47 protein-coding genes (1 of these 47 running past the window's edge) are annotated in these 57,671 nt (G+C 54.4%); 30 read left to right on the top strand and 17 right to left on the bottom strand.

Translation table 11 applies throughout. From position 1 onward, the window contains the following. Together ACFX4U_RS21310 and ACFX4U_RS21305 are read right to left on the bottom strand one after the other, a co-directional pair. On the bottom strand, positions 1 to 255 hold the 5' portion of the coding sequence (locus ACFX4U_RS21310; RefSeq protein WP_045512523.1) for a PLP-dependent aspartate aminotransferase family protein. It extends 888 nt beyond the left edge of the window; 255 of the gene's 1,143 nt are visible here — the first part of the coding sequence; it begins with the start codon at positions 253 to 255; its stop codon lies beyond the left edge, outside the window. 10 nt (positions 256 to 265) lie between these two features. Next, a complete protein-coding gene (locus tag ACFX4U_RS21305) occupies positions 266 to 1,636 on the bottom strand; it encodes a cystathionine beta-synthase (protein ID WP_313507410.1) in 1,371 nt (456 codons plus the stop codon). A 396-nt stretch (positions 1,637 to 2,032) separates the two neighbouring features. Between ACFX4U_RS21305 and ACFX4U_RS21300 the strand changes: the two genes are divergently transcribed. From ACFX4U_RS21300 to ACFX4U_RS21280, 5 genes are all read left to right on the top strand, one after another. After that, the gene (locus tag ACFX4U_RS21300) at positions 2,033 to 3,055 is read left to right on the top strand and encodes a methionine ABC transporter ATP-binding protein (RefSeq protein WP_017457654.1); all 1,023 of its coding nucleotides are present in this window, start codon (positions 2,033 to 2,035) and stop codon (positions 3,053 to 3,055) included. Then, the gene (locus ACFX4U_RS21295) at positions 3,048 to 3,716 is read left to right on the top strand and encodes a methionine ABC transporter permease (RefSeq protein ID WP_313507412.1); all 669 of its coding nucleotides are present in this window, start codon (positions 3,048 to 3,050) and stop codon (positions 3,714 to 3,716) included. Before ACFX4U_RS21300 ends, ACFX4U_RS21295 begins: the two co-directional genes overlap by 8 nt. Before the next feature lie 18 nt (positions 3,717 to 3,734). Next, positions 3,735 to 4,547, top strand: a complete 813-nt coding sequence (locus ACFX4U_RS21290; RefSeq protein ID WP_025263848.1) for a MetQ/NlpA family ABC transporter substrate-binding protein — start codon at positions 3,735 to 3,737, stop codon at positions 4,545 to 4,547. Positions 4,548 to 4,704: 157 nt separating this feature from the next. After that, on the top strand, positions 4,705 to 5,886 hold the full coding sequence (locus ACFX4U_RS21285) for an acetyl-CoA C-acetyltransferase (protein ID WP_313507413.1): 1,182 nt from the start codon (positions 4,705 to 4,707) through the stop codon (positions 5,884 to 5,886). Between the two features lie 474 nt (positions 5,887 to 6,360). Next, positions 6,361 to 7,041, top strand: a complete 681-nt coding sequence (locus ACFX4U_RS21280; RefSeq protein ID WP_200552429.1) for a porin — start codon at positions 6,361 to 6,363, stop codon at positions 7,039 to 7,041. Between the two features lie 351 nt (positions 7,042 to 7,392). Here ACFX4U_RS21280 and ACFX4U_RS21275 read toward each other — a convergent pair whose 3' ends face one another. Continuing rightward, on the bottom strand, positions 7,393 to 8,568 hold the full coding sequence (locus tag ACFX4U_RS21275) for an oligogalacturonate lyase family protein (RefSeq protein WP_020455076.1): 1,176 nt from the start codon (positions 8,566 to 8,568) through the stop codon (positions 7,393 to 7,395). 500 nt (positions 8,569 to 9,068) lie between these two features. Between ACFX4U_RS21275 and kduI the strand changes: the two genes are divergently transcribed. The 3 genes from kduI (at position 9,069) to ACFX4U_RS21260 (ending at position 12,463) form a co-directional block, all read left to right on the top strand. After that, positions 9,069 to 9,905 carry a 5-dehydro-4-deoxy-D-glucuronate isomerase gene (gene kduI, locus ACFX4U_RS21270; protein WP_313507414.1) on the top strand — a complete coding sequence of 279 codons (837 nt, stop codon included), beginning with the start codon at positions 9,069 to 9,071 and terminating at the stop codon, positions 9,903 to 9,905. Between the two features lie 60 nt (positions 9,906 to 9,965). Beyond that, positions 9,966 to 10,727 (top strand): 2-dehydro-3-deoxy-D-gluconate 5-dehydrogenase KduD, encoded by a 762-nt coding sequence (kduD, locus tag ACFX4U_RS21265; protein WP_086873579.1) that lies wholly within the window; start codon positions 9,966 to 9,968, stop codon positions 10,725 to 10,727. A gap of 317 nt (positions 10,728 to 11,044) precedes the next feature. Further along, entirely contained in the window at positions 11,045 to 12,463 is a 1,419-nt protein-coding gene (locus ACFX4U_RS21260; protein ID WP_200552432.1) for a sugar porter family MFS transporter, read from the top strand. A 33-nt stretch (positions 12,464 to 12,496) separates the two neighbouring features. Here the strand turns inward: ACFX4U_RS21260 and ACFX4U_RS21255 are convergent, their stop codons facing one another. From ACFX4U_RS21255 to ACFX4U_RS21230, 6 genes are all read right to left on the bottom strand, one after another. After that, complete coding sequence (locus tag ACFX4U_RS21255) at positions 12,497 to 13,627, bottom strand: oligogalacturonate lyase family protein (protein WP_313507417.1); 1,131 nt, start codon at positions 13,625 to 13,627, stop codon at positions 12,497 to 12,499. Positions 13,628 to 13,693: 66 nt separating this feature from the next. Beyond that, positions 13,694 to 14,983 (bottom strand): ABC transporter substrate-binding protein, encoded by a 1,290-nt coding sequence (locus ACFX4U_RS21250; RefSeq protein ID WP_305735113.1) that lies wholly within the window; start codon positions 14,981 to 14,983, stop codon positions 13,694 to 13,696. Between the two features lie 140 nt (positions 14,984 to 15,123). Next, entirely contained in the window at positions 15,124 to 16,251 is a 1,128-nt protein-coding gene (locus tag ACFX4U_RS21245; protein WP_313507419.1) for an ABC transporter ATP-binding protein, read from the bottom strand. 12 nt (positions 16,252 to 16,263) lie between these two features. Then, positions 16,264 to 17,166 (bottom strand): carbohydrate ABC transporter permease, encoded by a 903-nt coding sequence (locus ACFX4U_RS21240; protein WP_017457666.1) that lies wholly within the window; start codon positions 17,164 to 17,166, stop codon positions 16,264 to 16,266. Continuing rightward, the gene (locus tag ACFX4U_RS21235; protein WP_025263850.1) at positions 17,159 to 18,049 is read right to left on the bottom strand and encodes a carbohydrate ABC transporter permease; all 891 of its coding nucleotides are present in this window, start codon (positions 18,047 to 18,049) and stop codon (positions 17,159 to 17,161) included. Before ACFX4U_RS21235 ends, ACFX4U_RS21240 begins: the two co-directional genes overlap by 8 nt. 506 nt (positions 18,050 to 18,555) lie before the next feature. Further along, positions 18,556 to 18,882, bottom strand: a complete 327-nt coding sequence (locus ACFX4U_RS21230) for a cupin domain-containing protein (protein ID WP_017457668.1) — start codon at positions 18,880 to 18,882, stop codon at positions 18,556 to 18,558. Between the two features lie 169 nt (positions 18,883 to 19,051). Here ACFX4U_RS21230 and ACFX4U_RS21225 point away from each other — a divergent pair, with 169 nt between their 5' ends. Continuing rightward, positions 19,052 to 19,744, top strand: coding sequence for an aspartate/glutamate racemase (locus ACFX4U_RS21225; protein WP_086873586.1), 693 nt, complete (start codon positions 19,052 to 19,054; stop codon positions 19,742 to 19,744). On the opposite strand, the gene ACFX4U_RS21220 is transcribed toward ACFX4U_RS21225, so the two are convergent. After that, a complete protein-coding gene (locus ACFX4U_RS21220) occupies positions 19,741 to 20,667 on the bottom strand; it encodes a LysR family transcriptional regulator (RefSeq protein ID WP_313507441.1) in 927 nt (308 codons plus the stop codon). The genes ACFX4U_RS21225 and ACFX4U_RS21220 overlap by 4 nt on opposite strands. A 122-nt stretch (positions 20,668 to 20,789) precedes the next feature. Here ACFX4U_RS21220 and lysA point away from each other — a divergent pair, with 122 nt between their 5' ends. Continuing rightward, entirely contained in the window at positions 20,790 to 22,052 is a 1,263-nt protein-coding gene (gene lysA / locus ACFX4U_RS21215) for a diaminopimelate decarboxylase (RefSeq protein ID WP_313507420.1), read from the top strand. Here the strand turns inward: lysA and ACFX4U_RS21210 are convergent. Continuing rightward, complete coding sequence (locus tag ACFX4U_RS21210) at positions 22,049 to 23,062, bottom strand: LacI family DNA-binding transcriptional regulator (RefSeq protein WP_200552438.1); 1,014 nt, start codon at positions 23,060 to 23,062, stop codon at positions 22,049 to 22,051. The genes lysA and ACFX4U_RS21210 overlap by 4 nt on opposite strands. Positions 23,063 to 23,337: 275 nt before the next feature. On the opposite strand from ACFX4U_RS21210, the gene ACFX4U_RS21205 reads away from it, so the two are divergent. The 5 genes from ACFX4U_RS21205 to ACFX4U_RS21185 are packed head-to-tail and all read left to right on the top strand — an operon-like array spanning position 23,338 to position 27,719. After that, positions 23,338 to 24,666, top strand: coding sequence for a PTS sugar transporter subunit IIC (locus tag ACFX4U_RS21205; protein WP_017457673.1), 1,329 nt, complete (start codon positions 23,338 to 23,340; stop codon positions 24,664 to 24,666). A 7-nt stretch (positions 24,667 to 24,673) separates the two neighbouring features. Beyond that, positions 24,674 to 26,101: a glycoside hydrolase family 1 protein gene (locus ACFX4U_RS21200; protein WP_313507421.1), complete on the top strand. Its 1,428-nt coding sequence runs from the start codon at positions 24,674 to 24,676 to the stop codon at positions 26,099 to 26,101. Between the two features lie 9 nt (positions 26,102 to 26,110). Continuing rightward, entirely contained in the window at positions 26,111 to 26,428 is a 318-nt protein-coding gene (locus tag ACFX4U_RS21195; RefSeq protein ID WP_020455064.1) for a PTS sugar transporter subunit IIB, read from the top strand. A gap of 56 nt (positions 26,429 to 26,484) precedes the next feature. After that, a complete protein-coding gene (locus ACFX4U_RS21190) occupies positions 26,485 to 27,258 on the top strand; it encodes a GntR family transcriptional regulator (protein ID WP_065370137.1) in 774 nt (257 codons plus the stop codon). After that, positions 27,255 to 27,719 (top strand): GNAT family N-acetyltransferase, encoded by a 465-nt coding sequence (locus tag ACFX4U_RS21185; protein ID WP_313507423.1) that lies wholly within the window; start codon positions 27,255 to 27,257, stop codon positions 27,717 to 27,719. Before ACFX4U_RS21190 ends, ACFX4U_RS21185 begins: the two co-directional genes overlap by 4 nt. On the opposite strand, the gene galR is transcribed toward ACFX4U_RS21185, so the two are convergent. Continuing rightward, positions 27,692 to 28,696, bottom strand: coding sequence for an HTH-type transcriptional regulator GalR (gene galR, locus ACFX4U_RS21180; protein WP_305735118.1), 1,005 nt, complete (start codon positions 28,694 to 28,696; stop codon positions 27,692 to 27,694). The two genes, ACFX4U_RS21185 and galR, sit on opposite strands and share 28 nt — an antisense overlap. Before the next feature lie 603 nt (positions 28,697 to 29,299). On the opposite strand from galR, the gene aas reads away from it, so the two are divergent. Then, positions 29,300 to 31,459: a bifunctional acyl-ACP--phospholipid O-acyltransferase/long-chain-fatty-acid--ACP ligase gene (gene aas / locus ACFX4U_RS21175; protein WP_313507425.1), complete on the top strand. Its 2,160-nt coding sequence runs from the start codon at positions 29,300 to 29,302 to the stop codon at positions 31,457 to 31,459. Then, positions 31,452 to 32,645, top strand: coding sequence for a lysophospholipid transporter LplT (lplT, locus tag ACFX4U_RS21170; protein WP_313507426.1), 1,194 nt, complete (start codon positions 31,452 to 31,454; stop codon positions 32,643 to 32,645). The genes aas and lplT overlap by 8 nt, the downstream gene beginning before the upstream one ends. Before the next feature lie 3 nt (positions 32,646 to 32,648). On the opposite strand, the gene ACFX4U_RS21165 is transcribed toward lplT, so the two are convergent. The 4 genes from ACFX4U_RS21165 to mutH all read right to left on the bottom strand — a co-directional run bounded on the left by ACFX4U_RS21165 (position 32,649) and on the right by mutH (position 35,658). Continuing rightward, a complete protein-coding gene (locus ACFX4U_RS21165; protein WP_305735121.1) occupies positions 32,649 to 33,689 on the bottom strand; it encodes an NADP(H)-dependent aldo-keto reductase in 1,041 nt (346 codons plus the stop codon). Positions 33,690 to 33,818: 129 nt separating this feature from the next. Next, entirely contained in the window at positions 33,819 to 34,037 is a 219-nt protein-coding gene (ygdR, locus tag ACFX4U_RS21160; protein ID WP_007370351.1) for a lipoprotein YgdR, read from the bottom strand. Positions 34,038 to 34,183: 146 nt separating this feature from the next. Further along, complete coding sequence (locus tag ACFX4U_RS21155; RefSeq protein WP_017457682.1) at positions 34,184 to 34,897, bottom strand: TerC family protein; 714 nt, start codon at positions 34,895 to 34,897, stop codon at positions 34,184 to 34,186. A 65-nt stretch (positions 34,898 to 34,962) separates the two neighbouring features. Further along, entirely contained in the window at positions 34,963 to 35,658 is a 696-nt protein-coding gene (gene mutH / locus ACFX4U_RS21150) for a DNA mismatch repair endonuclease MutH (RefSeq protein ID WP_380218494.1), read from the bottom strand. A 680-nt stretch (positions 35,659 to 36,338) separates the two neighbouring features. Between mutH and rppH the strand changes: the two genes are divergently transcribed. The 12 genes from rppH to recD all read left to right on the top strand — a co-directional run bounded on the left by rppH (position 36,339) and on the right by recD (position 54,674). Further along, positions 36,339 to 36,869, top strand: coding sequence for an RNA pyrophosphohydrolase (gene rppH, locus ACFX4U_RS21145; protein ID WP_017457684.1), 531 nt, complete (start codon positions 36,339 to 36,341; stop codon positions 36,867 to 36,869). A 12-nt stretch (positions 36,870 to 36,881) separates the two neighbouring features. Then, positions 36,882 to 39,128 (top strand): phosphoenolpyruvate--protein phosphotransferase, encoded by a 2,247-nt coding sequence (gene ptsP, locus ACFX4U_RS21140; RefSeq protein ID WP_017457685.1) that lies wholly within the window; start codon positions 36,882 to 36,884, stop codon positions 39,126 to 39,128. Positions 39,129 to 39,283: 155 nt separating this feature from the next. After that, the gene (gene lgt / locus ACFX4U_RS21135; RefSeq protein WP_305735123.1) at positions 39,284 to 40,159 is read left to right on the top strand and encodes a prolipoprotein diacylglyceryl transferase; all 876 of its coding nucleotides are present in this window, start codon (positions 39,284 to 39,286) and stop codon (positions 40,157 to 40,159) included. Between the two features lie 6 nt (positions 40,160 to 40,165). After that, the gene (gene thyA, locus ACFX4U_RS21130) at positions 40,166 to 40,960 is read left to right on the top strand and encodes a thymidylate synthase (protein WP_313507429.1); all 795 of its coding nucleotides are present in this window, start codon (positions 40,166 to 40,168) and stop codon (positions 40,958 to 40,960) included. A gap of 184 nt (positions 40,961 to 41,144) precedes the next feature. Beyond that, on the top strand, positions 41,145 to 41,606 hold the full coding sequence (locus tag ACFX4U_RS21125) for a prepilin peptidase-dependent protein (protein ID WP_313507431.1): 462 nt from the start codon (positions 41,145 to 41,147) through the stop codon (positions 41,604 to 41,606). Further along, complete coding sequence (locus tag ACFX4U_RS21120) at positions 41,600 to 42,163, top strand: prepilin peptidase-dependent protein (protein WP_313507432.1); 564 nt, start codon at positions 41,600 to 41,602, stop codon at positions 42,161 to 42,163. Before ACFX4U_RS21125 ends, ACFX4U_RS21120 begins: the two co-directional genes overlap by 7 nt. Beyond that, positions 42,160 to 42,567 (top strand): DUF2509 family protein, encoded by a 408-nt coding sequence (locus tag ACFX4U_RS21115; RefSeq protein ID WP_313507434.1) that lies wholly within the window; start codon positions 42,160 to 42,162, stop codon positions 42,565 to 42,567. The genes ACFX4U_RS21120 and ACFX4U_RS21115 overlap by 4 nt, the downstream gene beginning before the upstream one ends. Then, a complete protein-coding gene (locus ACFX4U_RS21110; protein WP_313507435.1) occupies positions 42,552 to 42,875 on the top strand; it encodes a prepilin-type N-terminal cleavage/methylation domain-containing protein in 324 nt (107 codons plus the stop codon). Before ACFX4U_RS21115 ends, ACFX4U_RS21110 begins: the two co-directional genes overlap by 16 nt. A gap of 12 nt (positions 42,876 to 42,887) precedes the next feature. Next, positions 42,888 to 46,259 (top strand): exodeoxyribonuclease V subunit gamma, encoded by a 3,372-nt coding sequence (recC, locus tag ACFX4U_RS21105; RefSeq protein WP_313507436.1) that lies wholly within the window; start codon positions 42,888 to 42,890, stop codon positions 46,257 to 46,259. Positions 46,260 to 46,412: 153 nt separating this feature from the next. Then, positions 46,413 to 49,313 (top strand): pitrilysin, encoded by a 2,901-nt coding sequence (gene ptrA / locus ACFX4U_RS21100; protein WP_313507437.1) that lies wholly within the window; start codon positions 46,413 to 46,415, stop codon positions 49,311 to 49,313. Further along, positions 49,294 to 52,842 carry an exodeoxyribonuclease V subunit beta gene (recB, locus tag ACFX4U_RS21095; RefSeq protein WP_313507438.1) on the top strand — a complete coding sequence of 1,183 codons (3,549 nt, stop codon included), beginning with the start codon at positions 49,294 to 49,296 and terminating at the stop codon, positions 52,840 to 52,842. Before ptrA ends, recB begins: the two co-directional genes overlap by 20 nt. Beyond that, complete coding sequence (recD, locus tag ACFX4U_RS21090) at positions 52,839 to 54,674, top strand: exodeoxyribonuclease V subunit alpha (RefSeq protein ID WP_313507439.1); 1,836 nt, start codon at positions 52,839 to 52,841, stop codon at positions 54,672 to 54,674. The genes recB and recD overlap by 4 nt, the downstream gene beginning before the upstream one ends. Positions 54,675 to 54,704: 30 nt before the next feature. Here the strand turns inward: recD and argA are convergent, their stop codons facing one another. Further along, positions 54,705 to 56,036 (bottom strand): amino-acid N-acetyltransferase, encoded by a 1,332-nt coding sequence (gene argA, locus ACFX4U_RS21085; protein ID WP_200552456.1) that lies wholly within the window; start codon positions 56,034 to 56,036, stop codon positions 54,705 to 54,707. Between the two features lie 226 nt (positions 56,037 to 56,262). Here argA and amiC point away from each other — a divergent pair, with 226 nt between their 5' ends. Then, the gene (gene amiC / locus ACFX4U_RS21080) at positions 56,263 to 57,516 is read left to right on the top strand and encodes an N-acetylmuramoyl-L-alanine amidase AmiC (protein ID WP_200552457.1); all 1,254 of its coding nucleotides are present in this window, start codon (positions 56,263 to 56,265) and stop codon (positions 57,514 to 57,516) included. Positions 57,517 to 57,671: the final 155 nt, after the last annotated feature.

Raw genomic sequence — 57,671 nt, 5'->3', positions numbered from 1 at the left:
CAGCAGTTCCAGCACCGTGGAGATGCTGGCGAGCCCGGAAGCAAACGCGTAACCGCGCGTACCGCCTTCCAGTTCGGCAATCGCCGTTTCCAGCGCGTGGCGCGTCGGGTTGCCGCTGCGCGAATATTCGTAGCCGGTGTGTTGCCCCGGCGCAGGCTGCGCGAAGGTGGAGGTGGCGTAAATCGGCGGCATCACCGCGCCGTGTTGGTCGTTGAATGCGCCGCTGTGGACGCTCTGCGTTGCCAGTGTTTTCATTTTATTTTCCTTATTGTTCAAGACGGTTGCGCCAGGTGGTCAGTACATCGCTGCGGGTTATCAGGCCAATAAAGCGGCCGTTGTCGGCGATCACCGCCACCAGGCCGCGATCGAAAATGGCGTACAGCGCGCTTTCCGGGGCGTGTTTATCGAGGATTTCCACGTTGCGGGTCATCGCCGCTTTTACCGGCAACGCGAAACGTGTACTGTCGCCGCGCACGTGGCTTATCAGATCCCATTCGTCGACAATGCCCACTACCTGGCCGTTTTCCAGCACCGGCAGTTGCGAAATATCGTACAGACGCATGCGCGCCAGCACGGCGGCGAGGCTATCCTCTGGTGCGGCGGTGACGGTGGCCCCTTCGTCGTGGCGCAGGGCGATAAAATCCGTAAGGTCACCGTTAGAAGGGCGCGTGAGCAAACCTTGCTGGCGCATCCAGTCATCGTTAAACATCTTCGACAGATATTTGTTGCCGCTATCGCAGGCGAACGTCACCACGCGTTTTGGCGTGGTTTGCGCCTGGCAGTAACGCAGGGCCGCGCTGAGCAGCGTTCCGGTGGACGATCCCGCTAAAATTCCTTCCTGTTGCAGCAATTCTCTGGCGGTGGCGAAGGCTTCGCGATCGGTAATGCGGAAGGCTTTGCGCACGCCGTCGATATGCGCCAGCGGTGGAATAAAATCTTCACCGATGCCTTCAACCAGCCAGGAGCCGGGCGTGCTGTAACGGCCATGCTCAACCTGATCGGCGAGGATCGAACCGGCCGGATCGGCCAGCACAAATTCGGTGTGCGGCGAGTGTTCAGCAAACCAGGCTTGCAGCCCGCCAAGCGTGCCGCCGGAGCCCACGCCTACGACGATGGCGTCGATTTTGCCGTCCAGTTGTTCAAAGAGTTCGGGCGCGGTCGTCGATGCATGCGCCAACGGGTTAGCGTCGTTATTGAACTGGTCGATGTAAAACGCGCCCGGCGTCTCTTGCGCCAGGCGGCGCGCGTAATCCTGATAGTAAGCCGGGTGGCCTTTGTTCACGTCTGAACGGGTGAGTACCACTTTTGCACCCAGTGCGCGCAGGTGGAAAATCTTCTCGCGACTCATTTTGTCCGGCACCACCAGCACCAGTGAATAGCCCTTTTGCGCAGCGATCAGCGCCAATCCCAGCCCGGTGTTACCGGCGGTGGCTTCAATAATCGTCCCGCCGGGTGCGAGCAAACCGAGACGTTCGGCTTCGTTAATCATCGACAGCGCGACCCGGTCTTTAATCGAACCGCCAGGGTTCTGGTTTTCCAGTTTGAGAAATAATTCGCATGGCCCGCTCGCCAGTTTATGTAACTGCAACAGCGGTGTTTGACCGATCAATTCGGTTACTGAATGGAAGACTGACATTGTAGATTCACCCGTAAACATTCGTGATGTGCGGATGATAGGTCTGTCATTTTGCCTGTTTAAAGAACCTTTATTCGGCGTTTAGAACGAATGGAAATATAAAGCGCTGTTTAGCCGTCAGGATGGCGAGCCATGCAGTCGTCTGGATGGATTGATCGCCAGAAAAGCGGCTTTTTGCGCTGATTTCAGGCACTTTTCCCCTTCAGGTTCGTCGCAGTTATGCAATTTCCGGCAATGTAATGCGAAATAAAGTCTTATCGTCAAAACCCCTGTTCCACCGCTGTTAGCGTGTTTAGTTATAAGTAATGTCCATTTGGTTATTTGAATTATAACTGCGGCTGATTATTATCGTCTGGACATCCATACCGCTAAACTGCCATACGGAAACACCAACGCATGATCGTCCTCAGGAATATCTCCAAGATTTTCGACCAGGGAAAGGCATCGATTACCGCCGTCGACAGCGTCAATCTGACGGTTGAGCAGGGGCAGATTTACGGCATTATCGGCTACAGCGGCGCCGGGAAAAGTACGCTGATTCGCTTGCTGAACGGTCTGGAAAAACCCACCTCCGGCAGCGTTGTGATTAATGGGCAGGACATTGCCGCCGCGCGCGGGGAAACGTTGCGCCAGGCGCGGCTGAAGATCAGCATGGTCTTTCAGCACTTCAATTTATTGTGGTCGCGCACGGTGAGCGAAAACATTGCGTTTTCGATGCAAATTGCCGGTGCGCCAAAAGCGCAGATTAATGCCCGCGTGGCGGAACTGATTGAGCTGGTGGGGCTGAAAGGGCGCGAAAAGGCTTACCCGTCGCAGCTGAGCGGCGGGCAGAAACAGCGTGTTGGCATTGCCCGCGCGCTGGCGAATAACCCGGATGTGCTGCTGTGCGATGAAGCCACCTCGGCGCTGGATCCGCAAACCACCGATCAGATCCTCGATTTGCTGCTCGATATTAACCGCCGTTTCAAACTGACCATTGTGCTGATCACCCATGAAATGCATGTGGTGCGCAAGATTTGCGACCGCGTGGCGGTGATGGAGAACGGCAAAGTGGTGGAAGAGGGCGATGTGCTGAGCGTCTTTACCCATCCGCAGCAACCGATCACCAAACAGTTTGTGCGCCAGGTAAGCCAGTATAAAGAAGAAGAGGCGTTCAACCCGGAGCTGAACAGCGAGCTGGACGGTACGGTTATTAAATTGACCTTTACCGGCCACAGCACGCACCAGCCGATCGTCGGCGAACTGACGTTGCGCTATGGTCTGCCGTTTAACATTTTGCACGGCAAGATGTCGCAAACCGCACACGGCGTATTTGGACAATTATGGGTGAACGTGAAGGCGACCCCGGAACAACTGAACAATATCCTGGCGGATCTGAGCAAGACGGATATTGAAAGCGAGGTCGTGACACATGGCTGACTCCCTCTTTCCGCACTTGAAATGGGCGCAACTCTGGGCGGCGACGCAAGAGACACTGTATATGACAGTGCTGTCGGGCGCGGCGACCTTTGTGCTGGGGATTGTGCTCGGTCTGGCGCTGTTTCTCACCGCGCGCGGCGGCCTGTTCCAGAACCGTACGTTGTACAGCGTGATTTCGATTGTGGTGAACGTCTTCCGTTCTATTCCGTTCATCATTTTGATTGTGCTGCTGATCCCGTTTACCAAAACCCTCGTTGGCACCATTCTTGGCGCGAACGCCGCGCTGCCTGCGCTTATCGTCGGTGCCGCGCCGTTTTATGCGCGTCTGGTCGAGATTGCGCTGCGCGAAGTGGATAAAGGGGTGATTGAGGCGACGCGCTCGATGGGCGCGCGGTTGAGCACACTGGTATTTCGGGTGTTACTGCCCGAATCATCACCAGCGCTGGTGTCCGGCATTACCGTGACGCTGATTGCGCTGGTGAGCTACAGCGCCATGGCCGGCGTTATCGGCGCTGGCGGGTTGGGCAATCTTGCTTATCTGGAAGGATTCCAGCGGAACCATAACGACGTCACGCTGGTGGCGACGGTGACCATTCTTATCATCGTCTTCATTATCCAGTTCTGCGGCGACGTGATTACTTCTCTGTTAGATAAACGATAATTATTGGAAACCAACATCATGAAAAAAACACTGACACTGATTGCCGCAGCCACCCTCAGCGTGTTGAGCTTCTCCTCCTGGGCGGATACGCTGACCGTGGGCGCGTCAAACGTGCCACACGCCGAAATCCTGGAGCAGGCGAAACCGATTCTGGCGAAACAGGGAATTGATCTGGAAATTAAACCGTTCCAGGACTACATCCTGCCGAACACGGCGCTGGCCAGCCGTGAACTGGATGCGAACTACTTCCAGCACATTCCGTATCTGAATAGCGTTATCAAAGACCACGCGGGCGACAAAACCTATGATTTCGTCAGCGCAGGCGCCATTCATATTGAGCCGATTGGTATTTACTCCAAAAAATATAAATCGCTGAAAGATCTGCCGCAGGGCGGCAAAATCATCATGCGTGACGCGGTGTCTGAAGAGGGGCGCATTCTCTCTATTTTCGAAAAAGAGGGCGTCATCAAGCTGAAACCGGGCATCGACAAAGTGACGGCGCGTATCGATGACATCGTTGATAACCCGAAAAAACTGCAGTTCCTGCCGAACGTCGAAGCAGCACTGCTGCCGCAAATGTACAACAACGATGAAGGCGATGCGGTGGTGATCAACGCCAACTATGCGATTGATGCCGGTCTGGATCCGGTTCACGATCCGATCGCGGTAGAAAGCGGTGAAAACAACCCGTATGCCAACATCATCACCGTGCACCGTGGCGACGAGAAGAAAAAAGATATCGTGGCGCTGGTGAACGTGCTGCACTCCAAAGAGATTCAGGACTGGATCCGCACCAAATATAAAGGTGCGGTGATCCCGGTTAACAACTGATTTTCCCCTTCTGCGCGGCCTTGCTGGCCGCGCAACTTGCTGCTGATTTCCCGCCTGTGACTTTCGCTGTGACTAATCTCACCAATTTTAAACAATCGAGTTAATACTTGTTAACAATGCACTACTATTGCCGGGTTGAACAACTGCGGGGGTAGAGATGAAAGATGTCGTGATAGTCGGCGCGGTTCGCACGCCTATCGGCTGTTTTCAGGGCGCGTTGTCACGCCTCTCTGCCGTCGAGTTGGGCAGCCAGGTGGTGCGCGCATTGATTGAGCGTAGCGGCGTGCAGCCACAAGATATCGACGAAGTGATTTTAGGCCAGGTGCTGACAGCAGGCGTCGGGCAAAACCCTGCGCGGCAGTCGGCGATCAAAGGCGGCCTGCCGAATACGGTTTCAGCAATCACCATTAATGATGTCTGCGGCTCCGGGCTGAAAGCCCTGCACCTGGCTTCGCAGGCGATTCAGTGTGGGGAAGCCGATGTGGTGATTGCCGGTGGTCAGGAGAATATGAGCCGTGCGCCGCATGTGCTGACCGACAGCCGCACCGGTGCGCAGCTCGGCAACAGCCAGCTCATCGATAGCCTGGTGCATGACGGGCTGTGGGATGCCTTCAATGATTACCATATGGGCGTAACGGCGGAAAACCTGGCGCGTGAATATGGCATCAGCCGCGAGCGTCAGGATGAATGGGCGTTAAGCTCGCAGCACAAAGCGCGTGTCGCTATCGATTCCGGGCGTTTTCGCGATGAAATTGTGCCGGTAAGCGCGGTGGATGCAGCAGGTCAGACGCAGGTTATTGATACCGACGAACAACCGCGCACCGACCCGAGCGCAGAAGCGCTGGCGAAACTCGCGCCCGCTTTTGAACAAAGCGGCTCGGTCACCGCCGGTAACGCCTCGCCGATCAATGACGGTGCGGCGGCGGTGTTGGTAATGAGCGAAGCAAAAGCGCAGGAGCTGAATTTACCGGTGCTGGCGCGCATCCGCGCGTTTGCCAGCGTCGGTGTCGACCCGGCGTTAATGGGTATTGCGCCGGTTTATGCCATGCGGCGCTGCCTTGAGCGTGCGGGCTGGCAACTTGATGATGTCGATCTGATTGAAGCGAACGAAGCTTATGCAGCGCAGGCGTTGTCGGTCGGTAAAATCCTCGAATGGGATGAGAAGCGCGTGAATGTCAACGGCGGGGCGATAGCGCTGGGCCATCCGATTGGCGCTTCCGGCTGCCGTATTCTGGTTTCGCTGGTGCATGAAATGCAAAAACGTCAGGCTCGTAAAGGGCTGGCAACCTTATGCATCGGTGGCGGCCAGGGTGTGGCGTTAGCAATCGAACGCGATTAATCTCACTTTAAGTTAAATAAAGCCTTCCACCCGGAAGGCTTTATTGTTTGTGACTAACATCTCAGCCGCCGTTTCAATTAAATTAAAACTTCAATGCCTCGCTATAATAATTATCCCGCGTTATTAAAAACACTTCTGCAACAACCTAATTTACTATTATTTCCTCCGTTACAATTTGAAATGTAAGCGATAAGCATGCTTATTATTTGCTGATTTATTTTGTAGATCACTGTTTTAGTTTGTGTTTTTTATTTGTATTTAACTTTGTAAGCTAATCGTTAATAGAAAATTGGTGTGATCTTTATCATATTAATTCGCCGGTAAAGGGAAAATATATTGATATTCATCACGCCGTTATACATAGTTCCGTTCCATACAAATATTTACGATCGTGATCACTAAAATAAAGTTATCAAAAAAATAAAATAGAATTCCATAAAAATGGAACATAATTTTAATTATTGAGGTAATCTCATGTTTAAGAAAACTCTGGCTCTTGCTTCACTCCTTGGCGCTTCCTTTGCTTCACAAGCCGTCACCGTGGATTTACGTCACGAATACATTGACAGCGGTTCCAACGCCGATCGCGTAGCGGTTTCTCATCGCTTCGACAATGGCGTAGGTTTCGGTGTTGAAGCGAAATGGAAGTCTGGCGGCGATGACGCCGACAAACCGTTAACGGAAATCGTGGGTAACGGCCACGAAGAGTCCATTAACTGGCGCTGGGCTGCGACCAAGAATTTTGCGTTAACACCGGGCTTTAATATCGAAAGTAAAGATACCAACTCCATCTATAAACCGTATCTTCACGTGCAATACAGCTTTGATAACGGCGTTTATATTGCAGGCCGTTATCGTTATGAATACACACGTAACCCGGATTCAAGCACCGTTGATAACAAGGTCAACAAATTTGATACTTGGGTAGGCTGGGCGATGGGCGACTACCGCATTGAGCTGAACTATGTTTACGCGAAGAGCACCGAAGATGTTATTCGTGAAAACAACAAAACCTATTCCAACGAATATAACGCCAAAGTGGCGTACAAACTGGATAAAAACTGGTCTCCGTATGTGGAAGTGGGCAACGTAGGTGTGAAAAGCACCGACGAACGCCAGACCCGTTTCCGCCTCGGTGTGGCTTACTCTTTCTGATTGTCTGAAATACCTGTGTTACCCTCACGAAAACCCCGGAGCCGTTGGCCGGGGTTTTTTATATTTATGCCCGTCATACTCGCCCCGGTCACTTACTTTTAGCTGCAGGTTCATTACTTACTTCTTTGGACTTTTAAAAAGTGCTTTTTGCATTTGCTCAGGTCTGCCCTAAATAGTTTGCGACACAGGAAGGCGGCAACGCAGCGAGTCCATGAGCTGACTGAAGTAAGTTACTGGGGCGAGTAAGGCGGCCAACACATCTGTGGCTCAAAGTAGGACGGACATGGACGGCACAAAAAAAAGCCCCCCAGGAGGAGGGCAAGGCCAGTTACAGAAACACTAACTCAAAGTTTATGCTTGCAACATTACGCGTTGCTCAGGAAGTTTCGCGATATAAAGCGCCGGTTTGCCGTCTTTATCGGAACTAAACAGAATCGCACTGTCGTCCGGTGTGAACGACGGATGCGGATGCGTTACCTGGCGGCTGTTGGCAACCGTTGCCCAGGAGGTATCGTGGCGCGCTACGCGGAAATAGGCTTTTTTCGCCACGTCGAAAACATACAAATACGGATCGTTATCAATGGTGTAACCGCTGGTATCTTTCACATCTACCGGCGTGCCGGAACCATCGCCGACCAGTAAGGTGCCGTCAAAGTTGCTCATCAAGTGAGAACACGCTGGCATTGGCATCACCGCGTCGTTCACGCCGGTATCCGGGTTGAAGCTGTAAATCATGCGTCCCTGTTTGCCTTTCAGGTAAGAGACGTACACCAGCGCGGAGCCGTTCGGCACCCAGAATTCGTGAGTGCAGCTTTCACCTTCGGCGTGATCTTTTACTTTGCGCACATGGCTGCCGTCTTCATTGACCAGCCACATCCGCGCATCCACCAGGTCGTGCGGGCCTTCGTGGCAAAACGCCACGGTGTTATCGTCGAACGGGCGGTAAATCGGGTGACCCAGCCAGTTCTTCTCTTCATGGATCACGCTGCTCTCGCCGCTTTGCAGATCCACGCGCAACAAACGGCAGTGCGGGCCTTTATGGAAGAAGTCGTGGAACAGTTTCCAGTCATTGAGCGGCGTCCAGTCGCTGGCGGCGATCTCAATGCCAACCAGTTTGCTGCAATCGCTGTTTGCCACCCAGGTGCCATAGCCGACCCACTCGTCTGGTACGCGATAAATTTCCCGCTCGGCGAGCGTTTGCAAATTCACTTCACGCAGGGTGCGATCGTTCTTCACATAATATAAAGCGCTGTCATCCGGCGAGAGGAAACCGCCAAAGGTGTTATCACCCGCGCCTTCTGTTAACTGCACGGCTTCGGCTTTCGCGATATCCAGCAGGTAATAATTCCAGTGGCCATCAAATTCACCGGCAAATAACAGGTGGCTGCCATCGTTGAAAAAACACTTCTGATAGAAGTAGTTTCGATGACAGGTCACTTCCGGTGGTGTTAAGCGGGTGACTTCCGCGCCGGTATCCGGATCGCGGCTGATTGCGTAATTGAGTTTTACCCGCATGCCTTTCGCCATATTTCACTCCTTTAGATGGTCCGGTGGGAAAGTTGCGCCCCCAATGATGACCACAGATGATTACAAGTTTAAAAATAGAGTGTCAATTTATCAAAACGTCGTTTCAATATGTGTGATTGCTGACGCACTTTATAAGAAAACAACGTCTGCGGGGCGGATTAATGCGAAGTGAAAAACCGTTTGCGGCAGCGAGCTTTGATTTTAAACACAAAAATTGCTGATTAGCCGTCAAAACTCAAAGACGGTCTTAACTTATTGTTTGCTATGCTTTATTTAAAACTATTCTCATAGCCTAACCGGTGATGAGGCGCTGTCAACGCCAAACAATCGTGATCGCACTTACAGATTTAATAATAAGTGGCAGAAAAATTGAAACGTTGTTTTATTCAAGATTGAAAACATGTTTTAGCCGGGATAAGATGCGCGTAATGAAGAAACGGAACACTGTTTCTGCGTTTCGTTGAGTGACGTTTCGGTCAAAATTTACTTCGGAGGTTATTGTGGAAGTCAGACAAAGCATCCACAGTGCGCATGCGAAAACGCTGGATACCCAGGGCCTGCGCAATGAGTTTTTAGTCGAAAAAGTATTCGCTGATGACGAATACACCATGGTTTACAGCCATATCGATCGCATTATCGTCGGCGGTATTAAACCGGTGAATAAAACCGTTTCTGTTGGCGGCGAAGTGGGTAAACAGCTTGGTGTGACCTATTTCCTTGAGCGCCGCGAACTGGGCGTGATTAATATCGGCGGCCCGGGCACCATCACCGTGGACGGTCAGTGTTATGAAATTGGTCATCGCGATGCGTTATATGTTGGAAAAGGCGCCAAAGAGGTGGTTTTTGCCAGCATAGATAGCGCGAAACCGGCCAAGTTTTACTACAACTGCGCACCCGCACACACCACCTTTCCAACAAAAAAAGTGACGCCAGCCGATGTTGCTCCGGTGACGCTTGGCGATCCGCTGACCAGCAACCGTCGCACCATCAACAAATATTTCGTGCCGGACGTGCTGGAAACCTGCCAGTTAAGCATGGGGCTGACCGAGCTTGCACCGGGCAACCTGTGGAACACTATGCCGTGCCATACCCATGAGCGCCGCATGGAAGTGTACTTCTATTTCAATATGGAAGAAGACGCCTGCGTATTCCATATGATGGGGCAGCCGCAGGAAACGCGTCACATTGTGATGCATAACGAGCAGGCGGTCATTTCTCCCAGCTGGTCAATCCATTCAGGCGTTGGTACGCGTGCGTATACCTTCATCTGGGGGATGGTGGGTGAGAACCAGGTCTTTGATGACATGGATCACGTCGCTGTAAAAGATCTGCGCTAATAGCGGGCAGCATAAAACCATGCCTGTCCAACACAGGCGCTGATAGATTAAGGAATAAACATGATTCTGGATGCATTTTCTCTTCAAGGTAAGGTTGCGGTAGTAAGCGGTTGCGACACCGGTCTGGGCCAGGGTATGGCGCTGGGCCTGGCGGAAGCGGGCTGCGATATCGTCGGTATCAACATTGTTGAACCAACAGAAACCATTGAGCGCGTGACCGCGCTGGGCCGTCGTTTTCTTAGCCTGACTGCCGATCTGCGTCAGATCGACGGCATTCCGGCGCTGCTGGAGCGCGCGGTCGCCGAGTTTGGCAAAATCGACATTCTGGTAAACAACGCCGGTTTGATCCGCCGTGAAGACGCGATCAACTTCAGCGAGAAAGACTGGGACGACGTGATGAACCTGAACATTAAGAGCGTATTCTTTATGTCCCAGGCGGCGGCAAAACACTTCATCGCGCAGGGTAACGGCGGCAAGATCATCAACATCGCGTCCATGCTCTCTTTCCAGGGCGGCATCCGCGTACCGTCTTACACCGCGTCAAAAAGTGGCGTCATGGGCGTGACGCGTCTGCTGGCGAACGAATGGGCGAAACACAACATCAACGTTAACGCTATCGCGCCGGGTTATATGGCGACCAACAACACTCAGCAACTGCGTGCCGACGAGCAGCGTAGCGCCGAGATCCTCGATCGCATCCCGGCGGGCCGCTGGGGTTTGCCGAGCGATCTGATGGGGCCGGTCGTGTTCCTGTCATCGAAAGCGTCTGATTACATCAACGGCTACACCATTGCTGTTGACGGCGGCTGGCTGGCGCGTTAATTCGCCTCTCATTGCCTGCATACGAAACCTGCCCACGGGCAGGTTTTTTTATATCTGCGTATTAATTGTCCATATCTGCTGAATAGAAAAATCCATATCCTTTTGTCTTAATTCGCAGGCTATTGATTAAATATCTTTTAAAATAAATAAGTTAAAATTAGTTTAGTGCTTAAACTATATTTTCAAAATTGTAAACTCCATCACAAAACGCTATGCCACAGCGTATTTATCCATATCTTCGCGAGTTACGCACTGACGCTTTGACTCGCCGCTGACTTACTTTCATAAGACGACTTATTCTGTGCAGGCAGGAAAACATGGCTTCTATCAGTACTGATTCTGTAGCTTTACCGCGCGCGCTGCGTGATACCCGGCGTATGAATCTGTTTGTCTCGGTGTCGGCAGCGGTCGCCGGGCTGTTGTTTGGTCTCGATATTGGGGTGATTTCCGGTGCGCTGCCGTTTATCACTGACCATTTCACCTTATCCAGCCGTTTGCAGGAGTGGGTGGTGAGCAGCATGATGCTGGGTGCGGCGCTGGGCGCGCTGTTTAATGGCTGGCTCTCTTTCCGCCTTGGGCGCAAATACAGCTTAATGGTGGGCGCGGTGTTGTTTGTCGCAGGCTCGCTCGGTTCCGCGTTTGCCGCCAGCGTGGAAGTGCTGCTGCTTTCCCGCGTGCTGCTCGGGGTTGCAGTCGGCATTGCTTCGTATACCGCGCCGCTGTATCTCTCTGAAATGGCGAGCGAAAACGTGCGTGGCAAGATGATCAGCATGTATCAGTTAATGGTCACGCTGGGCATTGTACTGGCGTTCCTGTCGGATACTGCGTTTAGCTACAGCGGCAACTGGCGGGCGATGCTCGGTGTGCTGGCGTTGCCGGCGGTGTTGCTGATTGTTCTGGTGGTTTTTCTGCCCAATAGCCCGCGCTGGCTGGCGCAAAAAGGGCGGCATATTGAAGCGGAAGAGGTGTTGCGTATGCTGCGTGATACCTCGGAAAAAGCGCGCGAAGAACTCAATGAGATCCGCGAAAGCCTGAAATTGAAACAGGGCGGTTTCCAGCTGTTTAAAGCGAACCGCAATGTACGTCGCGCCGTTTTCCTCGGCATGTTATTGCAGGCGATGCAGCAGTTTACCGGCATGAACATCATCATGTATTACGCGCCGCGCATCTTCAAAATGGCCGGGTTTACCACCACTGAACAGCAGATGATCGCCACGCTGGTAGTGGGGCTGACCTTTATGTTTGCCACCTTTATCGCGGTATTTACCGTGGATAAAGCCGGACGCAAACCGGCGCTGAAAATTGGTTTCAGCGTAATGGCAATTGGCACCTTGATCCTCGGCTACTGCCTGATGCAATTTGATAACGGCACCGCGTCGAGCGGGTTATCCTGGCTTTCCGTTGGGATGACGATGATCTGTATTGCCGGTTATGCGATGAGCGCCGCGCCGGTGGTGTGGATCTTGTGTTCGGAGATCCAGCCGCTGAAATGCCGCGACTTCGGTATCACCTGTTCGACCACCACTAACTGGGTGTCGAACATGATCATCGGTGCAACCTTCCTGACCTTACTGGACGCGATTGGCGCGGCGGGCACCTTCTGGCTCTATACCGCGCTGAATCTGGCATTTGTTGGCGTCACTTTCTGGCTGATCCCGGAAACTAAAAACGTCACGCTGGAACATATCGAGCGCCGTCTGATGTCAGGTGAAAAACTGCGTAATATCGGCGTGTAACAACATCCCTCTCCCCGGCGGGAGAGGGCGAAATTACACCCGCGCGAGGTAGAGCGCGGGCATGCCTTCGGCATCGGAAGTGTAGAGTACCCACTGGTTATCTGGCGAGAAAGACGGGTGCGGATGCGTGACCTGGCGGTCACCATCCAGCACTTTCCAGCTACTGTTATGCTGGCAAATCGCCTTCTGTTCGCCGCTGTGAATATCAAATACCCAGATAAATGGATCGTTGAGGTGGATATCCCCGGTATGATGCGGCGCGCCGTCGCCGACCACCAGGCTGCCGTCTTCATTACTCATCAGATGTGAGCAGGGCGGGATTGCCATTAATTGCTGGTTTTCCAGCGTATTGGGATCCGCGCTGTAGAGATAACGGCGCGGATCGTTTTCCTGGTGCGCCACGTAGTAGAGCGCGGAGCCGTCCGGCACCCAGAATTCATGGGTAAAACTTTCGCCCGGCTTGTGCTGGCGCACTTTGCGTAAATTGCTGCCATCTTCGTTAATCAGCCACATACGCGCATCAATGACATCGCGCGGGCCTTCGTGGCAAAACGCCACGGTGTTATCGTCAAACGGGCGATAAATCGGGTGGCCAAGCCAGCGTTTTTCCTGCAACAGGGTCTCGCGTTTACCGCTTTGCAGATCAATGCGGATCAGGCGACATTCGGGGTTGGTGAAGTAGAAATCGCGGAATTTTTGCCAGTCGGTGAGCGGCTGCCAGTCACTCTTTTTGATTTCGATACCGACCAGTTTGGTGCAATCGGAGTTGGCGACCCAGGTACCATACGCCACCCATTCATCGTCGACTTCGTAGACGATATGCTCTTCGAGCGTCTGCAAATCCACGCGGCGCAGTTCGCGGGTGTTTTTCACATACCACAGCGCGCTGTCATCGGCGGATAAAAAACCGCCAAACGTGTTGTCTCCCGCGCCTTCGGTGAGCTGTGTCGCTTCGCGGTTAGCGAGATCCAACAAGTAGTAATTCCAGTGTCCTTCAAACGCGCCGCCGAAAATCAGTTTCTCGCCGTCCCGGGTAAAGCATTTCTGATAGAAGTAGTTACGGTGACAAATAATATGCGGCGGCGTCAGCCGGATAACCTCATGCCCGGTTTTGTCGTCTTTCTGGCTGCGGAAGGTGAGAGAGACTTTTTTCCCCTTTGCCATTACCTGCTCCTTAGATAAAAAAATACCCTGCCGCGAACGGGCAGGGTATGTCATTGCGGTAAAACCTTAGCGCATGGCGCGTTTCAGAATACGCTCAGCCTGACGCTGGAAGTCGGCAGCGGTTTCTTCAACGGATTTCTGGCCATAGTCGATGTACTGAATTGCGGTACCGAACTGGGCAACAATCTGCGGATCGTCAAAGTAAGGCGATACCGAGAGCTTGGTCGGCAGCGACTGCGCCAGACGCAGACCCGCAACCGCCGGATCGCCCTCTTTGATCGCGCCATTGGCGGTCAGCGTTTGCACCGCAGCTTTACTCAGCGGCACGCCGCGCTCCAGACCCAGTGTTTCAGCACCTTCTTTGCTGTTCAGCAGGAAGTTGATTACCTGGGCAGCCTCTTTCGGATGCTTGGTGGATTTACCGATCGACAGCATCTGTGCGGGTTTGAAGAACAGACCTGCGTCTTTCGCGCCCGGCAGCATCGGGTAGTCACCCAGCACCAGTTTGGCTGGCGGCTTCAGGTTGTCGGAGTATTTAGTGATGGTGGAGTTCCACATGTAAGTACCAGCCCATTCACCTTCGATCCACGGCTTCATTTCATACATGTTGCTCTTACCGAACGACGCGTAGTACTTCGCGTCCGGCATCACGTGGCTATCGACCAGTTTTTTATACATCTGGAAGAATTCGACCCACTGCTCGTTGGTGTAGCTGAATTTCTTCGCTTTTTCATCCACGGCAGGAATGTTGTATTTCTGCACCATGTAGGAGTTCAGCAGCGCCAGCGTATCCTGGTGCTCCAGCACGACCGGGTAGTACTGTTTGCCGAGTTTGCTTTCAAAGGTTTTGCCCGCCGCTAACAGCTCATCCCAGGTTTTCGGGAAGGCGACGCCCGCTTTTTTCCACTGCTCGTCGTTGAAGTAGAACACGCGTGCGGTGACGGAGATTGGAATGCCGTTCAGCTTGCCGTCAACGGTGGTGGATTGCAGCTCTTTGGCATCGAACTGGCTTAAATCAATAATGTCTTTGACCTGGTTCAGATCGTAAAAACCGTCGCCATTTTTGGAGAAAATCGGCAGCCAGTTCCAGTTGGTCTGCATCACGTCCGGCTCGGTGCCGCCCGCGATTTGCGTGGTCAGACGGGAGAGGTGGCCGTCCCAACCGGTGTATTCAGATTTAACGGTAATGTCCGGATGCTGTTTATGAAACTCTTCCAGCGCTTTTAAAGTGACCTGATGACGACCGTTGCCCCCCCACCAGGACATACGCAGATCAACATTATCAGCGGCGGTTGCGGGTACAGCGCACATGCCCAGAGTTGCGGAGATGATGGCGCCGGTAAGCACTTTTTTCATTTTTATACTCCAACGTTTGTTTAAATTTCATTCTTCAGGTGCCCCTTTGATGGCTGCGTTGATGTATTCCGGCTACTTACTTGCGTAAGCGCCGGGATACACCCACTTGCCGCCTCGGGGCATCGCGAATGATTTCGTAGTTATAAAGAAATGTTCTGTTCAGTTTTCGCGTCAAAAATATGACACTTATTCATATCAAACTTAAAGTACACCTTCCGGTGAAGTCCCTTTACAATCATTGGCTTAGCTTCATCTGAAGGAATTCGGGCGGTCAGTTCGTAGTCGCCAACTTTCAGGTAAACAAAGAACTCGTGACCCATGTTCTCGACGCGCACCAGATCGCCGGAGCCGCAATCGTCGCTATAAGGCTCATCTGAAACGGAGACAAACTCCGGGCGCACGCCAAAGAACACCTCTTTGTCGGCGTAATCCGCGACTTTCTCCTGCTGATAAGCATTCAGCGCCAGCGTTTCATGACCGACAGTGATGTGCAGATGGTCGGCTTTTTTTACAATTTTCGCCGGTTTGATGTTCATCTCCGGCGCGCCGATAAAGCCCGCCACGAACATATTTTTCGGAAAGTGGTAGAGGTTATCCGGAGTATCCACCTGCATGATATGGCCGAGCTTCATCACGCAGATGCGGTCGCCCATGGTCATTGCTTCGGTCTGATCGTGCGTGACATAGACCGTGGTGGCCGGTTTCCCGGATTTCTTTAACTGCTTGTGCAGGTCGGAAATACGGATGCGCATTGAGGCGCGCAGCTTGGCGTCCAGGTTCGACAGCGGTTCGTCAAACAGGAACACATCCGGCTTTTTCACAATCGCGCGGCCAACCGCCACGCGCTGCGCCTGACCGCCGGAAAGCTGGCGCGGCAGGCGGTCCATCAGCTCTTCCAGCTCCAGGATTTTCGCCGCTTCATCGACCTGTTTGTTAATCTCATCTTTCGGCATCTTGCTGAGTTTCAGGCCGAACGCGAGGTTTTCACGCACCGTCATGTGTGGGTAAAGGGCGTAGTTCTGGAACACCATCGCGATGCCGCGTGATTTCGGCGCGAGGTTGTTGACGATCTTCTCGCCGATGCGCACTTCGCCGCCGCTGATGGTTTCAAGGCCTGCCAGCATGCGCAGCGTGGTGGATTTCGCACAGCCGCTTGGGCCGACAATCACCATAAATTCGCCATCGGCAATTTTCAGGTCGATACCATGTACCGCTTTGAAGCCGTTGGAGTAAACCTTTTCCAGTTTGTTGAAAATAACTTCAGCCATGATACTTCCCTCTTAACCTTTAATTCCGCTGCTGGTCACGCCCTGTACGAAGTAGCGCTGTGCCAGGAAGAAGACAATGATGGACGGCAGAATGGAGATACTCGCCATTGCCAGAATTTCGTTCCACGGCGCACCTTCGGTGACGTCGATGGACATTTTCAGCGCCAGTGCGATCGGGTATTTATCCACGCTGTAGACATAAATCAGCGGCCCGATAAAGTCGTTCATTGACCACATGAACTGGAACAGCGCCACGGAGATAATCGCCGGTTTCAGGATTGGCACCACCACGTACCACAGCACCTGCCAGGAGTTACAGCCGTCGATTTGCGCCGCTTCTTCCATGTCGCGCGGCACGCCGCGTAAAAACTGAATCAACATAAAGACGAAGAAACCGTGGGTGGCGAACGCCGTTGGCAGATACAGCGGCATATAGCTGTTGAGCATGCCCATTTCACGGAACATCAGGTATTGCGGGATCAGCAGCACGGTGCTTGGCAGCAGCATGGTGGCGATAAGCGTACCGAACCAAAAGTTCTTCCACGGGATCTCAAAGCGGGCAAAGCCGTAAGCCACAATGGTGGAAGAGATAATGGTCAAAATTACTTTCGGGATCACATACTTAAAGGTGTTCAGCATGTAATGACCGAAGGTGTATTCGGTGCCGGTTTTCCAGCCGTTGATAAAGCCGTCCCAGGTAGCATGGGTGGGCCACAGTCCCAGCGTGGTGAAGATCTCGTGGTTCGGTTTGAACGACGCCGAGAACATCCACGCCAGCGGGTAGAGCATTAACAGGCCGACAAAGAGCAGGATCGTATAGCGGATCCATGCGCTGATTTTCTCGCGGCGCAGCGTGCGCGCCACTTCACGTTCGGCTTCTTTCATGCCCGGCGTGAGATGTTGGATATCAGCCATTTTTGCCTCCCTTATCGGCAGAGTAGAACACCCAGTATTTCGAAGACTTAAAGGCGATGGAGGCAAAGACCGCCACGACCAGGAACAGAACCCAGGCCAGCGCCGCACCGTAGCCCATGTCGAAATACTTGAAGGCGGTGTCGTAGATGTAGAGCGAGAACAGATAGGTGTAATAGGTCGGGCCGCCGCCGGTAATGACATACGGACCGGTAAATTCCTGGAACGCCTGCGTGGTCTGCATGATGAAGTTGAAGAAAATAACCGGCGTAATCAGCGGCACGGTGACTTTCATAAACATCTGCCATTTGCTGGCGCCATCGATCATCGCCGCTTCATACTGGGATTGCGGCACGTTTTGCAGCGCAGCGAGGAAGATGACCATCGCGGAACCGAACTGCCAGACGCGCAGCAGGGTGACGGACATCAGCGCCAGCGACGGTTCGCCGAGCCAGTTAATCGGATCCAGACCAAACACGCCGATAAAGCTGTTCAGCAGGCCATCAATAGCGAACAGTGCGCGCCACAGTACGGCGATCGCCACGGAGCTACCGAGGATGGACGGAATGTAGTAAGCCGTACGGAAAAAACCGATGCCCCGAAGTTTAAAGTTGAGCACAAAGGCAATCCCCAGCGCGAAGGCGAGCTTCAGCGGGATTGTCAAAAATACATACGCGAACGTTACGCCCATTGATTTCCAGAAGAGCGTGTCTTCGGTAAACATGTAGCGATAATTCTCAATGCCGTTAAATACCGGCGGGCTCATCAGGTCATACTCAGTAAAACTGAGAAAGAACGATGAGATGAATGGGAAAGCTGTAAAGACTATCAACCCAATAACATAGGGCGATATCCAGGCCAATCCCAGTAGTCTGTTTTCATTCATACATACCTACCTGGCGAACAATGTGTAATACGGATTCGGAGATTAACTTTTTTCCTCCGCCGCATGGGCGTCAGAGGGTTAAAACAGGCTCTGTGCGTGCGCTTGATCACAATAATCAATTGAATCAATGCGTTTTGAAACTTTAACCACCGGAAATTACTCACGATATTCCGGGTTTTAAAATCCTGCGAACTTACGTTCTTGGTTTGTGAAACGTCGTTTTAAAATATTTTATTGCGTTTTGAATTGGCGTCATTCGATTAATTCGGGAAATGTGATCGAAGTCGAAACGATGTTTCAATTAAGTGAGGTGGGTGTCATTTTTGCCGAAAAACTGCGGGTTTATTGCCAATAAGCGTAACGATTTGGGTAACAGCCTAACGTATTAAATATTGCGAAATGAAATCATTGGATATTTAAACGATTATCCGGCGAACTATTTTTATTGGCCTGGAAATAAAAACGCCCCCCTAATTATGGGAGGCGTTAACTATTTTAGGGCGCGATCAACGTTTTAAAAAATCTTCACGTACTGGTGTAAACGTATCGAGCAGCGTTCCGGCTTTTAAACACACACATCCGTGCATAATGTGCGGTTCCTTATAAAGTGTATCGCCTGCGGTGACGATATGTTTCTCATCACCAATGGTAAATTCGAACTCGCCGGATAAAACGTACGTAAGTTGTTCATGAGGATGGTTGTGCATTGGGCCGATGGCGCCTTGTTCGAACATAACTTCGACCGCCATCATTTTGCCGTCATGGGCAAGAATACGGCGGCTAACGCCGTTGCCCAGGTCATCAAGCTGAGTGTCTTTATGGAAGATAAACATCGGAGTGTCCTGTAGTAGGTATCGTTAGTGATTACGATAGAGTAAATGATGAAACGTTGTTTCAAAATAACTTATCTCAGCGTTCTATAAAAATAAACGCGAGGCCAGAGAAGTTGAAAGTCGATCACAACTTTGATTGACTGAGCGCTAAACCAGACGGAGACAAGCGATGAAAACGATAGGACTGCTGGGCGGTATGAGCTGGGAATCAACCGTTCCTTATTACCGCCTGATTAATGAGGGTGTGAAAGCCCGTCTCGGCGGCTTGCACTCCGCCAGCTTGCTTCTGCACAGCCTGGATTTCCATGAAATTGAGACTTGCCAGGCAACCGCACAGTGGCACAAAGCCGGTGAGATCCTGGCCCAGGCGGCGGCGGGTCTGGAGCAGGCGGGCGCGCAGGCGATTGTACTGTGTACCAACACCATGCATAAAGTCGCCGGGCAAATAGAAGAGCGCTGCCATATTCCGTTCCTGCATATTGCTGATGCGACCGGGAGGGCAATTGAAAACGCAGGCATGCGCAATGTTGCGCTGTTGGGCACACGCTACACCATGGAGCAGGATTTTTACCGTGGTCGCCTGGAAAAACAGTTTGGCATCGAAACCTCCGTACCGGGCCCGGAAGATCGCGAGCGCATTAACGACATCATCTTTAGTGAGCTCTGTCTGGGGACATTCACCGATGAGTCTCGCTACTATTTTGTCAATTTAATCAAAAAATTGGCTGGCGAAGGCGCGGAAGGGGTGATTTTCGGTTGCACCGAGATTGGTCTGCTGCTGCCGGAAACCCACTGCCCGATTAAGGTGTTTGATACAGCGGCGCTGCATGCCGCCGATGCGGTGGACTTTATGCTCTCTTAAGGTTCGCCCAGCATGGCAGCCAGCGGCCCGCTAACCAGCGGCATGGCTGCCTGCAAATGGGCGGTAAACGCCTCGACCAGCGCGGAAGCGGGGCGGTGCAGTGGGCGGATCAGGCTCACCGTAAACGGCACTTCGATACTGAAACGACGCACGGCGACACCGCTGGCTGCGTAATCCAGCGCGGTGAGCGGGTTAACCACCGAAATCCCCACCCCGGCGCGTACCATCGCGCATACCGAGGCGGCGCTGTGCGTTTCCAGCACCATGCGCCGCTTCACCTGATGTTCATTAAACAGCGCGTCCAGCAACTGCCGGTAACTGTCTGAGCGCGACAAACTGATGTAATTCTCGCCCTGAAAATCTGCCGGTGTTAATACCGCTTTGCGCGCCAGCGGATGATTCTGCGGCATGACGCAGACTTCATTACAGGTGAGCAGCGGCGTGCGTTCGGTGCCTGCCGGAGTGCTGAGCGTTTCGGTTAAGCCCAGATCGTGTCGCTGCGCTGACAACCACTCCTCCAGCAATGGCGACTCCTGCGGCACGATGTTCAGGCTGACATCCGGGTAGCGCGCCAGAAATGGTTGCAGCAGCAGCGGTAAAAAAGATTGCGAGAACACCGGCAGGCAGGCGACGGACAGCTCACCCTGGCGGAACTCACGCAGGCTTTCGGCGGCGCTGACAATCCGGTCCAGCCCGTACCAGGAGCGCTGCACCTCTTCGAATAACCGCAAGCCTTGCACTGTGGGTTGTAAACGCCCGCGCGTACGCTCGAACAGTTTCAGCCCCAGCACTTTTTCAAAGCGCGCCAGCTCGCGGCTCACCGTCGGTTGCGAGGTATGCAGCAGTGCGGCGGCCTCCGTCAGATTGCCGGTGGTCATTACGGCGTGAAAGATTTCGATATGGCGCAGATTGACAGCGGGCATCGGCAGATCCAGTTTCAGCAGGTTATCCATATCATTTTTGCATAGAGTCGCGATAAAACGATATTTTTTATTCTCTTCGAGCTGTGGCGTAATCAGTAAAAATTTTGTTGCCCGGAGTCATCATGCCACGCTCATTACACCAGACTGAAACCGACCTTAACGCCGCAAATCTGCTGCGCTTACCTGCTGAATTTGGCTGCCCGGTATGGGTGTATGACGCGCAAATCATTCGTGCGCAAATCGCCAAACTGCGCGCGTTCGACGTGGTGCGCTTTGCGCAAAAAGCCTGTTCGAATATTCATATTCTGCGTCTGATGCGTGAGCAGGGCGTGAAGGTCGATTCCGTTTCGCTCGGTGAGATCGAACGTGCGCTGGCAGCGGGTTACGATCCGCAAACGCACCCGGACGATATTGTCTTTACCGCCGATGTGCTGGATGACGCGACCATCGCGCGGGTGAGCGAACTGGGTATTGCCGTGAACGCCGGCTCGGTGGATATGCTGGAGCAGCTTGGCGCGGTTTCACCGGGTCATCGCGTGTGGTTACGCGTTAACCCTGGTTTTGGTCACGGTCATAGCCAGAAAACCAATACCGGCGGCGAAAACAGCAAGCATGGCATCTGGTACAGCGATCTGGCGGATGCGCTGGCGGTGATGCAGCGCTACCAGTTGAAACTGGCGGGCATTCATATGCATATCGGTTCCGGCGTGGATTATGGTCATCTGGAGCAGGTGTGCGGTGCGATGGTGCGCCAGGTGGTCGATTTCGGCCAGGATCTGCATGCTATTTCCGCGGGTGGCGGTTTGTCGATTCCCTATCATGAAGGGGAAGAGCCGGTGGATACCGCGCATTATTACGGGCTGTGGAACGCGGCGCGCGAGCAAATTGCCAAACATCTGGGGCATGCGGTGAAGCTGGAGATCGAACCGGGTCGCTTCCTGGTGGCGGAATCTGGCGTGCTGGTTTCACAAGTGCGTAGCGTGAAAAACATGGGCAGCCGCCACTTTGTGCTGATCGACGCCGGTTTTAACGATCTGATGCGCCCGGCGATGTACGGCAGCTATCACCACATTACGGCGCTGGCCGCCGATGGTCGCGATCTTCGCCATGCGCCACTAATTGATACCGTGGTTGCCGGGCCGTTGTGCGAATCCGGCGATGTCTTTACCCAGCAGGAGGGCGGGAAAGTGGAAACCCGCGCGCTGCCGGAAGTGAAAGCCGGAGATTATCTGGTGCTGCATGATACGGGGGCGTATGGCGCCTCAATGTCATCGAACTACAACAGCCGCCCGCTGCTGCCGGAAGTGCTATTCGATAACGGCGTTGCGCGTTTGATCCGCCGCCGCCAGACCATCGAAGAGCTGATCGGTCTGGAGCTGCTCTAAGCCTTACTGCCCGGTCCCGCCGCTACCGATTCACGCAACACCAGCGTGCCGGTAAACGGTGGGATCGCGGCGATCTGTTCGTTGTTCACCAGTTTGATCGCCTGATCAATCGCGGTGGTGATCATGTTGTCGATCGGCAAATAGACCGTCGACAGGCCCGGCTCCAGCCAGCGGGCACTCGGCGCATCATCAAAGCCGAACAGCGAAATATCCTGCGGAATACGCAAACCCGCCTGCCAGATGGCCTTTGAAGCACCCAGCGCCATATCGTCGTTACAGGCGAACAGCGCGCTGAATTTCACCCCTTCCTGCAACATCTGCTGGCACAGTTCATACCCGCGCGTCATGGTCGAGTCACCGTATTTCACTTTGGCCGGATCCCAGCGAATGCCGTGTTTTTCCAGCGCCTTGCGATAGCCCATCAGCCGCGCTTTACCGGTCGGCGTGTGGATTGGCGCGGTAATACAGGCAATATCCCGGTGATGTTGTGTGATCAGGTAATCCACCGCCTGGAACGCTGCGTCCTGCTGCTCGAAGAACACACATTTATCGTGCGCCTGGAACAGCTCGCGGTTGATGACAATCAGCGGCATTGGCGTGGCGTCAATAAGCGTTAAAATCGCTTTTTCGCTCATAAAGCGGGTGTAAAGAATAATGGCGTCGCAGCGCCTGTCTGCCAGCATCTGCACCGCCAGCTCTTCCCGTTCGGGCGTATCGTGACCGTCGGTGACAATCAGCTGTTTGCCGTGTAATTCCGCCTGGCGCGACGCCTGCTGCAATAAGCGGCCAAAATAAAAACCGTCAAAGCTGGACACTACCAGGCCAATGCTGTTGCTGGTGCGGTTTGCCAGCGAGCGGGCAAGAAAGTTGGGGCGATAATCCAGCTCCTCCATCGCCTTAAAAACCTGATTGCGGGTGCTCTCTTTTACCTGACCCGTACCATTCAACACGCGGGAAACCGTTGCTTTCGAAACGCCCGCGCGCAGTGAGACATCCAGCATTGTGACCATGACGAGTTCTCGTTTCGCGTAATGAAACGCAGTTTACCACACTCATTTCACGGGTTAAGGCCAGCCGTTACGGTTTGCGCTAAGTGTCGGAAATCCCTGCTAACGGTAAGGTGGTATGCCAATGTGGGCTTGCGTCTCGTTTTGGAATACCAGTAAGCGGGTTGGGAGGCTCGTCACAGAACTTTCCGCCATGCATCGCTATTTTTGGTATGCCAAATGGGACTGTGCTGTATCCCTGCATCGATAAAAAAGCCCCTTTACTGAGGTGTTAACTCATGGCCCTACAAGAAAAGCTCATCGATTCTCTGGGTAGTTTTGCGACAAAGTTCAACAGCTATCGCTATATCATGGCGATCAAAGCTTCGTTTATTACCCTGATGCCGGTGATCATCGTCGGCGCATTTTCCGTCCTGATCTCCAACATGGTGCTGGATCCGAAAAATGGCCTCGCCAGCTTCCAGTCACTCTCATTCCTTGCCGCGCTAAAGCCGATCACCAGTGCGATTAACTACGCCACGCTGAACTTCCTTAACATTGGCGCGGTGTTCTTAATCGGTATTGAACTCGGGCGTATCAACGGCATTAAGACGCTGTTTCCCGGTTTGCTGGCGGTGATCTGTTTTATCTGCGTCACGCCAACCACCGTGGAAATGCTGGTAGACGGGCAGATGCACGTGGTGAAAGACGTGCTGCTGCGCCAGTTCTCCGATACCCGTAGCCTGTTCCTCGGCATGTTTATCGCTATTTTGTCGGTGGAAATATACTGCTGGCTGGAAAACCGCGACGGGCTGAAGATCAAAATGCCGGACACCGTGCCGCCCAACGTCTCCGCGTCATTTTCCGCGCTGATCCCGGCGATCATCACCACCACCGTGATTGCCACCTTCGGTTTTGTTTTCCACCAGGTGACCGGCATGTACCTGTATGACGCCGTTTATCAGGTAGTGCAGCAGCCGCTGGAGCGCGTGGTGCAAAGCCTGCCGGGCATTTTGCTGCTGATGTTTGTGGCGCAACTGTTCTGGGTTATCGGTATTCACGGCAACCAGATGATTAAGCCTATTCGCGAACCGCTGCTGCTGGGCGCCATCACCGTCAATATGAGCGCTTTTGAGCAGGGCAAAGAGGTGCCGAACATCATCACCATGCCGTTCTGGGATGTTTATATGAGTATCGGAGGCTCGGGTTTAACCATCGGCCTGTTGATCGCAGTGATGATCGCCACCAAGCGTAAAGAGATGAAAGAGATCGCCAAACTCTCCATCGGGCCTGGGGTATTTAATATTAACGAGCCGGTGATTTTCGGTATGCCGATCATGCTCAACCCGATCCTCGCGATCCCGTTCATCATCACCCCGCTGGTGACCGGCTCGATCGGTTACTTTGCCACGGTGACCGGTTTTGCCGGCAAAGCAGTGGTGATGGTGCCGTGGACCACGCCACCGTTGATCAACGCCTGGCTGTCGACCGCCGGTTCAATGGGCGCGGTGGTAACGCAGCTTATCTGCATTATCACTTCCGTCATTATCTATCTGCCGTTTGTGAAAATTGCTTCTCGCCGCGCCGAACAAGCGCAGCTGCAAGCCGAAGCCACTAACAACGCCTGAGGATGTCATGAGCACGAAAACAATTGCCATACCGCCGTCGTTTATTCTGGGCGCGGCGGCCTCAGCCTGGCAAACCGAAGGCTGGACAGACAAGCGGGAGGGCCAGGATTCCTGGCCCGATCTCTGGTACAAAAACGATCGTCACGTCTGGCACGACGGCTACGGCCCGGCGGTGGCGACCAACTTTTACCAGCGCTTTCGTGAAGATGTGCAACTGATGAAACAGGCGGGGCTGACCCACTATCGCACCTCGATCAACTGGTCGCGCTTTCTCACCGATTATGAAAACGGCGTGGTTGATGAACGCTATGCCGTCTATTACGACAAATTGTTTGACGAGATGCAGCGCCACGGCATTGTGCCGATGATCTGCCTGGAACATTACGAACTGCCGGGCTATTTGCTGGAAACCTACGGCGGCTGGGCGTCAAAAAAAGTGGTTGAGCTGTACCTGTTGTATGTCGAAAAAGTGTTCGAGCGTTTTCACCAGAAAGTGACCCGCTGGTTCACCTTCAACGAGCCGATTGTGGTGCAAACCCGTGTCTACCTGGATGCGCTGCGCTGGCCTTATGAGCAGAACACCGGCACCTGGATGCAGTGGAATCACCACAAAAACCTGGCCACCGCAAAAGTGGTGAAACTGTTTCGTGAGAAGGGTTATCAGGGCACCGTGGGCTGTATTCTCAACCCTGAAGTCACCTATCCGCGTTCACGCGCGGCGCACGATGTGCTGGCCGCCGAGCGCTACGATCTGTTCTATAACCGTGTCTTTCTTGATCCGATGGTGAAAGGCCACTATCCACCGGAGTTGTTCCCGTTGCTGGAAAAACACCAGGTAGCGTGGGATTACAGCGAGGAAGAGCTGGAGATTATCCGCGATAACACCGTCGATGAGCTGGGCATTAACCTCTACTACCCGCACCGGGTAAAAGCGCCGTCGCGCGCCTGGCATCCGGAAACACCTTTTCACCCGGCGTACTACTACGAGCCGTTTGAGTTGCCGGGCAGAAAAATGAACAAATCTCGCGGCTGGGAGATCCTGCCGGAGATCATTTATGACATGGCGATGCGCATCAAAAACGACTACGGCAACATTCCGTGGTTTGTCGCCGAAAGCGGCATGGGCATTGAGAACGAAGGGCAGTTTCGCAATGCGGCGGGCACCATTGAGGACGATTACCGCATTGATTTTATTGCCGCGCATTTATACCAGACGCTGCGCGCCAGAGAAGCGGGCGCGAACTGCCAGGGTTACATGTTGTGGGCGTTTACCGATAACGTTTCGCCAATGAACGCGTTTAAAAACCGCTATGGCCTGATTGAGATTGACCTGCAAAACAACCGTGACCGCCGGGCGAAAAAGTCTGCCGGCTGGTTTCGCAAGCTGCGCGATGAACGCCAGTTGACCCTGACTATTGATGACGAATGGAAATAAGGAGCCACCATGAAACGTATTGTGTTGTGCTGCTCCGCCGGGATGTCCACATCGCTGGTGGTGACCAAAATGGAAAAAGCGGCGGCGGAGCGCGGCCTTGAGCTGAAGATCTACGCCATTGCCGAGCAATCCCTGCGCGACGAGTTGCAAAGTTATGCCACCGAGATAACCGCCGTGCTGCTGGGGCCGCAGGTGCGCTTTAAGCTGGCGGAGAATAAAAAACTGACTGACGAATATGGCATTCCGATTGATGTGATCGATTCGGTGGCTTACGGCACCTTAAACGGCGCGAAAGTTCTCGATCAGGCGCTGGCTTTGGTAAGATAGCGCCGACAGGCCGGGGCGCCCGGCCTGCGCGATAACTCAGACTTGCAGGTGATATTGTGGAGAAGGCCGTCGTCCCGCCGGAAAAAAAACAGTACCAGGAGATTGGCGAAGATTTACGCGAGCAGATAATCCAGGGGCATTACCCCGTGGGTTCCCGCCTGCCGCCGGAGCGCAATATCGCCGAAAAATATGGCGTTAGCCGCACCATCGTGCGTGAAGCACTGCTGATGCTTGAACTGCAAGGCACGGTGGATATTCGCCAGGGCTCGGGCGTTTATGTGATGCGTATTCCGCAGGAGCATGAAAACGAAGAGGAGCGCTTTTTAAGTAGTGATGTTGGCCCGTTTGAGATCTTACAGGCGCGCCAGCTGCTGGAGAGCAATATCGCCGCCTTTGCCGCCAAAATGGCGACACGTGCGGATATCGACAATCTTCGGCGCATTCTTGAGCAAGAGCAGCGCGCCATCGCGATGAACGATACCTCGCAGGACAACAGCAAAATGTTCCACCTTGTGCTGGCGGGCGCATCGCAAAACCAGATGCTGCTGGCGACGGTGGAGAGCATCTGGCATCACATGGACAGCAGCCCGCTGTGGCAACAATTCAACGTGCATATTGCCAGCCGCCCCTATCGTCTGAAATGGCTGGGTGACCGGCAGACCCTGCTGGCGGCGCTACGTCGCCGTGATGTGATGGGTGCCTGGCAGGCGATGTGGCAGCATCTGGAAAATGTCAAAAAGAGCCTGCTGGAGCTTTCCGATGAGGATGCGCCTGACTTTGACGGCTACCTGTTTGAATCAGTACCGATTTTTCAGGGAAAGATCGTATGAAAATTATTCCCCTTTACGACGCGCCACACTTTGCAGAGCAGGTGGTGGACTGGTTATGGCGTGAGTTTGGCGACTCGCTGCCGCGTGAATTCTTCGCCAGTATCATTGCTCACAGTCAGCGGCCTGGGCAGTTGCCGCTCACTTATGTAATGGTGGACGATGATGCGTTGCTGGGCACTGTCGGGCTGTGGCGCTGCGATTTGATAAGCCGCCAGGATCTGTTCCCGTGGCTGGCTGCGCTGTATGTGAAAGAGAGCGCTCGCGGGCAGGGGCTGGCCGGGCAGTTACAGCGTCATGTGATTGAGCAAGCGAAAGCGATGGGTTTTCAGGAGCTGCATCTTTACTCGGCGTGTCGCGATTTTTACGAGCGTTTTGGCTGGCGCTACATTGGCGACGGTCTCGACTATCCGCACAAGACCGTGCACCTGTATCGCTACTCTTGCGGCGCAATCACCGAATGACGGCGCACCAGCGTTGGGTTGAAAAGGTAAGTGATTTCCGGTAGCGGGCGGTTTTCCGCCAGCGCCAGCGCCAGTTCAGCGGCTTGCGTTGCCATGGTGACAATCGGGTAACGCACGGTGGTTAAGCGCGGGCGAACATAGCGTGACACCAGTACATCATCGAACCCAATCAGGGAAATCTCACGCGGCACCTCAATGCCGTTATCATTCAACACACCCATCGCCCCCGCGGCCATAGAATCGTTATAACAGGCGACGGCGGTAAAGTTACGCCCGCGACCGAGCAGCTCAGTCATCGCCTGTTCGCCGCCGCTCTCATCCGGCTCGGCAAATGTCACCAGCCGGTCGTTGCAGGGCAAACCATTCTCTTTTAGCGCGTCGTAATAACCTTGCAGACGATCTTCCGCATCAGAAATCGCGTGGTTGGAGCAAAGATAGCCAATTTTCGTATGGCCTTGCTGGATCAAATGGCGCGTAGCCAGCCAGGCACCGTAACGGTCATCAAGCGCCACACAGCGCTGTTCAAACCCTGGCAAAATGCGGTTGATTAACACCATGCCCGGCATCTGTTTCATCAGCGAGGCGAGTTCATCGTCAGGCAGGGTTTTGGCGTGAACGACCAGCGCAGCGCAGCGGTGGCGAATCAGTTGCTCAATGGCTTTGCGCTCTTTCTCTTCGTTATGGTAGCCGTTGCCAATCAGCAAGAAATTCCCGGTGGCTGAAGCAACCTGCTCGACAGCTTTCACCATAGCGCCGAAAAAGGGATCCGACACGTCGCCCACCACCAGACCTACGGTTTCGGTGGACTGCTGTGCCAGCGCCCGGGCATTGGCATTCGGGTGGTAATTGAGCGCATCCATTGCGCTTTGCACCGCCTGGCGCGAGGATTCGCTCGCTTTTGGCGAGTCGTTAATCACGCGGGAAACCGTTGCGACCGAAACTCCTGCCAGCCGCGCGACATCTTTGATAGTCGCCATTACGCACCTTCCTTTGGGTAAGCGTTTACACGCTGCATAGTGTTACGGAAAAGGGATGTGTAATCAAGGAAGCTGCCCGGCAGGTATCTGCAAACGTGAGCTGACGCGAAGGAAATCAGTGAAAACGTTACACGCGGGAAATTGCAAAGTAATTCAGGCACAACCTTTAGTTACACTTTGCGAAGAGCTGTTTCGATTGTCTGCTGGTGGCGGGTATCCCCCCGTGACAGAGTAGAACTCCCAGAGGTATTGATAGGTGAACGCGGCCCCCAGGGTTGCACACTCGAATTACACCAACCTGCGCAGATGCGCAGGTTTTTTTTTACCTAACTCTGTAACAGTAATCGCGAATGGACACACCTCGTTTCACTTCGGCTCACTCTCTTGCTTTTTCCCGCTGGTGAGGCGCGGTGCCGCACGCGACAATCAAGGTCCCAGAGGTATTGATTGGTGATTTATTCGGTACGCTTTTCGTACTCATTTCTTGCACCAACCTGCGCGGACGCGCAGGTTTTTTTTCGCCCGCGTTTTAACCCGCCGCACTTCTCATGTAATCTGCCACAATTTGATAACGTGCTTAATTTACTGGCAAAAGGAGTTGAAATGCTATTGGGCTTTTTCCGCGGCCTGTTCCGTGTGTTGTTTCGCGTACAACTGACCGGCAACACGCAGGCGCTGCAAGGCGAACGGGTGCTCATTACCCCTAACCACGTCTCTTTCATTGATGGCATTTTGCTGGCGTTATTCCTGCCGGTGCGCCCGGTTTTCGCGGTCTACACCTCTATCAGCAGCCAGTGGTACATGCGCTGGATAAGCTCGATTATTGATTTCGTGCCGCTGGATCCGACCAAGCCGATGTCGATTAAACACCTGGTGCGGCTGGTGGAACAGGGGCGCCCGGTGGTGATTTTCCCGGAAGGGCGTATTTCGGTTTCCGGCTCATTGATGAAAATTTACGACGGTGCAGGGTTCGTGGCGGCAAAATCGGGCGCGACGGTGGTTCCACTGCGTATTGATGGCGCGGAGCTAACCTACTTCAGCCGCCTGAAAGGGCTGGTAAAGCAGCGCCTGTTCCCGCGTATTACGTTGCATATTCTGCCGCCTACGCATTTACCGATGCCGGATGCGCCGCGTGCGCGTGACCGTCGCAAGCTGGCGGGTGAGATGCTGCACCAAATCATGATGGAAGCGCGCATGGCTGTGCGCCCGCGCGAAACCCTGTTCGAAGCGTTGCTTTCCGCGCAGTATCGCTATGGTGCCAATAAGCACTGTGTTGAAGACATCAATTTCACCCCGGACAGCTATCGCAAGCTGCTTACCAAATCGCTGTTTGTTGCCCGTATCCTGGATAAATACAGCGCGCCGGGCGAGAAAATCGGTCTGATGTTGCCAAATGCCGGGATCAGCGCGGCGGTGATTTTCGGCGCGGTTGCGCGTGCGCGCATCCCGGCGATGATGAACTACACCGCCGGCGTGAAAGGGTTAAGTAGTGCGATTACGGCGGCGCAGATCAAAACCATCTTCACATCCCGTACGTTTATGGATAAAGGCAAGCTGTGGCATCTGCCGGAGCAGCTCACCCAGGTACGCTGGGTTTACCTGGAAGATCTGAAAAGCGATGTCACCAGGGAAGACAAGCTGTGGATTTTCCGCCATCTGCTAACGCCATTAAAAGCACAACTGCCGCAAAAACCGGAAGACCCGGCGCTGATCCTCTTCACCTCGGGTTCAGAGGGCAATCCGAAGGGCGTGGTGCACAGCCATAAAAGCCTGCTGGCGAACGTTGAACAGATTAAAACCATTGCTGATTTCACCGCCAATGACCGCTTTATGTCGGCGCTGCCGCTGTTCCACTCGTTCGGCCTGACGGTGGGGTTATTCACGCCGTTATTTACCGGCGCGGAGGTGTTCCTTTATCCGAGCCCGTTGCACTACCGCATTGTTCCTGAGCTGGTGTATGACCGTAACTGCACCGTGCTGTTTGGCACCTCGACATTCCTTGGCAATTATGCGCGTTTTGCCAACCCGTATGACTTCTTCCGCTTGCGCTATGTGGTTGCCGGTGCCGAAAAATTGCAGGACAGCACCCGCCAGCTGTGGCAGGACAAATTTGGCCTGCGCATCCTTGAAGGTTATGGCGTGACCGAATGTGCGCCAGTGGTTTCTATTAACGTGCCGATGGCGGCAAAACCCGGCACTGTCGGGCGGATTTTACCGGGGATGGATGCGCGGTTAATGGCGGTGCCGGGTATTGAAGACGGCGGTCGCCTGCAACTGAAAGGGCCTAACGTGATGACCGGCTATCTGCGGGTGGAAAACCCTGGCGTGCTGGAAGCGCCAGTCGCAGAAAATATCAATGGCGACATGGAAGCGGGCTGGTATGACACCGGTGATATCGTGCGTTTTGATGAGCAAGGCTTTGTGCAGATTCAGGGGCGGGCGAAGCGTTTTGCCAAAATCGCTGGCGAGATGATCTCGCTGGAGATTGTCGAACAATTGGCGCTGGCAGTTTCGCCGGAGAAACTGCATGCCACGGTGGTCAAGAGCGATGCCAGCAAAGGCGAGGCGCTGGTGATGTTCACCACCGACAGCGAGTTGACGCGCGATAAGCTGCAACAGCAGGCGCGGTCGCAGGGTGTGCCGGAGCTTGCCGTACCGCGCGATATTCGCTTTCTGAAACAGTTGCCCGTGCTGGGCAGCGGCAAACCTGATTTTGTGACGCTGAAAAGCATGATTGAAGAGGCGGAGTCGACAGATGCATGAGTCAGTAAGCACTAACTCCTCGCTGTGGTCGCGCGGGATGATGGCGGTGATTGCCGCGCAGTTTCTCTCGGCGTTTGGCGACAACGCGCTGCTTTTCGCCACGCTGGCGCTGCTGAAAGCGGAGTTTTATCCCGACTGGAGCCAGCCGATTTTGCAGATGGTGTTTGTGGGCGCTTACATTCTTTTCGCACCCTTTGTCGGGCAGGTCGCCGACAGCTTCGCCAAAGGCCGGGTGATGATGTTCGCCAACGGCCTGAAACTGGTTGGCGCGGCGAGTATTTGCATCGGCATCAATCCGTTTGTCGGTTATCTGTTAGTCGGCATTGGTGCGGCAGCCTATTCCCCGGCGAAGTACGGCATTCTTGGCGAAATCACGACCGGCGATAAGCTGGTGAAAGCGAATGGTTTGATGGAATCGTCGACCATCGCCGCCATTTTACTCGGCTCGATGGCAGGCGGTGTGCTGGCCGACTGGCATGTGCTGGCGGCACTCGGCGTTTGTGCGCTGGTGTATGCGGGCGCGGTGATCGCCAATCTGCTGATCCCGAAGTTGCCTGCTGCACGTCCGGGGCAATCCTGGCGCTTTACACCAATGACATCCAGCTTCTTCACCGCCTGTAAAAGCCTGTGGCGCAACGGTGAAACGCGCTTTTCTCTGGTCGGGACTAGTCTGTTCTGGGGCGCGGGCGTGACGCTGCGTTTCCTGCTGGTGCTGTGGGTACCGGTGGCGCTTGGGATCACAGATAACGCGACGCCAACGTATCTTAACGCGATGGTCGCCGTCGGGATTGTGGCTGGTGCCGGTCTGGCGGCGAAGCTGGTTACACTGGAAACCGTGGCGCGTTGTATGCCTGCCGGCATTCTCATTGGCGTGGCGGTGGTGCTGTTCTCCTTGCAACACGCGTTACTGCCAGCCTACGGCGTGCTGATGTTGATCGGCATGTTGGGTGGTTTCTTTGTGGTGCCGCTGAATGCGCTGTTGCAAGCCATTGGTAAAGAGTCGGTTGGCGCGGGCAATGCGATTGCGGTGCAGAACCTCGGCGAAAACATGGCCATGTTGCTGATGCTGGGCCTGTACTCGCTGGCGGTGAAAGCGGGCGTACCGGTAATTGGTACCGGCGTTGGCTTTGGCGTGATTTTCGCGCTGGCAATTGCGGCGCTGTGGATCTGGCAGCGCCGCCGTTAATCGTTATGGTGCCGGGTAGGTGTAAACCTGATGCACCGCTTCGATCTCAGCCAGCACGTCTGCGCTGAGATCGAGATGCAAACTTTCCACGTTGGTTTTCAGTTGCTCCATCGTCGTCGCGCCCAGCAGGGTGCTGGCGACGAAGGGCTGACGCCGCACGAAAGCCAGCGCCATTTGCGCCGGATCCAGATTGTGGCGCTTCGCAATATCCACATACGCCGCGACCGCTTTTTGCGCCTGCTCACCGCTGTAACGCGTAAAGCGGCTAAACAGCGTGTTGCGTGCACCAGCGGGTTTTGCGCCGTTGAGATATTTGCCGGTTAGCGTACCAAACGCCAGGCAAGAATAAGCCAGCAGCTCGACACCTTCATACTGACTCACTTCCGCCAGACCCACTTCAAAGCTTCGGTTTAACAGGCTGTACGGGTTCTGAATTGTCACGATGCGTGGTAGCTCATGCTTCTCGGCCAGTTGCAGATAACGCATCACGCCAAACGCCGTTTCGTTTGAAACGCCGATATAGCGGATTTTCCCGGCGCGCTGGCACTCGGTCAGCGCCTCAAGTGTTTCCAGCAGCGTCACGACCGGTGCGCTATCAACCCAGCTGTAACCCAGCTTGCCAAAGCAGTTGGTCGGGCGCTGCGGCCAGTGTACCTGGTAGAGATCGAGATAATCGGTTTGCAGGCGCTTTAAGCTATCGTCGAGCGCCACGCGGATGTTTTTGCGATCCAACGCCTGGTTCGGGCGAATACCGCTGTCGTTGTTGCGGCCTGGACCGCTGACTTTGGAGGCGATAACCAGTTTTTCACGGTTGCCGCGTTTCGCCAGCCAGTTGCCGACATAGGTTTCCGTCAAACCCTGCGTTTCCGGACGTGGCGGAACAGGGTACATCTCGGCAACGTCAATCAGGTTGATGCCCTGGCTGACGGCGTAATCGAGCTGTGCATGGGCGTCGGCTTCGCTGTTTTGTTCACCAAACGTCATAGTGCCCAGCCCCAGGGTGCTTATTTCAAGCGAACTGTGGGGGATACGGTGATACTGCATAGCCGGCTTCCTTAAAAGTACAACGTCAGTTGACCTGACAAAGGAATATAAACATGGCAGAGGGGAGGAAAAAGGGAAAGAGAAAAATCAAATAAAGGCCAGCAGGTGACTGACCTTTATAGCAATTTCTTAGCGTTCAATAATCTGGGATACGTCATCGCGGTTAATCTGCATTTTATTGCCCTGCTGATCGCGGTAGCTGACCAGCCCGGTATCATCGTCAATTTCTGGTTTACCGTCCGTCAGGATCATCCTGCCGTCTTTTGTCGCCATCACATAATCACTGCTGCATCCGGAAACGGCGAAAGCTAACCCCACTGCGGAAATAATCACTGCCCATTTCTTCATCGTTTTGATCCTCTGGTAGCATGCGTCTGACAACAAGTTTAGTAATAACTTGCTGTCTGGAGACGAAAAAGCAGGATAATCTGAAAAAAGTGGTTAAAGGCAGATCAAAGCTAAAAAACGCTTCCCCGGTTGAGGAAGCGTTTTGTTTACAGCGGATTCTTCTTATTTCGCATCAGGTTGAGCGTTTCAACCGCGATGGAGAAGAACATGGCAAAGTAGATGTAACCTTTCGGTACATGGATGGAGACGCTTTCCAGAATCAGCGTAAAGCCGACGAGGATCAAAAACGACAGCGCCAGCATTTTGACCGACGGGTGGCGGTCAACAAATTCGCCAATCGGACGCGCGGCAAACATCATCACGCCAACGGCGATAACCACTGCCGCCATCATAATGAACAGATGATCGGACAGCCCCACCGCCGTGATCACCGAGTCGAGACTGAAGATAATGTCCAGCAGCATAATCTGCACAATCGCGCCAAAGAACGAATGCACATTGGTCTTCAATCCTTCCTCTTCCCCTTCGATCGATTCGTGGATCTCTTTACTCGCTTTCCAGATAAGGAACAGCCCACCGAGGAACAAGATCAAATCGCGGGCGGAAACGCTATGATCAAACACGCTGAACAGCGGGTGTGTCAGCCTTGTCACCCAGGCGATAGATGCCAGCAGTAACAGCCGCATGATCATCGCCGCAGCCAGACCTAACCGACGAGCGTGATTACGCTGTGCGGTAGGCAGCTTCGCAACCACCAGAGAGAGAAAAATAATATTGTCGATCCCTAAAACGATCTCCAGCAGCGTCAGCGTACCGAGCGCGAGCCAGGCGTTGGGATCGGTTACCCATGCAAATAACATCTCTATAAAGTCCTGCCAAAAAAAGAAGCGCTAATTATAAGCACCGCTGTGGCTTAGGCAAAAATTTAATGTGGTGAGAGCAAAAAGTGACGCGCCAGCAGTGCGCCAGTGAAGTTCTTTTTCAGGTAAAAGCCGCGCGGCAAGGTAAGTATGGTTTCGCCATGTTCGCCGATGGCTTCGGTCAGCGCTTTACTGTTGGCCGCCTTTGGCCTCAGTTGCAAAACTTCGCCGTGACGGGCGGTAATGCGGGTAACCTGGCCTAACACAATCAAGTCCATCAACTCTTCCCAGTCGAGCCGTAACTGCTGCTCTTCTTCCGCTGTTGGGCTCCAGAGCAGCGGCGATCCGACGCGTCGATCCGCTACCGGGATCTCGCGTGAACCTTCAATAGGGATCCATAAGACGCGCTTGAGCTTATGTCGCACATGGCTGGTTTCCCACACGACGCCACTGTTGCAGGTAAGGGGAGCCACGCAAACAAACGTGGTCTCCAGCGGGCGTCCCAGGTTATCGACCGGAATGGTTTTTAGCTCAACGCCCAGCGCGGCAAAATCCTGCTCGGGCTTACTGCCTGCGCTGGCACCGAGCCACAACTCCAGTAGAACACCTGTCCAGCCTTTATCGCGCTTTAAATCGTGTGGAACGGGCAAGCCTGCAAGCGCGCCCAGTTCGCCGAGCGTGTAGCCCGCCAGGCGCTGCGCCTGGGCCAACAATTGCGCTTCTGATTCAGGCGGTGAAGTGAAAGGAGCCAACGCGAACATGTTAAAAACCTTTTGTCTAAAAAGTAACCGCTAGTTTTGCACCGTAGCCAGGCAGTGTACATTTTTCTGCATGGTGTGAACAATTACATGATTTATAAGGTAATTTAGAGAGGGTTTTTGTGAGTTGCGCAACGACGTGTTGGGTTTTCCAAATCTGGTCACTGACAATGAACAGGATCTTACACCATGTTATCCACAGAAAAGTGGGATAACTGGGGAAAAGTGCCACTACTGTTTCGATTTACAGCCTTGACGTGCGATGAAAATCGAAATTCTGCACAAAATGTGCCTAACTTATTGGCATAATCTGTGGATAAATTCGGCTCTGTTCGATCTTTCATCAGCGCCAGGATCCTTAAGGTGATGATCGTCACATTATGGGGCTTCTAACGGTTGAAAAGCTATTTAACTTTATGAATTAATGTGTTTTATTTCTTTTAAGTAAAATGGGGCTATTCAGACTGTTCCGGGTTTTCCCTGGGTAATTCCATACTTTTTCACAACTCTATCCACAGAAAAGGTGAATAAAAACCGCCGTCAGCACCGCTTTCTGTTTATAACTTTGATGATTACTGTGAGTTATTCAAATATTATTCGTTCGTATCCCTGTCATAGAGTGGTTTACCGTTTTCCGGGAGTGTGAAACAATCGCTTTATTCAGACTTTTTTGAGGTAGTCCGGTGATTGATGACGATGGCTACCGCCCAAATGTTGGAATCGTAATCTGTAATCGACAAGGTCAGGTCATGTGGGCCAGACGCTTCGGACAGCACTCATGGCAGTTTCCCCAGGGGGGAATTAACCCTGGCGAGTCTCCGGAACAAGCAATGTACCGGGAACTGTTCGAGGAAGTGGGCTTAAGTCGTAAAGATGTTCGTATCCTTGCTTCTACGCGTAACTGGTTGCGTTACAAGTTACCGAAACGTTTGGTGCGTTGGGACACAAAGCCGGTTTGTATCGGCCAGAAACAAAAATGGTTTCTTTTGCAGTTGATCGGTAACGACAGTGAGATCAACATGCAGACCAGTAGTACGCCCGAGTTTGATGGCTGGCGTTGGGTGAGCTACTGGTATCCTGTTCGCCAGGTAGTGTCGTTTAAACGCGATGTCTACCGGCGGGTGATGAAAGAGTTCGCAAGCGCGGTGATGTCGCTTCAGGAAACGCCTCCGAAGCCGCAAAGTGCGCCTGCCTGGCGACGTAAACGAGGTTAAGCCACCCATATTATGCTCACCCGACTGCGAGAAATAGTTGAGAAAGTCGCCAGCGCGCCACGCCTTAACGAAGCGCTGGAAATATTGGTTACCGACGTTTGTCTGGCGATGGAAACCGAAGTGTGCTCGGTCTATCTCGCAGATCACGACCGGCGTTGTTATTACCTGATGGCGACGCGCGGTTTAAAAAAGCCGCGCGGTCGCACCGTCACGCTCGCATTCGATCAGGGGATTGTCGGTCTGGTAGGCAGGCTGGCGGAACCCATCAACCTGGCGGATGCGCAAAAACACCCCAGTTTTAAATATATTCCCGCTGTTAAAGAAGAGCGCTTTCGCGCTTTTCTTGGCGTACCTATTATTCAGCGCCGCCAGTTGCTTGGTGTGCTGGTGGTACAACAGCGTGAGCTACGCCAGTACGATGAAAGTGAAGAGTCCTTTCTGGTCACGCTTGCCACCCAGATGGCGGCCATTCTCTCCCAGTCACAATTAAACGCGCTGTTTGGTCAGTATCGGCAGACGCGAATTCGCGCCTTACCGGCAGCGCCGGGTGTCGCTATCGCTGAAGGTTGGGTCGATGAAACGCTGCCGTTAATGGAGCAGGTTTATCCGGCCTCGACGCTTGATACCTCGCTTGAGCGTGAGAGGCTCACGGCAGCCCTGGAAGAAGCTGCCAATGAATTTCGCCGTTACAGCAAACGTTTCGCCGCCGGAGCGCAAAAAGAGACGGCGGCAATTTTCGATCTCTATTCGCACCTGCTTTCCGACGCGCGCCTGCGCCGTGAGCTGTTTGAAGAAGTCGACAGGGGCGTGGTGGCCGAATGGGCAGTAAAAACCGTTATTGAAAGTTTTGCTGAACAGTTCGCAGCGCTTAGCGATGGCTACCTGAAAGAGCGCTCAGGGGATTTGCGCACGCTGGGTCAGCGTTTGTTATTCCACCTCGATGACTCCATTTCCGGGCCAAACAGCTGGCCGGAGCGCTTTATCCTGGTTGCCGAGGAACTCTCCGCCACCACGCTTGCGGAGTTGCCGCACGACAGGCTGGCGGGCGTGGTAGTGCGCGATGGCGCGTCGAACTCGCATGCGGCGATTATGGTGCGCGCGCTTGGCATCCCGACGGTAATGGGGGCGGATATTCAGCCCGCCGTGCTGCAACGTCGCATGTTGGTGGTGGACGGTTATCGCGGCGAGTTGTTGGTGGATCCTGAACCGGTGCTGTTGCAGGAATACCAGCGGCTTATCAGCGAAGAGAATGAACTTAGCCGCCTCGCCGAAGATGATGTGAACCTGGCTGCGCAGCTAAAAAGCGGCGAGCGGGTGAAGGTGATGCTGAACGCGGGTTTAAGCCCAGAACATGAAGAGAAACTTGGCAGCCGCATCGACGGTATTGGGCTTTATCGCACCGAAATTCCGTTTATGTTGCAAAGCGGTTTCCCGTCCGAAGAGGAACAGGTGGCGCAATATCAGGGCATGTTGCAGATGTTTAACGATAAGCCCGTGACGCTGCGTACGCTGGATGTCGGCGCGGATAAGCAATTGCCTTATATGCCCATCAGCGAAGAGAACCCTTGCCTTGGCTGGCGCGGCATTCGGATTACCCTCGACCAGCCGGAAATCTTCCTGGTGCAGGTGCGCGCCATGCTGCGCGCCAATGCGGCAACCGGGAATCTTAGTATTCTGCTGCCGATGATCACCAGCATCGACGAAATCGATGAAGCGCGCAGACTGATTGAGCGCGCCGGGCGCGAAGTGGAAGAGATGATCGGTTACGCCATCCCTAAGCCACGTATCGGGGTGATGCTGGAAGTGCCGTCAATGGTGTTTATGCTGTCGCACCTGGCGAACCGCGTTGATTTTATTTCGATTGGCACCAACGACCTGACGCAATACATCCTGGCCGTCGATCGTAACAATACCCGCGTGGCAAATATGTACGACAGTTTGCACCCGGCAGTGCTGCGGGCGCTGGCGATGATTGCCGATGAATCAGAACGGTTAGGTATTGATATCCGTCTGTGCGGCGAAATGGCCGGTGATCCGATGTGCGTCGCCGTGCTTATTGGTCTGGGGTACCGTCATCTCTCCATGAACGGACGCTCAGTGGCGCGCATTAAATATTTGCTACGGCGCATTGACTGTGAAGAGGCGCAAACGCTGGCGAGACGTACGCTGGATGCGCAACTGGCGACCGAAGTACGCCATCAAATCGCCGCATTTATGGAACGGCGTGGGCTGGGCGGCCTGATTCGCGGCGGAATTTAGCTGGCTCAGGGATATACATAACTTTTACAACTTCGCCGCCACCCGCTCGCGGTGCCTTATGCTATGATTCGCAGCTTTGGAGCGACCAGCAATTGCGGTCGCGTAGGTGAACCGCTGTCCACTTTCGGCGGAATAACAACAAGTTGTGGTGACAGATGAACAGTGGCTATCTGCATTTTCCGGACTTTGATCCGGTGATTTTTTCCATTGGACCAGTTTCTCTCCACTGGTACGGATTAATGTACCTGGTGGGCTTCGTTTTTGCGATGTGGCTGGCAACGCGCCGGGCGAATCGTCCGGGCAGTGGCTGGACAAAAAACGAAGTTGAAAACCTGCTTTACGCGGGCTTTCTCGGTGTTTTCCTCGGCGGCCGTCTCGGCTATGTGCTGTTCTACAACTTCCCGGTTTTCCTGAACGACCCGCTTTATCTGTTCCGCGTATGGGACGGGGGCATGTCCTTCCACGGCGGTTTGATTGGCGTAATTGTGGTGATGGTTATCTTCGCCAGACGCACCAAACGCAGCTTCTTCCAGGTTTCCGATTTTATTGCTCCGCTGATCCCGTTTGGCCTTGGCGCAGGACGCCTGGGTAACTTTATCAACGGTGAGCTGTGGGGACGTGTTGATCCGTCATTCCCCTATACCATGCTGTTCCCTGGCTCACGCGCGGAAGATATGGCGCTGCTGCCTTCACATCCGGAATGGCAATCTCTTTTTGATACTTACGGCATGTTGCCGCGCCATATGTCTCAGCTTTACGAGCTGGCTCTGGAAGGCATTGTGCTGTTTATCATCCTTAACTTGTTTATTCGCAAACCTCGCCCGACGGGCGCGGTCTCCGGCTTGTTCCTGATTGGCTACGGCGCGTTCCGTATCATCGTTGAGTTCTTCCGCCAGCCCGACGCGCAATTTACCGGCGAGTGGGTGCAATACATCAGCATGGGGCAGATCCTCTCCATTCCGATGATCGTTGCGGGCGCAATCATGATGATTTGGGCGTACCGCCATCGTTCGCCGCAACACGTTTCCTGAGGAACCATGAAACAGTATTTAGAATTGATGCAAAAGGTGCTGAATGAAGGCACCCCGAAAAACGACCGCACCGGGACAGGCACGCTGTCTATTTTTGGCCATCAGATGCGTTTTAATCTGCAGGACGGCTTTCCGCTGGTGACCACCAAGCGCTGCCATTTGCGTTCAATTATTCATGAGCTGCTGTGGTTCCTGCAGGGCGACACCAATATTGCCTATCTGCGTGAAAACAAAGTCACCATTTGGGACGAATGGGCCGACGAAGAGGGCAATCTTGGCCCGGTTTACGGCAAACAGTGGCGTGCGTGGCCAACGCCGGACGGTCGCCATATTGACCAGATCACGACAGTGATTAACCAGCTGAAAAACGACCCGGATTCACGCCGCATTCTTGTTTCCGCGTGGAACGTGGGTGAGCTTGACAAAATGGCGCTGGCCCCATGCCACGCGTTCTTCCAGTTCTATGTGGCGGACGGCAAGCTCTCCTGCCAGCTCTACCAACGCTCCTGCGATGTGTTCCTTGGTCTGCCGTTCAACATCGCCAGCTATGCGTTGCTGGTGCATATGATGGCCCAACAGTGCGATCTGCAACCGGGTGACTTCGTCTGGACCGGTGGCGACACCCACCTTTACAGCAATCACCTGGAACAAACACGTCTGCAATTAAGCCGTGAACCGCGTGCGCTGCCGAAACTGGTTATCAAGCGTAAGCCTGACTCGCTTTTTGACTACCGTTTCGAAGACTTCGAAATCGAAGGCTACGATCCGCATCCGGCCATCAAAGCACCTGTCGCTATCTGATTTCTATCAACATGTCATAACCGGTGCGGCAACGTACCGGTTTTTTTTGCCCGATAATCGTTTCTTCGTCCCTGCTTCCACCTCTTTTGCAACTCGCTGCAACGTGACGTATTTCTTTCGTACTGCCTCGTAACGTCTCTGTTTGCCCCTCGATCTGAATGCATGCTAACGACACACTGCCGCCATGAAAAAAGAAGATGGCTTCACCCTGATTGAAACCCTCGTCGCAATGGTGCTGATTGTTATCCTGAGCGGAGCGGGCATCTCTGGCTGGCAGAGTTGGCAGGCGCAGCAGCGGCTGTGGCAAACCGCGTTGCAGGTGCGGCATTTGCTTGAACGTCTGCGCGATGATGCCAACTGGCACAACCGTTCGCAGCTGGTGTACGGCATTCGTGAAGGCGAACGCTGGTGCCTGGTGAATTCGCCGTCGCAAAACTGCGCTGTGCAGAATGCTTTCTCACTGCAGCCTCACTGGCCTGACGTCACGCTGGTTGATATGACACCTTCGCTGGGGTTCTTTGGACTGCGCAACACCGCCTGGCCCGGCAATATTCGGCTGCGTAGCAGTGCCGGGGAGTGGCGAGTGGTGGTTTCGGCATGGGGCAGGATCAGAATGTGTCAGCCATCAGCGGAGAATCTATGTTAGACAAGCAAAAAGGGTTTTCACTGTTGGAAACCGTGTTGGCGATGGCAATCGGCAGCGTGCTGTTACTGGCATCTGCCCGTTTTTTACCGGCGCTACAGCTGGCGGTAACGCAGCACACCCGTATCCAGACGGTGGAGGACGATCTCTGGCTGCAACTGCGCGGCATCGCAAAACATCTCCAGCGAGCGGGATATTGCAATGGCAGCTGTGGCGGCCAGCCGCTGGTTATCAGTAGCAGCGGAGATTGCGTCATTGCTCAGTGGGACGCCAACAGCAATGGGCGTTGGGAGTCATCGGGAAGCAGCGAACCGGAACAAACCGGCTTTCGGCTGCAAAGTGGCGCACTCGAAATCATGCGTGGAGCAACATCTTGCAGTGGCCGGGGCTGGGAAAAAATCACCGATCCTGCCCAGATGAGCATTGAGCGTTTTCATGTCGCTCAGCGTCAGACTCCGGGGTATGCACCACAGCTCGCGATCACCCTCTCGGCGCGTGTTCCGGGGAATGTCGGGCAACCCTTTACCGCTGATTTAAGCGTGACCGGGTACAACTTATGAACCGGCAACGAGGGATGTCGTCACTGGGGCTGGTATTGTTGTTATTGCTGCTTGGTAGCCTGATGTTGCACGGCTTAAACCTGCAATTGAGCAGCCACATCTGGCGCGTGAATAATGAAAACCAGGGGATACGCAATGCTGCGGAAATCTCTTCAGCCATGGAGTGGGCGCGTCATAAAACCTGGCCTGCTCAGCCCGCGCTGCAGTGCCAGCAAAGCGCCGGACAAAATGTTCGCAGTTGTTTACGCGTTTTTACCGATGGGGCCGCGCTGCTGATTGTCGCAAACGCTGAAACATCGCTGTGGCATCTTGGGCGTGTGGAGGGGGCGCAGGTCCGTTTTTTGCCTCATGGCTGGAGTGATTTTTGTCCGCTGAAAGAGGAAGCGCTATGCCGGTTGCCGTAAACACACAACGGGGCTTTAGCCTTACCGAAGTTCTGCTGGCTATGGTGTTAATGGTGATGGTTGTTACCGCACTTGGCGGTTATCATCGTGCGCTGGCCTCGGGGTTTGTATCCACCAGCCAGTGGCGACAGCTATGGCGCTACGCCTGGGAACAGGCGCAACCCGAAGTATCATCGTTACCGCCAGGCTGGCAAGTTCAGCGGGGGCAGACAACCACCGGGGGATGTGTCAGCATCAACGTTACCGTTAGTTCGCCAGCGGGCAGGCAGGGGCAAATGACGCGATTATTTTGCCCGAACAGTCAGTAGTCAGGAGCGCTTATGTTAAGGGTTTACCACTCCAATCGTCTGGATGTGCTGGAAGCATTGATGGAGTTTATTGTTGAGCATAACAGGCTCGACGATCCCTTTGAGCCTGAAGTTGTGCTGGTACAAAGCACCGGCATGGCGCAATGGCTACAAATGACGCTCGCGCAGAAGTTTAGTATTGCCGCCAATATTACCTTCCCGCTGCCAGCGAGCTTTATCTGGGAGATGTTCGTCACCGTACTGGACGGCATTCCGAAAGAGAGCGCGTTTAACAAACAGAGTATGAGCTGGAAGCTGATGTCTTTGCTGCCGGGCATGCTGGAGCAAGAGGCGTTCACCATGTTGCGCCATTATCTGAATGACGATGATGACAAGCGTAAACTCTTCCAGCTCTCTTCACGCGTGGCGGATCTTTACGATCAATATCTCGTTTACCGCCCTGAGTGGCTGACGCGATGGGAAGCGGGTGAACAGATCGACGGGCTGGATGAAGCGCAGCGCTGGCAAGCACCGCTGTGGCGCGCATTGGTGGAACATACCGCCGCGCTGGGGCAGCCACACTGGCACCGCGCCAATCTCTATCAGCGTTTTATCGATAAGCTTGAATCGGCTGTGCAGCGGCCCGCCGGTTTGCCTTCGCGCGTCTTTATTTGTGGGATTTCCGCGCTGCCGCCCATTTATTTACAAGCGCTCCAGGCGCTGGGTAAGCATATTGATGTCCATCTTTTATTTACGAATCCCTGTCGCTACTACTGGGGCGACATCAAAGATCCGGCGTTTCTGGCGAAACTGATCACCCGTAATCGTCGGCATCACAGGGAAAACCGACAGTTTTCCCTGTTCCGTGATACACAAAACGCCGAAGGTCTGTTCAATGCCAATGGTGAACAGGATGTTGGCAATCCCTTGCTGGCTTCGTGGGGCAAGCTGGGGCGGGATAACATTTTCCTGCTGGCGGGCATGGAGCGTTATGAAGAGCTGGATGCTTTCGTCGACGTTACGCCCGGCTCGCTGCTGCAAAACCTTAAGTACGATATCCTGGAACTGCAAAATGGTGCGGTGGCGGGCGTAACGGCAGAAGAGTTTTCCCGTAGTGACAAAAAACGGCTACTTGATCCCAACGATCGCAGCGTAACGGTGCATATCTGCCACAGCCCGCAGCGAGAAGTCGAGATCCTGCATGACCGGTTGCTAACGATGCTGGAAGAGGATCCTGAACTGACGCCTCGCGATATCGTGGTCATGGTCGCCGATATCGACAGCTACAGCCCGTATATTCAGGCGGTTTTCGGTAGCGCCACTGGTGAACGTTATCTTCCCTATGCTATTTCCGACCGCCGCGCGCGGCAGGCTCATCCAGCGCTGCAGGCCTTTATCAGTTTGCTCTCCCTGCCTGACAGCCGCTTTGTGAGTGAAGATGTGCTGGCGCTGCTGGATGTTCCGATGCTGGCGGCGCGTTTCAACATCAATGAAGAGGGGCTACGTTACCTGCGCTTATGGGTCAATGAATCCGGGATTCGCTGGGGAATGGACGACGACAACGTACGTGAGCTTGAACTGCCGCCGACCGGGCAGCACACCTGGCAATTTGGCCTGACGCGAATGCTGCTCGGTTATGCGATGGAAAGCCGCCAGGGTGAGTGGCAGTCGATTTTACCGTATGACGAATCCAGCGGGCTTATCGCGGAGTTAGTCGGTCACCTGGCGGAGCTGTTGATGCAGCTTAATATCTGGCGTCGTGGCTTGTCTGAGGCGCGACCGCTGGAAGAGTGGCTCCCGGTTTGCCGCGACATGCTCAATGACTTTTTCTTGCCAGACCAGGACACAGAAGCTGCGCTGGCTCTGATTGAACAGCAGTGGCAGGATATTATCGCGCAGGGCGTTGGTGCCAATTACCACGACGCGATCCCGCTTTCGCTACTGCGTGACGAGCTGGCTCAGCGCCTCGATCAGGAGCGTATAAGTCAGCGTTTCCTCGCGGGGCCTGTGAATATCTGTACCCTGATGCCGATGCGCTCTATTCCTTTCAAAGTGGTCTGTTTGCTGGGCATGAACGATGGCATCTACCCGCGCGCGCTGCCTCCGCTGGGTTTTGACCTGATGAGCCAGAAGCCGCAGCGTGGCGACCGCAGCCGTCGGGATGATGACCGCTATTTGTTCCTCGAAGCACTTAACTCTGCACAGCAGCAGCTCTATATCAGCTATATCGGCCGCTCTATCCAGGATAATAAAGAGCGCTTTCCCTCGGTGTTGGTGCAGGAGCTGGTGGATTACATTGGGCAGAGCCACTACTTGCCTGGCGATGCATTGCTTAACTGCGACGAAAGCGAGCAGCGGGTAAAGGCACATATCACGCATCTGCATACGCGGATGCCGTTTGATCCGGCAAACTATACGGTTGACGAGTGGCAAAGTTATGTCCGCGACTGGCTACCGGCCGCGAGTTCACAGGGCCAGGCGCATGCCGAGTTTATTCAAGCGCTGGATGACGTGCCGCTTGAAACGCTCACTTTTGATCAGCTCCAGCGTTTTTGGGCGCATCCGGTGCGCGCCTTTTTCCAGATGCGCCTGCGCGTTAATTTCCGCCCGGAGGAGAGTGAAATTCCGGATGCTGAGCCGTTTATCCTTGATGGCCTGAGCCGTTATCAGCTCAATCAGGAGATATTAAATACGCTGGTCGAAGAGCAGGACGCAGAGAAGCTTTTTCGCCGCTACCGCGCGGCTGGCGTACTGCCTTATGGGGCGTTTGGTGAAATTATCTGGGAAACCCAATGTCAGGAGATGCAGGAGCTGGCTAACCGCGTTATTGAATATCGCCAGCCTTCTGACAGCCTCGAAATTGACCTGCATTGCGCAGGCGTTCATCTCACCGGATGGCTGCCGCGTGTGCAGCCAGACGGGCTACTGCGCTGGCGTCCAGCCTTGTTGAACGTTTCGCAAGGTCTGCAACTTTGGCTGGAGCATCTTGTCTATTGTGCCAGCGGCGGCACCGGCACCAGCCGCTTGTTCGTTCGCAAAGAGGGCGAATGGTGTTTTCCCCCGCTACCTGCTGATAAGGCGCTGGAATATCTGGCAACGCTGATTGAAGGCTATCGGGAAGGCATGGTGAAACCGCTTCTGTTATTGCCGGAAAGCGGTGGCGCGTGGATAAAAGTCTGTTATGACGCGGCAAATGATGCCATGTTAAAGGACGAAGAGACGTTACAAAAAGCGCAGAGTAAATTCCTGCAGGCGTATGAAGGCAACATGGTGGTGCGCGGTGAAGGCGATGATGTCTGGTATCAGCGCCTGTGGCGAACCCTTGAACCTGAGTATTACGCTGAAATTACCGAACAAGCGCAGCGTTTTCTGTTACCGCTTTATCGACACAACCAGTCCGATTGATTGTATAAAAATTGCGCGAAATGGTTGCATCCATTATCATGCGCGACGGTCACGGACTGATATAACAAGAGTGCTGGCTCAGCCAGCACAGGTTTACCCGGCTTTCTCGATTATCCCTGGGCGAGCCGGAAAAGTTAATGATGAGGTTCGTGAATGCCCCGCAGCACCTGGTTAAAAGCTTTCGTCCTGTTTTTTGCCCTCTGGGCTTCATTCAGTCAGGCAGACAACGGTTGGCAACCTGTTCAGGAAACTATCCGTAAGAGCGACAAAGATACCCGTCAATATCAGGCGATACGCCTTGATAACGGCATGGTCGTGTTGCTGGTGTCCGACGCGCAGGCGGTCAAATCGCTCTCTGCTCTGGTAGTGCCGGTCGGCTCGCTGGAAGATCCGGATGCGCACCCCGGCCTTGCTCACTATCTTGAGCACATGACACTGATGGGTTCGAAAAAATACCCGCAGCCCGATAGTCTGGCCGAATTCCTTAAGCTGCATGGTGGCAGCCACAATGCCAGCACCGCGCCTTATCGCACCGCTTATTATCTGGAAGTGGAAAACAATGCGCTGGAAGGGGCTGTTGACCGTTTAGCCGATGCCATTGCCGCTCCCATGCTGGATAAAAAATATGGTGAACGCGAGCGCAACGCGGTCAACGCAGAGCTGACAATGGCCCGCACCCGTGACGGTATGCGTATGGCGCAGGTTAGCGCGGAAACCATCAACCCGGCGCACCCTGGCGCGCGCTTCTCCGGCGGTAACCTTGAAACCCTGAGTGATAAGCCCGGCAGCCCTGTTCATGCCGCATTGCTGGCGTTTCGCGATAAATATTATTCGGCCAACCTGATGAAGGCGGTGATCTACAGTAACCGTCCATTAGCTGATCTGGCGAAAATTGCCGTCGAAACGTATGGCCGTGTACCGAATAAGAATATCGACAAGCCGGACATCACGGTTCCCGTGGTGACCGACGCGCAGAAAGGCATCATCATCCACTATGTCCCGGCGGTGCCGCGTAAAGTGCTGCGTGTGGAGTTTCGTATTGATAACAATACTGCCGCCTTTCGTAGCAAAACGGACGAGCTTATCACCTATTTGATTGGCAACCGCAGCCCGGGCACGCTCTCGGACTGGTTGCAAAGTCAGGGGTTGGTAGAAGGTATTCGCGGTGATTCCGATCCGGTGGTGAATGGCAACAGCGGTGTGCTGGCCATATCCGCAACGTTGACCGATAAAGGTCAGGCCAATCGTGACGAAGTCGTGGCCGCCATTTTCAGCTACCTGCAACTGTTGCGTGAAAAGGGCGTTGATAAGCGTTATTTCGACGAGCTGGCACATATTCTCAATCTCGATTTCCGCTATCCCTCTATTACCCGCGATATGGATTACGTCGAGTGGCTGGCGGACACCATGATCCGCGTGCCTGTCGCCCATACGCTGGATTCGGTTAACATTGCCGATCGGTTCGATGCCAAAGCAGTGCAGGCGCGTCTTGACGAGATGACGCCGCAAAATGCGCGTATCTGGTACATCAGCCCGGATGAGCCGCACAATAAAACGGCCTATTTTGTTGAAGCACCTTACCAGGTGAATAAGATCACGCCGGAAACCTATGCCGACTGGCAGACGCGCGAGAGTCGTATCGCGCTGAAGTTTCCGGAGTTGAACCCTTATATTCCGGACGACTTCACGCTGATAAAACCGGCGAAGCAGTACGAACACCCTGAACTGATTGTCGATGAGCCGACGCTGCGCGTGGTGTATATGCCAAGCCAATATTTCGCCAGCGAGCCCAAAGCGGATGTCAGCGTAGTGCTGCGTAACCCGCAGGCGATGGATAGCGCGAAAAACCAGGTAATATTTGCCCTTAATGACTATCTGGCGGGGCTGGCACTCGATCAGCTCAGTAATCAGGCGGCGGTCGGTGGCATCAGTTTTTCCACCAATGCCAATAACGGTTTAATGCTTAACGCCAACGGGTATACCCAGCGTTTGCCGCAGCTTTTCCAGGCGCTGCTGGCGGGATATTTCAGCTATACGCCGACGGAAGAACAGCTTGCCCAGGCCAAATCCTGGTATGCGCAGATGATGGATTCCGCCGAAAAAGGTAAAGCGTTCGATCAGGCAATCATGCCGATCCAGATGTTGTCGCAGGTGCCTTATTTCCAGCGTGAAGAGCGCCGCGCGTTACTGCCGTCTATTACCTTGCAGGATATTTTGCACTACCGCGATGCGCTGAAAAATAATGCGCGTCCGGAATTCCTGGTGGTGGGTAACCTGAGCGAACAGCAGACGAAAGACCTCGCTCATGACGTGCAAAAACAGCTTGGCGCTAACGGTACGGTGTGGTGCCGAAACCAGAACGTCGTGGTGGACAAGCAGCAAAATGTAAGCTTTGAAAAGGCGGGAAACAGCACGGACTCCGCACTCGCGGCGGTGTTTGTACCCACCGGTTTTGATGAGTTCAGCAGTTCGGCATACAGCGCCATGTTAGGGCAAATCGTGCAGCCGTGGTTCTATAACCAACTGCGCACGGAAGAACAATTGGGTTACGCCGTGTTCGCCTTCCCAATGAGCGTTGGTCGCCAGTGGGGGATGGGATTCCTGTTGCAGAGCAACGATAAGCAGCCAGCCTATCTCTGGGAGCGCTACAAGGCTTTCTTCCCTACTGCAGAAGCGAAATTACGGGCAATGAAGCCGGAAGAGTTTGCGCAGCTCCAGCAGGGCGTCATCGCGCAACTTACGCAAGCGCCGCAAACGTTAGGTGAAGAAGCTTCCAAACTCAGCAAAGATTTCGATCGTGGCAATATGCGCTTCGATTCGCGTGATAAAGTAGTTGCTCAGATAAAACTGCTGACGCCGCAAAAACTTGCCGATTTCTTCCATCAGGCGGTGGTAGAGCCGCAAGGTATGGCGATCCTGTCACAGATCTCCGGTAGCCAGAGCGGGAAAGCCGATTATGCCCGTCCGCAGGGCTGGAAGGTCTGGGACAGCACCAGCGCGTTGCAGCAAACCTTACCGAAGATGACCGAGAAAGATGAGAGAAACGACCGCTGAGACCCTTGATCCCCTGCGCTTGCCGCTCACCGGCGAGCGCCTGATTGAAGCCTCTGCGGGTACCGGTAAAACCTTTACCATTGCCGCGCTCTATTTGCGGCTGTTATTAGGGTTAGGCGGCAGCGCCGCCTACCCGCGTCCACTGAGCGTTGAAGAACTGCTGGTGGTGACGTTCACCGAGGCCGCGACAGAAGAGCTGCGCGGCCGCATCCGAAGTAACATCCATGAGCTGCGCATTGCTTGCCTGCGCGAAACGACCGATAACCCGCTGTACGCCCGTCTGCTGGAAGAGATTGCCGATAAGCAACAGGCGGCGCAGTGGCTGCTGCTGGCAGAGCGGCAAATGGACGAAGCGGCCATCTTTACGATCCACGGTTTTTGCCAGCGCATGCTGAGCCTGAATGCCTTCGAATCCGGCATGCTGTTTGAACTGCAACTGCTGGAAGATGAGTCGTTACTGCGTTACCAGGCCTGTGCGGATTTCTGGCGTCGTCACTGCTACCCGCTGACGCGTGAAATTGCTGAAGTTATCCATGCTTCGTGGAAAGGACCGCAGGATCTGCTGAAAGCAATTGATCGCTATCTGCAAGGGGAAGCGCCGCAAATTAAAACACCGCCAGCGGCAGACGAAACGCTGGCCTCGCGCCATCAGCAAATTATTGCGCAGATTGGCGAGGTGAAGCGTCAGTGGAGCGCTTGCGTCAATGAAATCGAGCCACTGCTCGAAAACTCCGGTATTGACCGACGTAAATTTAACCGTGGCAACCAGGCGAAATGGATCGAGAAAATCTCCACCTGGGCGCAGGAAGAGACCCGCAGTTACCTGTTGCCGGACGCGCTGGAAAAATTCACGCAGTCCTTTCTTATTGAACGCACAAAACCTGATGGCGTTGTGCCAGAACACCCGCTTTTCGTCGCCATTGAAAACTTGCTGGCGCAGTCGTTGACGCTTAACGATCTGGTGCTGACCAGCGCGATGCGTGAGATTCGTGAAACGGTGGCAAAAGAGAAACGCCGGCGCGGCGAACTGGGCTTTGACGATATGCTCAGCCGCCTTGATGATGCCCTGCGAAGCCCGAACGGCGAAGCATTGGCCGCAGCAATCCGCACCCGTTTCCCGGTTGCGATGATCGATGAGTTTCAGGATACCGACCCGCAGCAGTACCGTATTTTTAGCCGCATCTGGCTGAAACAGTCGGATTGCGGTTTGTTGCTGATTGGCGACCCAAAACAGGCCATTTACGCGTTTCGCGGCGCGGATATTTTCACCTATATGAAAGCGCGCGATGAAGTAAGCGCCCGCTATACGCTGGATACCAACTGGCGCTCGTCGCCAGGCATGATTGCCAGCGTCAACCAGCTCTTCAGCCGGATGGACGACGCTTTCATGTTCCGTCAAATCCCATTCCTGCCGGTAAAAGCAGCCGCCAAAAACGCAGGCTTACGCTTTGCGTATCAGGGAGAAACGCAGCCTGCGATGAAGCTGTGGCTGATGGAGGGCGAAGGCGTAAGCGTCGGCGATTATCAGGGGTTTATGGCTCAGTTATGCGCAGCACAAATCCGCGACTGGCTGAGCGCCGGGCTGCGGGGCGAAGCGCTGTTGTATGAAGGGGAAAACGCGCGGCCGGTCAAAGCATCGGATATTACCGTGCTGGTGCGCAGCCGCCATGAAGCCTCGCTTATCCGCGATGCACTGACGTTACTGAATATCCCGTCTGTGTACCTTTCCAACCGCGACAGCGTTTTTGAAACACCGGAAGCGCAGGAGTTGCTGTGGCTGTTGCAGGCTGTGCTGGCGCCGGAGCGCGAAAGTACGCTGCGTAGTGCGCTAGCGACTTCCTTGCTGGGGCTTACCGCGCTGGATATAGATGCGCTCAACCAGAATGAGCTGGCGTGGGATGAGATTGTTGAAGAGTTTTCCGGCTATCGCGAGCTGTGGCAAAAACGCGGTGTGATGGCAATGCTGCGCAGGCTGATGAGCGCGCGACATGTGGCGGAAAACTTACTGGCAACCCCTGGCGGTGAACGACGACTGACGGATATCCTGCACATCAGCGAGTTGTTGCAGGAAGCGGGTACGCAACTGGAAAGTGAACACGCGCTTACCCGCTGGCTGGCGCAGCGTATTGCCGAGCCGAACGCTAATGCATCAAGCGAGCAACTGCGGCTGGAGAGTGATAAACACCTGGTGCAGATTGTCACCATCCACAAATCGAAAGGGCTGGAGTATCCGCTGGTCTGGCTGCCGTTTATCGCCAATTTCCGCATTCAGGATCAGGGCTTTTACCACGATCGTGACTCCTTTGCCGCCGTGCTCGATCTCAGCCATGCCGAAGAGAGCGTCGCGCTGGCAGAGGCGGAGCGTCTGGCCGAAGACCTGCGCTTGCTGTACGTAGCGTTGACGCGTTCGGTCTGGCATTGCAGCCTGGGGGTTGCCCCACTGTTTCGTCGCCGTGGCGAAAAAGCCGGCGCCAGTGATTTTCACCAGAGCGCGCTGGGGCGGCTTCTGCAAAAAGGCGAAGCGCTGGATGCCGCAGCGCTACGTAACGTTTTGCAGCAACTGTGCAATGACGATATTGCCCTTTGCATCCCGTCAATGCCGGACGCCGGGCGCTGGCAGTTGCCGCAAACGGAATTACCGACGCTGAGTGCGCGTGAAATCACGCGGCGCATCAGCGATGACTGGCGTGTCACCAGCTATTCGGGATTGCAGCAGCGTGCTCATGGCATCGCTCAGGATCTGTTGCCGCGTCTGGATATCGACGCAGCCGGAGAGCGAGAGGCGTTGCAGGAGCCGGTATTAACGCCGCACCAGTTTCCACGCGGTGCGGCACCAGGGACATTTTTGCACAGCTTGTTTGAGGATCTGGATTTTACGCAGCCGGTCGCTGACGCCTGGGTTGCAGAGAAATTGCTGGCGGGCGGTTACGAAGCACACTGGCAGCCAGTGCTAAGCCGCTGGCTGGAAACCGTGCTGCATGTGCCGCTGGCGCAAACGGGCATCTCCCTGAGCCAACTGACGAACAAAGAAAAACAGGTGGAAATGGAGTTTTACCTGCCAATTAGCGCCACGCTGAGCGCGGAGGCGCTGGATGAGCTCATCCGGCGTTATGATCCGCTGTCGGCTGGCTGCCCGCCGCTCGATTTTCGCGATGTGCGCGGCATGTTGAAAGGATTTATCGACCTGGTGTTTCGCCACAACGGGCGTTATTACCTGCTGGATTACAAATCCAACTGGCTGGGCGAGAGCGCAGAAGCCTACACGCAAGCAGCCATGGCGGCGGCGATGCAGTCGCACCGCTACGACTTGCAGTACCAGCTTTACAGCCTGGCGTTGCACCGCTTTTTGCGCCATCGCATTACAGGATATGACTACGAACACCATTTCGGTGGCGTGATTTATCTCTTCCTGCGTGGCGTGGACGCGCAAAATCCGCAGCAGGGGATTTTTACTATCCGGCCTGATGTTGAATTGATTACACAAATGGACGACCTGTTCGCAGGCGTTGCGCCGGAGGTTGCGCCATGAGTATGCAAAGTTTGCTGCAGGAAGCGGTGCAGCAGAAGCTGTTGCGCGCGCTGGATGTGCAGTTTGCGTTGACGGTCGCCACGGAGCAGGAACCCGCCGTGATGCTGGCTGCAGCGTTGCTAAGCCATGACACCGGTGAAGGGCACGTATGCCTGCCACTCGCGCGTCTTACGCCGGAGACATACGGCAAAGACTCGCCGCTGTTTAGCGAGTTATTCGCGCTCGCGGGCAACCCGGATGACTGGGATAACGTCTTACTGAGTTCGCCCGCTGTGAGCGAAAGCGAAGCCGCTACGCCGATGATCCTCACCGATTCTCGTCTCTACCTTAACCGTATGTGGTGCCATGAGCGGCGGGTTGCGGCGTTTTTTGCCGCACAGGCGCCATTGCAGGATATCGATGAAACGCGAATGGCGCAGACGCTGGAGAGGCTATTTCCCTCCTCGTCGGGAACGGAAATCAACTGGCAAAAAGTGGCCGCCGCCGTGGCGCTTACCCGGCGGATTTCGGTGATTTCCGGTGGGCCAGGAACCGGAAAAACCACGACCGTGGCGAAACTGCTCGCGGCGCTGGTGCAGACGGTGGACGGCGACAAGTGCCGTATTTGCCTTGCCGCACCAACCGGGAAAGCCGCCGCACGCCTGACCGAATCGCTGGGCAATGCGCTACGCCAGTTGCAACTGGATGCCCGACAAAAAGCGATGCTGCCGGATGAGGCCAGCACGCTGCACCGGTTGCTTGGTGCGCAGCCCGGCAGCCAGCGCATGCGTCATCACGCGAATAACCCGTTGCATCTGGATGTGCTGGTGGTCGATGAAGCGTCCATGATTGATTTACCTATGATGTCGCGGTTAATCGATGCGCTGCCTTCGCGGGCGCGGGTGATTTTCCTTGGCGATCGCGATCAACTGGCCTCGGTGGAAGCCGGCGCGGTGCTGGGTGATATCTGTGCGTGGGTCAATGCCGGGTATAGCGCTGAACGTGCAGCGCAATTGTCGCGTCTGACGGGGACGCCAGTTCCCGAAGGTATTGCCGATGCAGGCAGCTTGCGTGACTGCCTCTGTTTGCTGCAAAAAAGCTACCGCTTTGGCAGTGATTCGGGAATTGGTCAACTCGCCGCCGCCGTCAACCGGGGCGATAAACGCGCGATGCAAGCGGTATTCAGCCAGGGCTTTGTGGACATTGAGCGTAAGCCCCTGAACAGCGCAGAAGAGTATCAGGGCATGATTGACGATGCGCTTGCGGGCTATGCGCGCTTTCTCTCATTGGTGAGAAGCCACGCCGGGCCGAAAGAGGTGATTGCCGCCTTTGGCGAATACCAGCTGCTCTGCGCTTTACGTGAAGGGCCGTTTGGCGTCAGCGGGCTGAATGAGCGGCTGGAACTGGCGCTGGTACGTCAGCACCAGATTACCCGGCTGGCGCATTCGCGCTGGTATCACGGGCGACCGGTGATGATTTCGCGTAACGATTCGGCGCTGGGGTTGTTTAACGGCGATATCGGCATCGCGCTGGATCAAGGGCAGGGGATCCGCGTCTGGTTCCCGATGCCGGATGGCGAGATCAAACCGGTGTTGCCAAGCCGCTTGCCGGAGCATGATACCGCGTGGGCGATGACGGTACATAAATCGCAGGGTTCGGAGTTTGATCATGCTGCACTGATCCTGCCCGGACAGATTGCGCCGGTGATAACGCGTGAACTGGTTTACACCGCGATTACCCGCGCCCGTAATCGCTTGTCGGTGTATGCCGATGAACGCGTGCTGGGGCAGGCGATTGCGACCCGCACTGAACGGCGCAGCGGGCTGGATTCACTCTTTCGTTCGCGGATGTAAAAAGCCCCCGCAGAAGGCGGGGGCGAAAGCTCAGGTGAGATCGGCCATCAGCACTTTTGACCGGCGCTGGTAGTTGTACATCTCTTTTTTGGTTTCCGGCAGGGAATCAATATCCACTGGCGTGAAACCGCGCTCCTGGAACCAGTGAATGCTGCGGGTCGTCAGCACAAAAAGTTTGCTCAGGCCAATCTGTCTTGCCTGTGCCGCAATGCGCTCCAGCAGCACTTCCCCGCGCGATGAGCTGCGGTAATCGGGGTGAACCGCGACACAGGCCATCTCACCGATTTTCTCTTCCGGGAAGGGATAAAGCGCCGCACAGGCGATGGTCAGGTTATCGCGTTCGATAATCGTGAACTTGTCGATCTCCATCTCCAGCTGTTCACGGGAGCGGCGTACCAGGATCCCTTGTTGTTCCAGCGGGCGGATAAGTTCCAGGATCCCGCCGATATCGTTGATCGTGGCGCGGCGGATCTGCTCGGCGCTCTCCATCACAATTTGCGTACCGATACCGTCGCGCGAGAAGAGTTCCTGCAACAATGCGCCATCTTCCTGATAACTGATTAAATGGCTGCGGCGTACACCGCTGCGGCAGGCTTTGACCGCGCCACGCAGGAAACGCACGGTGCCGGAGTGATAATCGCCGCGCGCTTCCAGCGTTTCGACGCGCGCCTGGGCTTCATTCGGGAACAGCTCAGAAACGATTTCGCCCTCATCGTTCATCACGCCTTGCGATGAACAAAAGCCGATCATCTTTTCCGCTTTCAGTTTGATAGCAAGCTGAGTGGCGATCTCTTCTGAGGTCAGGTTAAAACTTTCGCCAGTGACCGAAACTGCCACCGGCCCCATCAGCACAATCGCGCCACTGGCAAGCTGGCGGTGAATCGCTTCTTCATCAATACGACGAATACGGCCGCTGTGGCAGTAGTCGACGCCATCATCCACGCCTAACGGCTGCGAGATAATAAAATTGCCGCTGACGACATTAATATGCGCGCCTTGCAGCGGCGTATTGTTGAGGCTCATTGACAAACGTGCGGTGATGTCCAGTTGCAGCAACCCGGCGGCTTGCTTAACCAGTTCGAGCGTTTTAGCGTCGGTAACGCGGGTATGTTTGTGGTAAATCGGCTCATGGTTGTGCTCGGCGAGATTAGCGTCAATCTGTGGACGCGCGCCGTAGACCACTACCAGCCGGATACCCAGGCTATGCAGTAGGCCGATGTCGTTGACAATACTGGAAAAGTTTTCATGCTCAATGGCTTCACCGCCGAGCATAATGACAAATGTCTTGCCACGGTGGGCATTAATATAGGGAACGGAGTGGCGAAATCCCTGCACCAGTTCGGTTCTACGCTCTTTTACCACGGCCTGTCCTCAATGCATGATTATTCGTAAATTGTGTATTTTTATTCTTTTCTGTCGTCGCGTGCAAGTGCAAATTTTGCAGTCGTATAACAAATGTTCCTCGCCGCAGCCCGCAGGCAGACATATGTTTACCCTTTAATAGATGACAGTTTATGCATCATTCGTTAAAGTTTTCGGTCAATTTTGACGAATATTATTACGTATATAAAAATTGCTCGGGAGAAGCATGTCGGGAAGTCAATCAGCGCTGAGTCGCCGCAGGTTTTTAAAGGGCGCGGGGGCCATGTGGTTATTAAGCGTGAGCCAAATTGGTCTGGCTGCAGTCAGCCAGGTGGTGGCGGTTCGCGTCTGGCCAGCGTCAAGCTATACGCGCGTGACGGTGGAATCAAACCATGTCGTCAAATATAAGCAGTTCGCGTTGAGTAACCCCGACCGGCTGGTGGTGGATCTTGAAGGTGTGCATCTTAACTCGGTGTTAAAAGGCATGGGCGCGCAGATCCGTGGCGACGATCCTTATATCAAATCCGCGCGGGTAGGGCAGTTCGATCCGCAGACCGTGCGCATGGTGTTTGAACTGAAACAGGACGTGAAGCCGCAGCTGTTTGCACTGGCGCCGGTGGCCGGTTTTAAAGAGCGTCTGGTGATGGATCTCTACCCGGCGAATGCGAAAGACGTGCAGGACCCGCTGCTGGCGCTGCTTGAAGAGTACAACAAAGGCGATCTTGAGCAGCAGGTGCCGCCCGCAGAGAGCGGCCCGAAACCGGGGAGAGCCGGACGTGACAGGCCAATTGTGATCATGCTCGATCCCGGTCACGGTGGTGAAGATCCGGGGGCGACGGGAAAATATCGCACCCGGGAAAAAGATGTGGTGCTGCAAATCGCGCGTCGGCTGCATGCGCTGATCGAGAAAGAGAGCAATATGAAAGCCTATATGACGCGCAACGAAGATGTGTTTATTCCGTTGAAAGTGCGCGTTGCCAAGGCGCAAAAACAGCGCGCTGACCTGTTTGTGTCGATTCACGCTGATGCTTTCAGCAGCCGCCAGCCAAGCGGTTCTTCCGTTTTTGCCCTGTCGACCAAAGGGGCGACCAGTACCGCAGCGAAATATCTGGCGGAAACGCAGAACGCGTCGGACTTAATCGGTGGGGTGAGCAAGAGCGGCGATCGCTATCTGGATCACACCATGTTCGATATGGTGCAGTCGTTAACCATTAACGACAGCCTGAAGTTTGGCAAAGCGGTGCTCAACAAGCTTGGTAATATCAACAACCTGCATAAAAATCAGGTTGAGCAGGCCGGCTTCGCAGTGCTGAAAGCGCCGGATATTCCGTCAATTCTGGTAGAAACCGCGTTTATCAGTAACGTGGAAGAGGAGCGTAAGCTGAAGACGGCGAAATTCCAGCAGGAAGTGGCAGAGTCGATTCTGGCAGGGATTAAAGCCTACTTCGCGGATGGCGCGACGCTGGCGAGAAGGGGATAACAGCATGGCGCTGAAAAGCGCCATTTTCTTTTTGCGAACCGCAGAAACAAAAAAACACCCGTTAAGGTGTTTATTGTGTTGGTTGCGGGGGCCGGATTTGAACCGACGACCTTCGGGTTATGAGCCCGACGAGCTACCAGGCTGCTCCACCCCGC

It is taken from the genome of Kosakonia sp. YIM B13588, from assembly GCF_042788165.1.
GTDB classification, from domain to species: domain Bacteria; phylum Pseudomonadota; class Gammaproteobacteria; order Enterobacterales; family Enterobacteriaceae; genus Kosakonia; species Kosakonia sacchari.
The sequence above is the reverse complement of the archived record's forward strand: the minus strand, read 5'-3'. Positions and strand labels throughout refer to the sequence as shown.

What these genes read in the sequence shown, in the direction of transcription:
- ACFX4U_RS21305 (WP_313507410.1), bottom strand. Translation starts at nt 1,636, where the DNA reads ATGTCAGTCTTCCATTCAGTAACCGAATTGATCGGTCAAACACCGCTG.
- ACFX4U_RS21300 (WP_017457654.1), top strand. Translation starts at nt 2,033, where the DNA reads ATGATCGTCCTCAGGAATATCTCCAAGATTTTCGACCAGGGAAAGGCA.
- ACFX4U_RS21295 (WP_313507412.1), top strand. Translation starts at nt 3,048, where the DNA reads ATGGCTGACTCCCTCTTTCCGCACTTGAAATGGGCGCAACTCTGGGCG.
- ACFX4U_RS21290 (WP_025263848.1), top strand. Translation starts at nt 3,735, where the DNA reads ATGAAAAAAACACTGACACTGATTGCCGCAGCCACCCTCAGCGTGTTG.
- ACFX4U_RS21285 (WP_313507413.1), top strand. Translation starts at nt 4,705, where the DNA reads ATGAAAGATGTCGTGATAGTCGGCGCGGTTCGCACGCCTATCGGCTGT.
- ACFX4U_RS21280 (WP_200552429.1), top strand. Translation starts at nt 6,361, where the DNA reads ATGTTTAAGAAAACTCTGGCTCTTGCTTCACTCCTTGGCGCTTCCTTT.
- ACFX4U_RS21275 (WP_020455076.1), bottom strand. Translation starts at nt 8,568, where the DNA reads ATGGCGAAAGGCATGCGGGTAAAACTCAATTACGCAATCAGCCGCGAT.
- kduD (WP_086873579.1), top strand. Translation starts at nt 9,966, where the DNA reads ATGATTCTGGATGCATTTTCTCTTCAAGGTAAGGTTGCGGTAGTAAGC.
- ACFX4U_RS21260 (WP_200552432.1), top strand. Translation starts at nt 11,045, where the DNA reads ATGGCTTCTATCAGTACTGATTCTGTAGCTTTACCGCGCGCGCTGCGT.
- ACFX4U_RS21255 (WP_313507417.1), bottom strand. Translation starts at nt 13,627, where the DNA reads ATGGCAAAGGGGAAAAAAGTCTCTCTCACCTTCCGCAGCCAGAAAGAC.
- ACFX4U_RS21250 (WP_305735113.1), bottom strand. Translation starts at nt 14,983, where the DNA reads ATGAAAAAAGTGCTTACCGGCGCCATCATCTCCGCAACTCTGGGCATG.
- ACFX4U_RS21245 (WP_313507419.1), bottom strand. Translation starts at nt 16,251, where the DNA reads ATGGCTGAAGTTATTTTCAACAAACTGGAAAAGGTTTACTCCAACGGC.
- ACFX4U_RS21240 (WP_017457666.1), bottom strand. Translation starts at nt 17,166, where the DNA reads ATGGCTGATATCCAACATCTCACGCCGGGCATGAAAGAAGCCGAACGT.
- ACFX4U_RS21235 (WP_025263850.1), bottom strand. Translation starts at nt 18,049, where the DNA reads ATGAATGAAAACAGACTACTGGGATTGGCCTGGATATCGCCCTATGTT.
- ACFX4U_RS21230 (WP_017457668.1), bottom strand. Translation starts at nt 18,882, where the DNA reads ATGTTTATCTTCCATAAAGACACTCAGCTTGATGACCTGGGCAACGGC.
- ACFX4U_RS21225 (WP_086873586.1), top strand. Translation starts at nt 19,052, where the DNA reads ATGAAAACGATAGGACTGCTGGGCGGTATGAGCTGGGAATCAACCGTT.
- ACFX4U_RS21220 (WP_313507441.1), bottom strand. Translation starts at nt 20,667, where the DNA reads ATGCCCGCTGTCAATCTGCGCCATATCGAAATCTTTCACGCCGTAATG.
- lysA (WP_313507420.1), top strand. Translation starts at nt 20,790, where the DNA reads ATGCCACGCTCATTACACCAGACTGAAACCGACCTTAACGCCGCAAAT.
- ACFX4U_RS21210 (WP_200552438.1), bottom strand. Translation starts at nt 23,062, where the DNA reads ATGGTCACAATGCTGGATGTCTCACTGCGCGCGGGCGTTTCGAAAGCA.
- ACFX4U_RS21205 (WP_017457673.1), top strand. Translation starts at nt 23,338, where the DNA reads ATGGCCCTACAAGAAAAGCTCATCGATTCTCTGGGTAGTTTTGCGACA.
- ACFX4U_RS21200 (WP_313507421.1), top strand. Translation starts at nt 24,674, where the DNA reads ATGAGCACGAAAACAATTGCCATACCGCCGTCGTTTATTCTGGGCGCG.
- ACFX4U_RS21195 (WP_020455064.1), top strand. Translation starts at nt 26,111, where the DNA reads ATGAAACGTATTGTGTTGTGCTGCTCCGCCGGGATGTCCACATCGCTG.
- ACFX4U_RS21185 (WP_313507423.1), top strand. Translation starts at nt 27,255, where the DNA reads ATGAAAATTATTCCCCTTTACGACGCGCCACACTTTGCAGAGCAGGTG.
- galR (WP_305735118.1), bottom strand. Translation starts at nt 28,696, where the DNA reads ATGGCGACTATCAAAGATGTCGCGCGGCTGGCAGGAGTTTCGGTCGCA.
- aas (WP_313507425.1), top strand. Translation starts at nt 29,300, where the DNA reads ATGCTATTGGGCTTTTTCCGCGGCCTGTTCCGTGTGTTGTTTCGCGTA.
- lplT (WP_313507426.1), top strand. Translation starts at nt 31,452, where the DNA reads ATGCATGAGTCAGTAAGCACTAACTCCTCGCTGTGGTCGCGCGGGATG.
- ACFX4U_RS21165 (WP_305735121.1), bottom strand. Translation starts at nt 33,689, where the DNA reads ATGCAGTATCACCGTATCCCCCACAGTTCGCTTGAAATAAGCACCCTG.
- ygdR (WP_007370351.1), bottom strand. Translation starts at nt 34,037, where the DNA reads ATGAAGAAATGGGCAGTGATTATTTCCGCAGTGGGGTTAGCTTTCGCC.
- ACFX4U_RS21155 (WP_017457682.1), bottom strand. Translation starts at nt 34,897, where the DNA reads ATGTTATTTGCATGGGTAACCGATCCCAACGCCTGGCTCGCGCTCGGT.
- mutH (WP_380218494.1), bottom strand. Translation starts at nt 35,658, where the DNA reads ATGTTCGCGTTGGCTCCTTTCACTTCACCGCCTGAATCAGAAGCGCAA.
- ptsP (WP_017457685.1), top strand. Translation starts at nt 36,882, where the DNA reads ATGCTCACCCGACTGCGAGAAATAGTTGAGAAAGTCGCCAGCGCGCCA.
- lgt (WP_305735123.1), top strand. Translation starts at nt 39,284, where the DNA reads ATGAACAGTGGCTATCTGCATTTTCCGGACTTTGATCCGGTGATTTTT.
- thyA (WP_313507429.1), top strand. Translation starts at nt 40,166, where the DNA reads ATGAAACAGTATTTAGAATTGATGCAAAAGGTGCTGAATGAAGGCACC.
- ACFX4U_RS21125 (WP_313507431.1), top strand. Translation starts at nt 41,145, where the DNA reads ATGAAAAAAGAAGATGGCTTCACCCTGATTGAAACCCTCGTCGCAATG.
- ACFX4U_RS21120 (WP_313507432.1), top strand. Translation starts at nt 41,600, where the DNA reads ATGTTAGACAAGCAAAAAGGGTTTTCACTGTTGGAAACCGTGTTGGCG.
- ACFX4U_RS21115 (WP_313507434.1), top strand. Translation starts at nt 42,160, where the DNA reads ATGAACCGGCAACGAGGGATGTCGTCACTGGGGCTGGTATTGTTGTTA.
- ACFX4U_RS21110 (WP_313507435.1), top strand. Translation starts at nt 42,552, where the DNA reads ATGCCGGTTGCCGTAAACACACAACGGGGCTTTAGCCTTACCGAAGTT.
- recC (WP_313507436.1), top strand. Translation starts at nt 42,888, where the DNA reads ATGTTAAGGGTTTACCACTCCAATCGTCTGGATGTGCTGGAAGCATTG.
- ptrA (WP_313507437.1), top strand. Translation starts at nt 46,413, where the DNA reads ATGCCCCGCAGCACCTGGTTAAAAGCTTTCGTCCTGTTTTTTGCCCTC.
- recB (WP_313507438.1), top strand. Translation starts at nt 49,294, where the DNA reads ATGAGAGAAACGACCGCTGAGACCCTTGATCCCCTGCGCTTGCCGCTC.
- recD (WP_313507439.1), top strand. Translation starts at nt 52,839, where the DNA reads ATGAGTATGCAAAGTTTGCTGCAGGAAGCGGTGCAGCAGAAGCTGTTG.
- amiC (WP_200552457.1), top strand. Translation starts at nt 56,263, where the DNA reads ATGTCGGGAAGTCAATCAGCGCTGAGTCGCCGCAGGTTTTTAAAGGGC.